Source organism: Mycobacterium sp. 2YAF39 (genome assembly GCF_052114565.1).
Classification (GTDB): domain Bacteria; phylum Actinomycetota; class Actinomycetes; order Mycobacteriales; family Mycobacteriaceae; genus Mycobacterium.
In genome coordinates this window covers 737,590-793,000 of the sequence record NZ_JBFREZ010000002.1, presented here as the reverse complement: position 1 = coordinate 793,000, position 55,411 = coordinate 737,590, and the positions used below count along the sequence as shown (strand labels likewise).

The window sequence follows — 55,411 nt, the reverse complement described above, 5'->3', positions numbered from 1 at the left end:
CCCAGCACCACCGGTCCCAGCCTGGCCGGAATCGTCGACCTTGCCGAGGACAGCCTGCGCGGCTGGGCGGTGTTCGCCCACGGTTTCACGCTGGGGAAGGACAGTCCTGCCGCCAGCCGGATCTGCAAACAGCTGGCCAGCGAGGGGATCGGCGTGTTGCGCTTCGACAATCTCGGACTGGGGGATTCCGAGGGCGACTGGGGCGATGGATCCTTCTCGAACAAGGTGGCCGACACCGTCCGGGCTGTCGAGTTCATGAACGACTCGGGCCGCGACGTGCGACTGCTCATCGGGCACTCCTTCGGCGGCTCGGCGGTGATCGCTGCCGCCCACGAATGCCCGACGGTGGAGGCCGTCGCCAGTATCGGGGCGCCGTACCAACCCGCTCACGTCGAGCACACCTACGACGCGCTGGTCGCGCGAATCGAGGAGGAGGGTGAGGCGCCGTTCCTGGCAGGCGGCAAGGCGCTCACCCTCAAGCGGCACTTCATCGAAGATGTCCGCAACGCCGATCTTCGCGAGCAGATCCGCACGCTGCGCCGTGCCTTGCTCGTGATGCATTCGCCCACTGACAACACCGTCGGCATCGCCAACGCGAGCGAGATCTTCCGCGCCGCCCGGCATCCCCGCAGTTTCGTCTCACTCGAGGGCGCCGACCACTTGCTCACGGGCAAGAACCAGGCGGCGCGAGCGGCCAAGATCATCAGCGCCTGGGCCGACCCCTACCTGTGAATTGTGTGCGTTAAGGAGCGCTCACCGCTCGCAAACGCACACAAATCACGGGCTCTTGACGAGGCGGCATTCGACGCCGAAATGGTCGGAGGGGAACACGCGCGGAAGCTCGGGTGCGATCGGCCGCGTGCCCAGTAACTCGATATTCGCTGCGCGCCAGCGGGTTCCCTTGAGCAGGACGCGGTCGAAGCGCACGTGTCTCTTCTTATTTCTCGCGTCGAACCGCATGTGATTGATGGTCGTGTCTTCGGTGTAGCCCGGATCGCCGGGTCTCACGGCCGGCCATACGTCGCAGTACGGCGCGGTGATCCGGTCGTTCTCCGTATCGCGCATGTTGAAATCGCCCATCAGGACGGCATCGTTCGCCTTCCTCATCGCGCGGAAGATTCTTCGTAACTGCCAGGCGCGCAGCCGCGCCGACGACTTGCCGCTGTCGAGATGTACACAGCACACGATCTGCCGGGCGCCGCCCAACTCGACCTCCGCTTCGAGGAATCCCCGCGATTGGCGCGTCGGCAGTCGGCTGTAGGCGGCTCGCGCTATCGGCACCAGGGACAGCATCAGCATTCCGTAGTTGCCGGTCTCGTCACCGGCCACCGACGCGCTCAGATATTCGTCGCGCACCCACGGCCGGCTAAGGAAGATCTCGAGCGCCGCAGGCGTGACCTCTTGAAACACAATCACGTCCGGCTTGCGCTCGCGCAGCAGATCTGCGATCGCGAGGTATCGCTGCTCGGCGTGATAGTCGTCGAACCAGATGTTGAACGTCGCGACGGTCAGCTCGTCGCGCTCGACGGCGCGCGCGGCATCGCTGTCCACCCACCGGCCCGTCGGCGCATCGAACCGTCGGACTGCGACGCTGCGGCGCCGCGGAAGCAGCCTCACCGCAGTTTGACGACGACTTTGCCTTTTGCGCTGCGGTCTTCCAGCGAGGCGATCGCGTCGGCCGCACGTTCGAGGGGATAGATCTCGGGGGTCGGCGCGGACACCTTGCCCGACGCCAGCAGCGGCTCGAGTTCCGCCCACTGCTCGAGCAGATAGCCCGGATGCGTACCGGCCCAGGCTCCCCAGCCGACACCGACAACATCGACGTTGTTGAGCAGCAGACGGTTGACCTTCACCTCGGGGATCCCGCCACCGGTGAAGCCGATCACGAGCAGGCGCCCGCCCGGTGCAAGGGAGCGCAGCGAATCGGTGAACCGGTCACCACCGACCGGGTCGACGACGATGTCGACACCGCGACCGCCGGTGAGTTCTTTCACCGCGTCCTTGAAGCCGTCGGCCAGCACCACATCGGATGCCCCTGCCGCCTTGGCGATTTCGATCTTGGCCTCGGTGCTGACCACCGCGATGGTGCGCGATGCACCCCATACCGGGGCGAGCCGCAGCGTCGACGTGCCGATGCCGCCCGCCGCACCGTGAACCAGGACGGTCTCACCTTCGGAGAGCCGTCCACGGGTGCGCAGGGCGTGATGCATCGTCAGGTCGTTGAAGAGCAGGCCCGCTCCGGCCTCGAACGACACCGTGTCGGGCAGCTTGAACACCCGATCCGCCTGCAGCGCCACGACTTCCGCCATCGCACCGCACAGCATCGTCAGACCGCACACCCGGTCACCCGCCGAGACGTGCGCACCATCGGGCGCGCTGCGCACGACGCCTGCGATCTCCGCGCCAGGGGTGTACGGCATCTCCGGCTTGTACTGATAGAGGCCGCGCGACTGCAGTGCATCGGGAAACGCGACGCCCGCGGCGTGCACGTCGATCAGCACGGCGCCGTCAGCGGCGGGTTCGTCGATCTCGACGACCTTTGCGGCGTGCGGTCCGTCGAGGCTGGCTATCTGTATCGCGCGCATTGCGGCCTTTCTTTGGTCGACGCCACCATTTAACTCCTGCGCGGTTTCGGACCAACCCACCGGTAGGCTGATGGGTCCGGCGACGTTGCCGAGCGCGATGGGAGCACCCATGGGACGAGGTCAGAAGGGCCGACAGCAGGCGAGAAGGTTCGCCGCGGCCGATGCGTTGGGCCGCGGTCGAAGTGTCGGTGTGCGGTCCAAGGACGGCATCCGCCTACACGCCGAGGTCTTCGGACCTGAGGACGGCTACCCCGTGGTGCTGGCACACGGCATCACCTGCGCCCTGCGCGTGTGGGCCTACCAGATCGCCGACCTCGCGAAGGACCACCGCGTCATCGCGTTCGATCACCGCGGCCACGGCCGTAGCGCGGTGCCCTCCCGGCGCAGCGGCTACAGCCTCGACTGCCTGGCCGGGGACATCGACGCCGTGCTCGAAGCGACGCTGGCGCCAGGGGAGCGCGCCGTCATCGCGGGCCATTCGATGGGCGGCATCGCGATCTCGTCGTGGGCGGAACGCTATCCGGACCGGGTGTCAGAGCGCGCCGATGCGGTCGCCCTGATCAACACCACGACCGGTGACCTGCTGCGGCATGTGCAGTTCATCCCGGTGCCGCCACAGCTTTCCGCCGCCAGGGTGCGCGCCGCGGGCACCCTACTGAAAACCTTTGGCGCGGCGCCTCTTCTGCGTGCGGCCGACGTGCCGAGTAGGCGATTCGTGTCGACGATCGCCGTGGGCCGTGATGCCGACCCCGCGATTGTCGACTTCGTCTTCGAGCTGTTCAACCGGACGCCGCCCGCGGGTCGTGGGGGATGGGCTCGTGCCCTGGTCGATTCGCTCGGGACGCATCAGCACATCGGATTGAAGAATCTCTCGGTGCCGACGTTGGTGATCGGGAGTGAGAAGGACCGTCTGCTGCCGATGGTGTCGTCGCGGCGCATCGCCAAAGAGGTGCCCAATCTCGCCCAGTTCGTGGAACTGTCGGGCGGTCACTGCGCGATCCTGGAGCGCCCCGATGCGGTCAACAAGCATCTGCGCTGGCTGATCGAATCGGCCACCGAGGAGCGCCGCGTCAGCTCCTAACCCGACAGCTGCCGCTCCACCTCGTCGGCCGCGCGCTGCCCCGACCGGATGGCGCCGTCGAGGAATCCCGTCCACTTGTCGGCGGTTTCCGTTCCGGCCCAATGGATACCGTCGATGGATTTACGCAACCACGGCCCGTACGTCGTCCACGAGCCGGGAGGCACCGCCGCCGTCGGCCCACCCGGCGCGAATTCCTCTGCGCCCCAGCAGTGATCGAGGTAGTCGATGGGCTGCAGCGCCGCGTCCCCGAACAGATTCGCGAAGCCGGCAAGTGCGCGGTCGCGCCGGTCGGCCGGAGGCAGCGGGTCAAACGTCCGCGCATCGGTGAATCCCAACAGGACGCCCGGGCCGTCATCGCCGGGACTGACGTCGAACGTGATGAAGACCGGACCTTCGTCGGACAGCGCCTCCCCCGAGCAGCCGTCGGCCCGCCAGAACGGTGTCTCGTAGGCGACGTACGCCTTGCTCAGGTTGCCCTGCGGCCAGTGCTGGGCGAGCTTGCTGTACTCGGGGGGCAGCTCCGGAAGGAACGCGATGCCCGCGCGGTGTTCCGGTGGAATCGCCACGATGACTGCCTTCGCGCCGACCGCGCCCTTGTCCGACGTGACGGTCAGCGTGCCGCTGGTGTGCCGTTCGATGCTGCGCACCACCGCATCCAGCACGACGCGGGGTCCCAGCTCATCGGCCATCCGCAGCGCGATCTGCTGAGTGCCGCCGGGGAAGCGGTCCTGCTGCGCCCCGCCCTCGACATCGAGCATCCGCCCGAGTCCACCCGCTGCCTTCACGTAGCGCACCGCGTGCAGCATCGACACCGCGTCGGGCTCGCAACCCCATGTCACCCGGGCCATGATCGTCATGAGGTCCCTGGTCCCGGCGCTGGCGTGCACGTGTCGCAGCCACTGGTCAAGCGTCTTGGAGTCGAGGATGTCGGCGATCGGTGAGGTCCACGGCTCGTCGACCGGCACCCGGCGGCTCACCCGTTCGAACCGCCACTGGATCCGGGATACGTCGAGCAGTTCGAGGATGGACAGCTTCGGAATGGTGCTGCGATACGCGCGGACCTTGCCTCGCCACCGGATCAGGTTCTTGCCCCGATTGTGGGTCGACACGGTCTCGCAGCCCAGTTCGGCGGCCAGTGCGACGACCGCATCCTGTGTCGGCCCGACGAAGGTTCCGCCGAGGTCGACCGGCACGCCGGCGATGGTCGCCGTCGACGACCGGCCGCCGACGCGGTCGCGTCCTTCGAGCACCACCACGTCGCGGCCGCGTTTGACCAGCTCGCGGGCTGCGGCCAGGCCTGCGAACCCGGCTCCCACGACGACGACGTCGGCATTCGCTGGGATCGTCACGGGTTTAGGCTCTCATGCGATGAAGATCATGACGGCGTTGTTCGGTCCCACGGATGCGATCGAGCGTGCGCACGCGCTGCGCGAGGCGGGTGCCAGCGGGGTGTTCACCTTCGAGGGACCGCACGATGTGTTCACTCCGCTGACGGTCGCATCGACTGTCGGCGGTCTGGATCTGATGACGAATGTGGCAATCGCATTCCCGCGCAACCCGGTTCAGCTCGCGCATCAGGCCAACGACATGCAGCTGCTGGCGCAGGGGCGCTTCACGCTGGGCCTGGGCACGCAGGTGCGCGCTCAGATCGAGAAGCGCTACGGCGTCGCCTTCGACAAGCCGGTCGCGAGGATGAAGGAACTGGTCGGGGCGCTGCGCGCGATCTTCGCCGCGTGGAACGACGGCGAGCGTCTCGATTTCCGCGGCGAGTACTACCGGCACACCCTGATGACGCCGACCTTCAACCCGGGGCCGAACCCGTTCGGTGCGCCCCCGATCTACCTGGGGGCACTCGGTCCGCTGCTCACGCGTGCGACGGCCGAGGTCGCCGATGGCCTGCTGGTCATGCCGTTCGGGTCGAAACGCTTCCTGCACGAGGTGACCATGCCCAATGTGCGTAAGGGGCTGGCCGCGGCGGGCCGCGATGCCGCGGATCTCGAGGTCGTGCCGGAAATCATCGTGTCCGTGGGAGAAGAGCACTCTGCCGCCCGGCGACTGCTGGCGTTCTACGGGTCGACGCCCGCGTATCGCCCTGTCCTGGACGTACACGGCTGGGGTGACATGCAGCCCGAGTTGAACACGCTGTCCAAACAGGGCCGCTGGGAGGACATGGCCGGGCTCATCGACGACGACGTGCTGCACACCATCGCGGCTTGTGGCAGTCCTGCGGAGGTCGCCGCGCATATCCGCGACCGGGTCGACGGCGTAGCGGAGCAAATCTGCCTCTACCAGCCCGGACCGATTGCGGTGGATGCGTTGGCGTCGATCGTGGACGCGCTCGGGCCGTGACCCATATCGTGGTACCCAGCCGAACCAAGGGAGGTTGCGGATGGTCCAAAGCGACTACTTCGACGTGGTGATCATCGGCGCGGGGATTTCCGGGATCGGTGCCGCTTATCGGATCCACGAGAAGAACCCGAACCTGAGCTACGCGGTGCTCGAGCGCCGGGCGCGTATCGGGGGCACCTGGGACCTCAATCGGTATCCGGGAATCCGCTCCGACAGCGACATCTTCACCCTGAGCTACCCCTTCGAACGATGGACGCGGCCGGAGAACGTCGCCGACGGGGATGACATCCGCGACTACCTGACCCAGACCGCACACAAGCACGGCATCGACCAGCACATCCGGTTCAACACCCGAGTGTTGTCGGCAGACTGGGACTCGACCACCGATACCTGGACCGTGAGCACCGAACACGACGGCGCGACGGATCAACCCACGACCTACCGTTGCCGCTTCCTGTTCTTCGGCACCGGCTACTACAACTACGACGAGCCCTACCGGCCCGACTTTCCTGGCCTCGATCAGTTCGACGGCGACGTGGTGCATCCGCAACACTGGCCGGAATCTCTTGACTACTCGGGCAAGAAGCTACTCGTCATCGGCAGCGGCGCCACCGCGGTGAGCATGATTCCTTCGCTGACTGAAAAGGCCGGCCACGTCACCATGTTGCAGCGGTCGCCGACGTACATACTGTCGACGCCGCGAATCAATCCCGTCGTGCAATTCCTCCGCAAGGTGCTGCCGAAGCGGCTCGGCTATTCCGCGGCCCGGCTGTACAACACGATCTTCACCGTGTTTGTCTACGCCTTCGCCCGGGCGGCGCCGCGGATCAGCAGGGCGTATGTGCGCAGCAACGCGAAACGTCAACTGCCGAAGGGCTATCCAGTCGACGTTCACTTCAAGCCGCGCTATGACCCGTGGGATCAGCGGCTGTGCGCCATCCTTGACAACGATTTCTATGAGACGATCGCCGAGGGCCGGTTGGACGTGGTGACCGACCAGATCGACCATGTCGACTCGCGCGGTGTCGTGCTGCGCTCTGGACAGCGGATCGATGCCGACGTCATCATCACCGCCACCGGAATCCAGTTGCAGGCGCTCGGTGGCGTCGCGCTGAGCGTCGACGGGGCGGAGGTCAAGCCGCAGGACCGCTTCGTCTACAAGGAGCACATGCTCGAAGACGTGCCGAATGTGGCGTGGTGCGTCGGCTACATCAACGCGTCGTGGACGCTGCGTGCGGACCTCACCGCCCGCGCCGTGGCAAACATGCTGGCGTACATGGATTCTCACGGCTACACGCACGCGTATCCGCATCTCGGCGACAAGCCGATGCCCGAGAAGCCCGCGTGGAATATCAACGCCGGATATGTGCAGCGCGCCGGCCATGTGCTGCCGAAATCGGGCACTCACCGGCCGTGGAATGTGCGGCACAACTACGTCCTCGACGCGATAGATCACCGTCTGGACCGCATCGAGGAATCGATGGTGTTCGGGAAAGTCTCTGTAGAAGCAGTGAAGTCCGCATAGGGGGTTCGTCAGATGAACGACTACAGCGACGTCCTGATCATCGGCGCCGGGTTCTCGGGTATCGGCGCGGCTTACCGCATCCACGAGCAGAACCCGCACCTGACCTATACGATCCTCGAGCGACGTGAGCGTCTCGGGGGAACGTGGGATCTGTTCCGGTATCCCGGTATTCGGTCGGACAGCGACATCTTCACGCTGAGCTTCCCGTGGGAGCCGTGGACCCGCCCCGAGATGATCGCCGACGGCGCCGACATCTGGCAGTACATGGCGGACACGGCGCGCAAGCACGGCATCGACAAGCACATCCGCTTCAACACCCGCGTCATCTCCGCCGACTGGGATTCGGCCACCGACACCTGGACCGTGCAGGCCGACCAGGGCGGCGAGCACACCACCCATCGCGGACGGTTTCTGTTCTTCGCCAGTGGCTACTACGACTACGACGAGCCGTACTCACCCGCCTTCCCGGGCATCGAGGATTTCGCCGGCGAGGTGGTGCATCCGCAGCACTGGCCGGAGGGACTCGACTACACGGGCAAGCGACTGGTCGTCATCGGCAGCGGTGCGACCGCCGTCAGCATGATTCCGTCGCTGGCAGAGAAGGCGGCGCAGGTGACGATGCTGCAGCGCACGCCGTCGTACCTCATGTCGGTCCAGAAGGTGCAACCCGTGTTCAACGCCATTCGGAAAGTGCTGCCGCGCAGGTTTTCTCATGCGGTCATACGTTCGGTGATGTCGCTGTTCGGTGCGGTGCTCTGGCTGGTCTCCCGCCGGGCTCCCGGGTTCAGCAAGCGCCTGCTGCGCAGTGTCGCCGAGAAGAACCTGCCCGCGGGATACGACATCGACACCCATTTCACGCCGCCGTACAACCCTTGGGATCAGCGGATGTGCTTCATCCTCGGTGGCGATTTCTACCAGGCGGTCGCGGCGGGTGACGTCGAGGTGGTGACCGATCACATCGACCACATCGATGCGACCGGTATTGCACTGAAGTCAGGCAGGCACCTCGACGTCGATGTCATCATCACCGCGACCGGCATCCAGATGCAGGCATTTGGCGGCGTCACGATCAGCGTCGACGGCGAAAAGGTCGGCCCGCATGAGCGGTTCGTGTTCCGCCGCCATCTCATCGAGGACGTGCCGAACGCGGCATGGTGCTTCGGCTACTCGAACGCGTCGTGGACGCTGGGTGCCGACATGACGGCGCGTTCGGTCGCGAAGCTGTTGGCATACATGGATTCCCATGGGTACACACACGCCTACCCGCATCTGGGGGACGCGCATATGCCTGAGCAGCCCGTGTTCAACCTTTCGTCGGGCTACGTACTGCGCGCACAGAATGTGCTCCCGAAGTCGGGCGTCCGGAGGCCGTGGGAAGTGACGCACAACTACCTGCGGGACGTGCTGGGTAAGCGGTTCGAGTCGATCGAGGAGTCGATGGTGTTCGGCCGGGCGGCTATCGCGCCGGCACCGCAGGCCCAGACCGAAGCGGTCGGCTAACCGTCACGCCATGACGATCGCCGTCATCGTCGCAATCAGTGTGTTCTTTCTCGGGATGGGCGGCTACGCACTCGCGGCTCCGGAGGCCATCGTCCGGCCGTTCGGCATCACCCTGGGTGACGGGGCATCGCGTTCGGAGGTACGCGCCGTCTACGGCGGATTCGGGCTCGCGATCGCGGGGGTGCTCGCGTACGCGGCCGTCGCAGGCGACGATGTCCGCAAAGGCATCCTGATCACCGTCGGCGCCGCGCTGGCCGGGATGGCGTTCGGCCGGCTCGCGTCGGCGGTCGTCGATTCACGTACCGCGTTCTACCCGAACTGGTTCTACTGCCTGGTCGAAACCGTCGCCGCCGTCGCGCTCGTTGTGATTTCGGCGTGATGCGTCTCGCTCAGCGAGACGTAGCACGCCGAATTCACTGGTTTAGGGCGCGACGGTGAGCCAGTCGGCGAAGCCCGACGGGTCGTGCCTGCCCAGTGCGCCGTGCTCGAACAGGCCCCAGCCCTCGACGGACTTACCGCCTTCGGTGCAGACGGCGCGGCCGACGTGGTCGATGACGCCGAAGCCCGCCCGGCCGACGATCGCCGGGTCGGTCATGTCGTAGGACAGCCGCTCGGTGAACTTGTCGCCCTTCCACACGCCGTGCAGCCAGTCCGAATCGCCGCCGTAGCCGCCGCCGACGTGGATCGGCACCGGCAGCTTGGACTCCACCTCGAAGTGCACGGGCGAGCCGTCCGCTGCGGTGGCCTCGATGGTCGCGCCGGTCGGGATGCGCGTACCCGAGGTGTAGTGGATCTTGACCCGCGGCCAGCCCATCTGCTCGACCCGCCCGTCGCGCCAGATCCGTGTGACGTCGTTGAGGCTGCGGAATCCGTTGGGCTCCTCCTGGATGATCAGGCAGATCGCGAAGTCGTCGAACGCCATCGGGACGTACAGCCACCACATGCCTTCGAACGGCGGATGCGCCGGCCGGCCCGCGGGTTCGGGCTCGCCGATCGGCCGGATGCCCCACGACCGGTCGCGGCTGCCGATCCACACGTCGGGGTCGACGGAGATGTCCTCGCCGTCGATCGAGATCGTCCCGGCCCAGCTGCCGACCTGCGCGAAACGCTGCGCGTCCAACGTCACTCGTGTCCCTGCGCGCAGGATGTGGCGCTGCTCCTGGATCACGTCGAACAGGCCGTTCCAGGTCAGGTCGACGGCGATACCCTCGGTCTCCTCCAGGATGATCCGAAGCTTGTGCAGCGGTTCGCTGACCTCGACGCGATAACCGAGCACATGCTGATTGAGCCGGTCGGAGTCGATGCCGTCACTCAGATGCACCGCGGTCTGGGTGTCGCCGCGACGGACGAGGACGAACGCGTCCTTGACTCCGAGGTTGGGATAGTAGCCGATTCCGGAGATCAGGAAGATGTCGCCGGTGCGGTCGTGGGCGTTGAAATACGAGCGATCGTAGAAGTTCCGGTCTGACGATCCGGGCCACGAGATCGGTTGGGGGATCTGGTGGATCGGGAATTCGTCGGTGGGTCCGAGCATCAGGCGTCATCTCCAATGAGTCGTTTCAATACCGAGCCGTGATAGAAGAGCGATTCGACGTCTTCGGGGGCTTCCATCTCACCGAAGCGGACCCGCCGTGCGGTGGTCCGCATGAAGACGCAGCACCAGATCACCCCGGAGTAGATGTAGAACCAGTTCAGGTCGCCCAACGCGGCACCACTGTGTTCGGTGTAGACGGCCCGTACGTCTTCCTCGCGCATGACGTCCGGCAGTCCGGGCAGGCCGGCCAGTCCGGCGAGCTCCTGAAAGACCATGTGGGCGAAAATGATCCACGCGACATCCATCTCACGCGGACCAAGTGTGGCCATCTCCCAATCGAGCACGGCCGTCGGCTTGAACCCGTCATAGAGCACGTTGCCGATGCGGGAGTCGCCCCACACCAGAACGGAGTCGCTGGCGGCGACGTCCTCGGGCCAGTTCGCCTCCAGCCACTCGAGCGAGCGCTCGACCAGCGACGACCGGCCGATATCGGGAACCGCGAACTGGTACCAGGACTTCAGCCAGTTGAAATTGCGGCGCAACGCATTTGAATCCGAGCCATCGTCCAGGAAGCCGAACGTCTTCTCGGGCTCGGGGATCGCGTGCAGCTTGGCGATCACCTCGACGGTGCTGTCCTGCAGCTCGCGCTGGCTCTCCAGCGGAGCATCGGCAAACCAGTTGCCGCCGAACGTATATGGCATCACGTCGGGCGGAACGCGTCCGTCGACGTAGTCCATCAGGAAGAACTGTGTGCCCAGCACCGAGCCGGTGGATTCCAGCCAGCGCACCGGCGGCACCGGCACATCGGTCTTCTCACCGACGAGGCGGATGACGTCGAACTGATGGTCCATGCGGTAGGACGAGAACACAGGGACGTCCTGCTCGGCGGGGGCGACCCTCGCGACGAACTTCTGCTCGCGCGGTTCGCCGTTCTCCTCCCATCGGCCGGTCAGGATGATGGTCTCCGACGACATGCCGTTGGAGTCCACACCGCTTTCCACGGTGATCTCCGGTACCGCACCGCCGGGCAGCACGGTCGACAGCCATTGCGACATCACCTCGGGCAATGCGGTGAGGTCTCGGCTCGAGTGCTCTAGGCGGCTGACATCTTCGACAGCCGGTTCGCTTGGCATCAGAACTGTTCCTTCGGCCGGTAATTACGATACGATCGGTAGCGTTATGAAAGCAGACCCGTCGGTCGTTGACAAGCCCCCTGGTGCCGGACGGCCCAGGGATCCACGCATTGACGCTGCCATTCTGCGCGCGACCGCCGAACTGTTAGTGGAAATCGGGTATTCCGGCGTCACGATGGCCGCCGTCGCCGACCGGGCGGGCACCACCAAGACGGCGTTGTACCGGCGGTGGTCGAGCAAGGCGGAGTTGGTGCACGAGGCGGCTTTTCCGGCGGCGCCCACCGCCATCGAGACACCGCCGGGCGACATCACCGCCGACATCCGCGCGATGATCGACGCCGCGAGGGCGGTGTTCACCAGCCCACTGGTACGTGCTGCGCTGCCTGGGCTGATCTCCGACATGGCCGCCGATGCCGACCTCAACGCCCGCGTCATGGAGCGCTTCACCGACGTGTTCACCGCGGTGCGTACGCGGCTCGCCGACGCGGTCGCACGCGGGGAGGTGCATGCAGACATCGATCCGAACAGGCTCGTCGAGGTGATCGGCGGCGCCACCCTGCTCAGGATGCTGTTGGGGCCCAACGAGCCTCTCGGCGCCGACTGGGTCGACCAGACCACCGCCATCGTCGTCCACGGTGTCGTCGCGTAGGAGCAGCCGCTACGGCGTCGTCGCCTCTTTTCCGATGCGGGCCTCGACATAGCGCACCACATCGTCGACGTCCCTGATGACCCGTACCAGTTCTTCGAGAGTTGCACCTTCCAACTGTGGATACTCTGCGCGCAGCCGCTCGATGAGCCGTAACTGTAGGAGTGAGTCGTACCCGAGGTCCTCGCCGAGCAGTGCGTTCGGGTTGATCTCCTCGGGCGTGTAGCCGCCGATCTCGGCAATTACCTCACGAATTCTCGCGGCGACGCTGTCGGCACCGGCCGGTGTGGGTGCGGCATTGTCGGCATCGGGAAGTGACGATGCGACTGGCGCGGACACGGCAGAGGAGGCCAAGTCGAGCTCGCGCCAGAACCGTGTGCCGTCGCCGAAGGCGTAGGGCGGCAAGCGTTTCAGCGTCAGCGATTCGTCACCGTAAAGGCTGTCGAATGCTGTGGTGGGAAGCCCGTCGGCGTATAACCGCGCGGCGACCCGCGCGAAGCCCACTCCGTCGTCGTCCGGCCCGGCGCACATCGCGAGGGTACGGATCTGTGTGCCGATGCCGCATCGGCGTGCAAGGGCCAAAAGCGTTGATCGCGGCCCTAATTCGACGAGGTGAGTCGGTTCTGGTTGCCCAGTCGCGGCAGTGATCGCGTCGGCGAACCGGACGGGCGCGGTGATGTGGGCGGCCCAGTAGTCCGCGTCCATCTCCATGCCGTCGACCGCCCGACCATGCAGGGTCGAGACGAGCGGGATCGTTCCTTTTCGCGGGGAAACCACGCCCACGGCGTCGCGGAAGGCCTGCTGTGCGGGCACCATGAGCGGCGAATGGAACGCGTGTGAAACCGTGAGCGAGGTGGCCTTGGCGCCGCGCGCGACCAGCCAGCCCGTGATTCGATCGACTGCCTCCGCGGGTCCGGACATCACCGTCGAGCTCGGCCCGTTCACCGCCGCGATACCGCACGAGGGTTCGGCCGCCACCAGAGCGGCGACCTCGTCGGCAGGGACGTCGACAGCCGTCATCGCGCCGCCGGCAGGCAGCTGCTGCATCACCTGGCCGCGGACGACGACGAGTCGTGCGGCCTCGTCGACGGTCAATATCTCAGCGAGCGCCGCGGCAGCGAACTCGCCGACACTGTGTCCCACGACGAAAGCCGGCTTCACCCCGAGTTCGAGCAGCGCCGCTCCGAGGGCGTACGACACGGCGAACAGGGCCGGCTGGGCGTACCGGGTCTCGTGGATGGCGGAGTCGTCGGAGAACATCACGTCGAGCAGGCCGCGGGAGGCGTCGAGAGTGGTGTCGACCGCGGCGGCGGCGCGCGCCAGGTGTGCTCGGTATGGCGGGCAGGTTTGGTAGAGATGTCTTGTCATACCCGGGTATTGCGCGCCCTGACCGGTGCACAGTAGTCCGATGCGCAGCCGACCCGGGCGAACACGCGATGGCTCCTCGACGGGCGTGGAGTCGGCATATTCCTGCATGGCGCGGATGAGTTCGGTGCGCGTACCGGCCACAGCGAAGCGGTGTTTGAGTGAGCTCTTGACCCGGTTGGTGGTGTGGCAGAACGCCGCGGCATCGTCGTCGTGGCTGGCATCGAGAGCATCCGCGAGCGTTGCAGCATTGCGGCGCAGTGCATTCGGGGAGTGGGCGGAAACGGTGATCACGCCGACCTGCTTGTCGTCACCCCCCGGTCGGACAGTGATGGCGTCGACGGGAGCGGGCGGGCTGGTCACCATGACATGGACGTTGCTGCCGCCGAGCCCGTAGGAGCTGACGCCGGCGAGAACTGGTTCGTCGCCGAGTTCAACCGCGTTGGTGGCCAGCGCAAGTCCCTGCTGCTCCAGGCGCAACGCCGGATTGGGCCCCGCTGGTGCGACTGTCGGGGGGAGAACGCGATGGGAAAGCGCGAGGCATGTCTTGATGAGTGCTGCGATACCGGCCGCGCCTTCGGTGTGCCCGATGTTGCCCTTGATCGAGCCGATCAGGCATGGCCGGTCGCGTCCCGTGCGGTGCAGGTCGCCGAGCGCGTTCGCCTCGATCATGTCGCCAAGCACGGTTCCGGTGCCGTGCGCCTCGACGAACGTGACGTCGGCGGCGGTGGCCCCTGCCCGGTCGAGTGCGCGCTGAATGACCTTGGACTGTGCCCAACGGTTGGGCGCGGTGATGCCGCTGCTCTTGCCGTCCTGGTTGGTGGCGCTCCCGGTGATGACCGCATAGATGGGCTGACGGTCGGCGATCGCATCGCTGAGCCGGCGAAGTACGACAGTTCCGACGCCCTCACCGCGGCCGATGCCATCGGCGTTGGCGCTGAAGGGCTTACACCGTCCGTCGGGCGCGGACAGCCCGGCCTGGGTATAGAAGACCGAGAGTCCCGGACTCAGCATCAGGTTGACTCCCGCGGCGATGACAAGGTCCGTGTCACCACAGGTGAGGGCCTGGCAACCGAGATGGACCGCCGTGAGCGATGACGAACACGCAGTGTCGACGGCGACGCTGGGACCCGTCAGGTTGAGGTGATACGACACCCGGTTGGCAACCATGGCTTGGCCGGCGCCCATCCCGCGCTGCGGGGTCAGATTCGGGTAGTCGAGCATATTCATGGCGCCCCACTCGCTCGACATCATGCCGACGAACACGCCTGTGTCGGTGCCCGCCAGCGCGTGTGGGTCGAGCGCGGCGTCTTCGATGGCGCGCCATGCCGATTGCAGGACGAGGCGTTGCTGGGGGTCGAGAGCGGCGGCCTCGACCGGCGAGATACCGAAGAACTCGTGGTCGAAAAGGTCGGCGTCGGTGATGAAGTGGGCGAACCGGGTGTTCATGGTGCCCGGTCGGAGTTGATCGCTGTGGACGCGGTCGACATCCCAGCGGTCGCCGGGCACGACGCTCGCGGCGACGTCGCCGTTCATCATCAATTGCCAGAGCGCGTCGGTGGCGGCGGCCCCGGGCAAGCGGCAGTCGATGCCGACGACGGCGATGTGGGTCATTGTCAGATCCCCAGATCCTCGGTCAGGTGCCCGGCGAGATGGTCGATGGTCGGATAGTCCCACGCGACGGTGGGTTCAGCGAGGATTCTGAATTTCGATTCCAGGTCGGTGCAGAGATTGAGCGCGAACACCGAGTCCAGGCCGTAGTCGCCGAACGCCTTGTCCGTCTCGATCGTGTCGGGATCGGAGTTGAGGTACGACGCGACGCGGTCGATCAGCCAGTCGACCAGATCGTCGTGCGTGGGGAGGGTGGTCTCCATGGTTGTTCCTTCAGTTCGCTTGGAGGTATTGGGTTTTGGGTGCCGGAAGGTTGTCGAGCCAGTCGAGCAGCGCACTGGTGAACACATCCGGTTCTTCCAGCATCGGCGAGTGGCCGGAGTCGGGGATCTCGACGAATTCTGCGTCGGGAAACGATGTCGCGGCATCCCGCCACTTCGCCAGGGGACTGACCTCGTCGCGGGCCCCGCACAGCAAGAGGACCGGGCAGTCGATGCGATCGAACAACGGTCGCGCGTCGTAGCCCTTCGTCGCACGCAGCGCGCGGCCGGCGCGAAGCATGATGCGCGGCGTCAGCGCCTGGGTGCAGCGGTCGACCAACTCGGGGGTGATCAGTTCCTTCTTGTGGATGAGCCGGTCGGCGAGAACGTACCCGAGCTTGAGCGACGGGGTGCGCAGCGCGGAGCCGAAGCTTGCCGGGTCCTGTTCGTCGCCGAGACCGGGTGCCCCGGTGAGAATTACCCCGGACCAGCGGGACGGATCGGCGGCCGCCAACTCCATCGCGACCAAGCCGCCGAGGGAATTGCCACACAAGACGGGCGCGGGATCGGGCAGGGTGTCGACGAGTAGCGAGATGCTTTGCAGCAGTGCGGGAATATCCTCGGAGGTCGCGTGCGCAGCGAGCGGTTCCGCGGTGACGACGGCACCGTGTCCGCGTGCGGTCAAGGCAGCGACGACCGGTTCCCACGTCCATCCGCCGCCGAACACTCCGTTGATGAGCACCACCGTATGGCGATCCTGCTGAGCCGGGTGAACGGTGACTGTGACGTCGTCGTGGGGGAAGCTGTACATGGTGCGTGTCTCCTTGTTAGTTGCGGCAGTCAGTTTCAGGGGGTACGTCGGCGCAGCGTGGCGGCGCCGGCCAGCAGTGCGGCGACGATGAAGGCGGCGATGACGGCGACGTCGCGCCACATCCGAGGCGTCGGGTCGGTGTGGGTGCTGATCTGCTTGAGCGCCTCGACGGAGTACGTCAGCGGCAGCACATCGCTGACCGACTGCAGCCATCCGGGCATGTCCTCGCGGGGAGTGAACACCCCGGCCATGAAGAGCTGCGGCACCAGCACGATCGGCGCGAACTGAACCGCCTGGAATTCGGTCTGCGCGAAGGCGCTGAAGAAAAGTCCAAGCGAGACACCGAGAATCGCGTTGAGAAAGCAGACCATCGCAACCAGCAGCGCGCTGCCGGAGGTCTGCAAATCAGTCACGTGAAACGCGACGAGCGTGACGATCACGGCCTGTAGCACTGCAATCAGGGAGAACGCGCTGCCGTAGCCGCCAAGCAACTCCAGCTTGGTCATGGGCGTTGCGAACAACCGATCGAGCGTGCCGCTGGAGCGTTCGCGGCGCATCGTGATCGCGGTGATGGGGAACATCACTGCGCACGGCAGCACGCCGAGTTGGAGGATGCCGAGCCGGTCGAATGGCGTGCGACCGTCGGCACCGGCACCCTGAAGCGAGAGTGTGAAGTAGAACAGCACCGTCAACATGGCCGGAACCACGAGCATCATGTTCACCGTGCGCCGGTCACGACGCAGCTGGGTCAGGATGCGGGCGGTGGTTGCGAAAAGGATCGTCTGGTTCATGTCGTTGGCTCCGGGATGAGGTCGAGGGTCTGGTTCGTATCGCGGGGAGCGGAGTAGGCGCCTTCGTGGCGAATCAGAGACAGAAAGGCCGATTCGAGATCCAGGCAGTCGTTCTGACGAAGGATGTCGGACGGGGCAGCGTGGGCAAGGATCGCTCCCTCGCGCATCAGGATCAGTTCGGCGCAGTTCCGCGCCTCGTCCATGGCGTGACTGGAGATCAGCAGCGTCTTGCCGCGGTCTGCCAGGGCAGCGAACTGCGCCCAGAGCTCGACGCGCAGAACTGGGTCGAGGCCGACTGTCGGTTCATCGAGGATGAGCAGGTCGGGGTCACAGACGAGAGCGCACGCGAGCGAAACACGTCCCTGCTGTCCGCCGGACAGATTTCCGGCCAGCTCCGTTTTCTTGTTGGCCAGCCCGACCGCGTCGACGACCTCCCGCACCCGGTCCTTGCTCACGCCGTACAGCCTCGCGAAGTAGCGGACGTTCTCGACCGTGGTGAGGTCCGGGTAGATGCTCGGCGACTGGGTCACGTAGCCAATCCGCCGCCGTAGGCTTCGTGCGCCTGCCGGCTGATCGAACACCGCGGCAGAACCGGCGGTGATCTTCTGGGCCCCGACCAGAGTGCGCATCAACGTTGTCTTTCCGCAGCCGGACGGCCCGAGCAGCCCGGTGATGATGCCGGCCGGGATCGACAGGCTGATGGTGTCGATGACGGTGCGGCCACCACGATCGATTCGCAGACTGTCGAGTTCGATGGCGGCAGGGATGGATGCGACGCTCATGCCCGAGCTTCCTTTCGCGATGTGTAGTCATTGGCTTGGCCCTCGAACCGGGCGAACAATTCGGCTGCCTTGCCGCGCTGCAACTTTCCCGAGCCCGTCTTGGGCACACTGCCCGGAGGCAGCACGAGAACCGCGCGGGCGTTGTACCCGACGGCCTTGCTGACCCGGAGGGCAATCTCGGCACGGATGCGCTCGGCTTCGGCAGGATCGTCGGCCTGCTTCGACTCGGCGAGGACGGCGAAGCTCTCCCGGCTGTCGCCGGCATCGATGCGGACGGCGACCGCGTTGCCCGCCCTGACGCCGGGGACGGTGCAGGCGGCGCGCTCGATATCGGTCGGGTAGACGTTGTTGCCCGCGATGACGATCACGTCCTTGGCGCGGCCGCACACGTACAGCTTGCCGTCTGCATCGAGGTAGCCGAGGTCACCGGTGGAGAGCCAGCCGTCCTGGAAATCGCCGTCCAGCCAACCGTTTTCGGTGAGGTAGCCGCGCGATACCGCGGCGCCGCGAATCGCGATCGAGCCGACCTGACGCGGCGTGGCTTGCCGGCCGTGGTCGTCGACGACGCGGACTTCCATGCCGGCGACCGGCAAGCCGACCGACACGACGCTGCGGGCGTCCTCCGCGGCGTCGGGTGTCGCGACACCACGTTCGTGCAGATCGCGCCGGCTGATCCGGTCCACATTGATGTGGCGGGACCTGTCGAATGTCACGGCGAGAGTGGCTTCGGCCATGCCGTACGCGGAGGTGATCGCTCCCGGCCGCAGTCCGAAGCGTGCACCAGCCTCAGCCAAGCGGTGTACGTCGCGCGCATCGATGGGTTCGGCGCCATTGATCGCGACGCGCAAGCTGGACAGATCGTATTGGCCCGGTTCGGCTCGTTCCAGCGTCAGGGCGAGCACCGCGTACGCGAAGTTGGGCCCGGAAGTGATCGCCCCTCGGTAGCGGGTGATCAGGTCCGGCCACAGTGCAGGACGACGCAGGAACTCCTCCGGCGTAGCAGCGATGAGCTCGACGCCCCACTGCATCGGATGAGTGAGGAAGGCGAGCATCCCCATGTCGTGGGACAACGGCAGCCAGGAGACCATCACATCCGTGCTCGCATCGCCGTCAGTCGCGGTGAACAGGGCGACCGAGTTCGCGAGCAGGTTCTCGTGGGTCAACTGCACTGCCTTGGGAGTGCCGGTCGACCCGGACGTCAGCTGGTACATCGCGACCGCCGAATCGTCCACATGCAGGGGGTCGATGTCCGCTCCGGTCCGGAGCGCATCGATGGTCACCACTCGTTGGCCTGCAGCGGCGAGCGGCTCCTCCGCCACGCCGAACGGTGAGCCGACGACGGTCAGGACCGCTCCGATCGTGTTCGAGGCGCGAACGGTGTCGGCCAACCACACTGCGAGATCGGTTCGTGGCGTGGGCTGTTGAAGCATGGTGAGCGAGGCGCCGCGCATCCACACCGCCTGCGCGAGCGGCGCGACGTCGGCCGGATCGCCGCCGAGTACCGCTACGACCGAGCCCGGTCCGATACCGGCATTCGCAAGTGCGCCCGCCATCCGTCGCGCCTGCATGTGAACCTCGCTCCAGCTGCGCCGGACCGGGGCATCCCAGGGACCGGTGACCAAACCGCGAGTGCTGGACGCGGCGCTGGCATACATCTGATCGGTGAATGTGCTCATCGAAGTTTGGCCTCGATGAACGCGATCGCGTCGGCGACGGTGTGCACTTCGATCTCGGTGTCGTCAAGAGCGACGATCCCGAACCTGGCTTCGCACGTCAGGAGAAGCTCCAGGGCGCCGAGCGAGTCGAGTCCGAGGTCGTCGATCGCGCGATCGGCCGTGACCCTTTCCAACGGAAGCTTGGTGAAATCAGCGATCATGGCGCGGACCAGGGCGCCGATGTCGGTGTTGTGCGGCGATGTGGTGGTCATGGCTTCTTTCTTCGGTGGGGTTGTGGAGATTGGTTGTCGTGCAATGCGGTGATCTACGAGCGTCGGCACACGGTCACCGGGAATGGGTCCGGTGCGCGAAGGACGAATTTGTGTTCAGGCTGGGCGTCCGCGGTATGCGCCGACCGGAAGGTGTATCTGCGGCCGAGAGCGGTCAGAATCATCGCGGCCTCGTCGTGGGCGTAGGACGACCCGATGCAATAGCGGTGGCCGGCACCGAACGGGATGTACGCATAGCGATGGGTGGGTCGCTCACCACCGGTGAGGAATCGCTGGGGCCGGAAGGTCTCCGGGTCGTCCCAGAACTGTGGATGCCGATGCAGCAGAAAAGGGCTGATCGTCACGGCCGATCCGGCAGGGATGGCGACGCCCCCCACGTGGTCGTCGGCGAGCGCGCGACGCCCGAGCAGCCACGCTGATGGATACAGTCGCAGGGTTTCGTCGAACAGGGCTTTGGTCATCTCCGATGCACGGCTCGGATCCGTGTCGAGGATGTGCTGCCATTCTGCGTAGATGTCGGGGTGCTGCATGAGAAGGATCCAGGCCCATGTCAGCGAGTTGGCGGTCGTCTCGTACCCGGCCAGCAACAGCGTCACCATCTGCTGGTGCAGCGCCTCGCCGGCGTGGGCCGGATCGCTGATCAGAGCCGACAGCGCCGGCCCGTGATCTTCGGTGGCCGACGCGGACACCGCCTTGCGGATCTGTCGGTACAGCGCGTCTCTTGGGCCGACGCCCGCGGCGGCGCCGGGAAGCAGTGAACTCCCGTCGTCGAGCACTTTGCCCAGCGCGGCGCAGTGCTCGATGAAGAGTTGATGGTCCATTCCGAACAGCGCGCGGGTCGTGATGGAGAGAGTCACCTCGGCGATCGCAGCGGACAGATTCACCTCGCGGCCCGTTTCGGCAGCTGAGTCGAACGTCGCGACCTGCGTGGCGATGGCTTCGTGGGCCGTCGCGGCCAGCCGCTGCCTGTCCCGGAAGGCCGGTGTCAGAAGAGTGCGCTGCCTGCGCCAGCGCTCACCGTCTGCCGTCAGGATCCCGTCGGCGACCTCCGTCCGGAAATAGCGGTTGGCGCCGGTGTCCTTGCTGTAGCTATCGCGGTTGGAGCCAAGTACATGCTGAGCATGGTCGGGGTGGTTCAACAGCACGTTGCGCTCGCCACCGATTTTGTAGGAGATGACATCGCGGCCGCTGCTGGCCAGTCGGAGCAGCATCTGCGCACGGTTGGCTGCGCCCCGGCGAGGCGCTGCAACCGCAGGTGATGCACCCAACGGACATCCTGTCGCGGTTCTGAGCTGCCCCGCGGTTGGTGTGTCGCTTTGCAGCGTCACATTCGCCTCCCGATGTTTGGTCTTGCCCACGGTGATGTGGCGTTCTTGGCGATTCCTTGGAGGAGGAGGTCGACACGACTCCAAGAAACCGCCAAGTTCCGCGCAGTCCCATGACGTTGTCGCCGACAGAGGCGCAGATGCACAGACCGACCTCAGAGAAGGACTGTTATCACCGTGATAGGCCACCGCCCCAAGAGCATCGTCGACGTCGTGTTCGAGCGATCCGCGTCTGATGGCCTGGCGTACGTGTTTCTCGCCGACGGCACCTCGGAAAGCGAAGTCCGTTGGACGTTTTCTGATACCGCGAACAAATCGCGCGCATTCGCCGCACACCTACGGGATCGCGGGATCGGCGCAGGAGACCGCGTTGTCCTGGCCGTGAATCCAAGCCTCGAATACATCGCTGCGCTGTACGGAATCATGAGCCTCGGCGCCGTCCCCGTGCCATGCTTTCCGCCCTTGCGGGCGAAGGAATTGGACCGATTCCACGCGATCGCCGTGGATTGCACGCCCAAGGGAATCCTGATCGACGAGATGTACCGCGAACCGATCGAGGCGCTGCAAGTTCGACTCCAGTCCTCAAATCTGGAACCGCTGGTCTTCTACACCGAGCATGTGCCAAGTGCAGCCGACGAATCAGACTCTGTGTCAACCACTCTCAGCGATATCGCGCTCATCCAGTACACGTCCGGCTCGACAGGAGCTCCGAAAGGGGTCTGTCTCACGCACGACAACCTGGTGAGCAACTGCGAAGCACTGGGCCGCAACATGGGCGATGACCCGGCCCGCATCGGCTTCTCGTGGTTACCGCCGTATCACGACATGGGGCTGATGGGAACGATCTTCATATCGATGTTCCAGGGTGTGCCCCTCGTCCTGATGTCGCCGATGCATTTCGTCCAGGAGCCCTTCCGGTGGCTGAAAGCCCTCAGCGACTATCGGGTGTCGATCACCGTAGGGCCGAACTTCTCCCTCGATATGTGCTCAGATGCGCTGGACGCCAGAGAGGTTCAGGATCTGGATCTCTCGACGGTGGAGCGGCTGTATTGCGGCGCCGAACCGATCAGCGCCGACACGCTTGAGCGGTTCCTGAAGGCCGTTGAACCGCTGGGGTTCGACCAGGAGGCGTTGACTCCGTGCTACGGGATGGCCGAGGCGACGCTGTATGTCTCGGGCAAGGCCGGCGGAACAAGCTACCGCGCCGGATCCTCGCCGGAGCCGTCAGGAACCGACCGCCCCGTCGTCAGCTGCGGTGAGGTCGACAGTGATCACGTCGTGCGAATCGTCGATCCCGCCAGCCTCAATCGCTTGGACGACGGTCAAGTCGGCGAGATCTGGGTGTCAGGTCCAAGTGTCGCCGCAGGCTACTACGACCGGCCGGAGCAGAACCGCCTGGTGTTCCAGGCGAAACTCGCCGACGAGGAGCGCGCCTACCTACGCACCGGCGATCTTGGCTTCCTACGGGCGGGTGAACTGTTTGTCACAGGCCGAATCAAGGATCTGGTCATCGTCAACGGCCGAAACATCTACCCACAGGACGTCGAGGGCGCCGTTGTTCGGGCGAGTTCGGAATTCCGTCTTGCCGTTGCATTTTCGATTCCCGACAAGAGCTCCGAACAGTTGTGCATCGTCGCCGAAACCGGGCATCGGGAAGTCACTACGGAGTTGCACTCGACGATGCTGGAGGCGATTCGCTCGAGCATCATTTCGGAGTTCGGCATCAGACCTCATATCCATCTGGCTCCGAGGCGCACCATCCCGACAACCACCAGCGGAAAAGTACGCCGGCAGGAAACCAGGCGGATGTTTCTGGCGAACGAGTTGCGTTCTGTCCACGTCGATGCGATCCAGGAGTGCACAGCATGACTACAGCCGCGATTTCGCACGATGCGCCGGGACGCGAGGCGCAACAACAACCGCAGCGTGATGTCCTTGCTTGCCGTCTCGCGTACCTCACCGTCGGGCTGCCCACCGTGGGTGCCATCGGCGCCATCGTTTACGCGATCTACAACGGCCTGTGGCTGTCGGATGTGGTGCTGTTCGCGGTCATGTACCTGATCACGGGTCTGGGCGTCGAGGGCGGCCTGCATCGGTACTTCACCCACCGCTCGTTCGAGGCGTCGGAACCGGTCAAGGTGTTCCTTTCTGTCGCCGCCTCGATGGCCGCGCAAGGACCCGTCGTCTTCTGGGTGGCGAACCATCGACTTCATCACGCATTCGCCGACACCGAGCGCGACCCCCATTCGCCGCAACCGCAGGGCCCCGGAATACAGGGCCGGGTAAAGGGCTTGTGGCACGGCCATGTTGGTTGGCTGTTCAATGTGCAGAAGATCGACTGGAGCCGACACACCCGTGACTGGTTGGAGGACCGGCGGGTAATGAAAATCAACGGCCAGTACTTCACGCTCGTGCTGCTCGGCCTCGTGGTCCCGGGCATCATCGGCGGCCTGGTTACGCAGTCGATCCACGGGCTCGTCGGCGGAATTCTGTGGGGCGGCTTTGCCCGGATCTTCGCGCTCGACCACGCCACGTGGGTGGTGAACTCGCTCGGCCACACGGTCGGTCACCGCGACTTCCCCGGTCGTGACGAGAGCCGCAACATCGGAATTCTCGCACCGCCGACCATGGGCGGATCGTGGCACAACAACCATCACGCTCGGCCCAGTCTTGCGATGACCCGCCGGCACTGGTGGCAGCTAGACCTCACCGGGGAGTTCATCAGACTGCTCGACCATGCCGGACTCGTCCGCAATGTTCGTTACATCAACCCGTCTTCTCACACGGAAAGTGACGCATGATGCTTCAGACCACAACGCGACCAGCTGTTTCCAAGAATCGGGACGAGTCGCTGGCCCGGGCGATCGTGCAACTGAACCCGAAGAGCGCACGCGCCAAGCGCGTCGTTGCCCTGGTCACCGTCGGGATTCCGGCGATCGGGTTCGCGATCGCGGCGTACATGACGTTCGCCGGCACGGTTACCATCCTCGATCTCTCGCTTTTCGCGGTGTTCTACGCGATTCAGATGTTCGGCGTCAGCATCGGTTTCCACCGCTACCTCGCGCACAAGGCGTTCAAGACATCGCCGTTCTTCGAGGGCGTGCTGATGATCATGGGATCGATGGCTCTCGAGGGGCCCATCCTGTTCTGGGTGAGCACGCATCGCCGTCATCACCGGTTCTCCGACGAAGAGGGTGACCCGCATTCGCCCAACCGCAGCGGTGATGGTCTGCTTGGCAAGCTGAAAGGCCTTTGGTATGCCCACGTTCCGTGGATGTTCAGCGATCAGGAGTCCCGGGTCGCCGTGTTCGCACCCGACGTGGTCCGTGATCGCCGCCTCTACTATTTCAACCGGACATATCCGCTGTGGGCGTTGGTGAGCCTGCTCCTTCCGGCACTGCTCGGCTTCGCGATCGGCGGCACCCTCGCAGCGGGGTTCTCCGGCTTCATCTTCGGCGGACTCGCACGGGTATTCGTCGCCAATCAGGCGGCGTGGTGCGTCGGGTCGGTCAGTCACATGATCGGCTCGCGGCCGTTCGCGACAAGGGATGACAGCGCCAACAACTGGCCGGTCGCCATCCTCACGTTTGGCGAGGGCCTCCAGAACAACCACCACGCGTTCCCCGGTGCATACCGACACGCAATGCGTTGGTGGGAGCCGGATCTCAGCGGCTGGGTGATCGCCCTGCTGGCCAAGGCCGGAGTCGTATGGGATCTGAAAATGCCTGATCGCAACAGGATCAATTCCCGGTTGCGACGGAACCGTACCCGATGACAGTCATCGGGACACATAGAAAGGGAGGAACAACAATGTTCGGACGCAAGAAGGCCGCCGCAATCGAGGGACCGCTGACGCACGAGAAATTGCGTACCTGGCTGATCGACGAGCTGGCCACCATGGTGAAGATCTCCGAGGCAGACGTGGACACTGCCAAGCCATTCGACGCATACGGTCTTGATTCACGTACCGCCGTTCAGGTCTCGGGCAAGTTGGAGAAGGTCGTCGAGCGTCGACTGTCGCCGGCAATCCTGTTCGACCACGAGACGATCGACGATCTCGCGGGGTTCCTCGCCGGTGAGCTGCGGCTCGTACACAGCTGAGACAACAAGAAAGTTCGGGAGGAAACCTGTCATGGCCAAAACCGCTATTCCCACAGACCCTGATCACCGGTTCAAGGAATTCATCGAGAAGAGTGATGCCCTCGAGGGTCAGAAGATCACCGCGGCAATCCCGCGGGAGTACCTGCAGCCATCGGTTGCGCGCGGATTTGCCGGTCTGGTCGTCAGCCTGGCGGTGTACGTCGGCGCAATCGTCGCGATCGCTGTCGTCGATCGGTGGTATCTGGTACCGCCACTCCTCGTCGTCGCCGGCTTGGGTGGTTGGGGTCTGCACTGCATTGCTCATGAGTGCGGTCATGGCTCGTTCTCACGAAACCGCCGGTTGAACTACGTGGTCGGCCAATTCGCACTCTTGCACCTGCTCTATCCGTTCCATGCGTGGCGCCACGTTCACAACTTGCACCACGCCCACACCAACAGCCTGGAGCTCGACACCGACTGGGCACCGATTCCCGAGGCGGTCTACCGCCGGATGTCGGTGAAGGACCGACTGATCTACATAAGCGTGCGGACCTGGGCGGTATGGGGTGGATCGATCCATCACTGGCTTGACTCCGGGCTGCGGCCTTCGTATTTCCCGAAGAAGGAGATGCGCCGTGACGCTCGGCGGTCGATCGTGGTCGTCGCGGCGGTCGGGGGCGTGTACCTCGCGTCGCTCACGTACTTCACGGGTTGGCAGGGCCTGCTCCTCTACTTCGTGGGGCCCTGGCTTGCCACGCATGTGTGGTTCAGCATCACCACGCTGATGCACCACAGCGCGGAGGACATCCCGTATCTGAGCGCCGACTACTGGACCAAGAACGCGAGCAGGTTGCTGGTGACAACGGACTTCATGTACCCGAAGTGGCTGTTGTTCCTCACCCACAACATCTCGGTGCACACCGCACACCACGTCTCGCCCGCGGTGCCGTTCTATCACCTCCCCAAGGCACAGGCCGCGTTGATGCAGGCCTATCCGGAGATGATGCGGGTGGAGAAGGCGAGTATCTCGCGGTTTTGGAGCATCCTGCGCAACTGCCGGTTCTACGATCCCATTTCGGGGCTGTACTCGACGAGCCCGATGCGACGCGTCGATTCAGTCGAGAAGGAAATGGTGTGAGCGCCGGTTCGTTGACCGCCTCGGTGCTGACCCGGGTGCACCCGGTCATGCCGCGTGTCACCGGATACTTCCAGACGCGGACCTTCATCAACACCCGCGGCCTTGGCACTCATCCAGATGACGTGTGTCCCCTTGGCGCCCGCCGGGTAGAACTGGCAGACATCCCGAGGGTTACCTCGGCATACGTGTGGGGTAGTGGCGAACCGACTGTGCTCGTGCTGCACGGATGGGGCGCCGATAGCACCACGATGACGGCCGTCGTCGACTCGGCCGTCGCCCTTGGCGAGTCGGCGGTCTGCTTCGACGCTCCCGGACACGGTGTCTCACCGGGTACGCGTGCGACGATGAGGGAATATGCGCACGCCACTCTCGCAGTACTGCAACGATTTCCGAGCATCCGGACCATCGTTGCCCATTCGATGTCATCGATCGCCGCAGTTTCGGCGGTCGCGGAGTCCGGCAGGACGAACGAGCTCAGTCTGCTTCTTCTCGCTCCAACATGCTCGCTCGCGGGCGTGATCGACCGGTGGGCCGCGCAGCGAGAGCTGCCGCCGGCGGTAGTCAGAAGGATTCACCTCGAATTACGGCGTCGCGACGGCATGCCGGTACAACATTGGGACGTCAGGACTCTCGGTTTGCCGACATCGGTCCAAGTACGAATCTTGCACGATCCGACCGACGAAGTTGTGCCGGTCGAGGATGCCCACTTGATCGCAGCCGAAATTGGCGCAGAGGTGCACGAGGCGTCCGGCGGCCATCACAGGATCCTCGGCAGCATCGAGATGCGTTCGGCCCTCAGCGCCTGCCTGCGTCCTTTACCTGATCCCGCCGCCGTCGTCGTCCGAGGTGTGGTCGGATAGGAGGCGTGGCCGAGCTTGACCCGTTTCCGTCCGACTGGGACAACGCGTTGGTACTGGTGCCCCATCCCGACGATCCCGAATACGGTATCGCCGCGGCTGTCGCCAAGTGGACGTCGTCCGGCAAGACCGTGCGTTACGCGTTGGCGTGCCGCGGCGAAGTCGGCATCGAGGGTATGTCTGCGGATCAAGCAGGACCGGTGCGAGAGAGCGAGCAGCGACGGTCGGCCGCCATAGTCGGCGTCGACCACGTGGAGTTCTGGGAGTTCCCGGACAGCAATATCCACAACACACCCGAGCTGCGCGCCAAGATCGCCGAGACCATCACCGCGCTGGCGCCCGACATCGTGCTGACGATCTACAGCGGGCATGAGTGGGAGCCTGGCGCACCCAATCAACGCGACCACATCGAGTTCGCCGAAGCCGTTGCCGAAACTTATGATTCGCTGCCCAACCCGCCACAGTGGCTGTTCGAGAATGGCCCCGAGGTGACCCACGCCGAGGTGATCGACGTCCACTGCTTCGAACGTGCCGTCGCCTCACTCGCCGCGCACCACGTTTACCTCTCGGTGCTCGACCCGCGCACACCCGTCATCGAACAGGCGCGCCAGCAGGTGGACATGACGACGACGCCGCGACCGGAGTTCAAGGGCCGCCGTACCGTCGAATTCATCCTCAGGCGCTGTGCCGACTAGCTGGGCAGCAGCTGCGTTCTCGGGCCGAGATACAACCCGCCGTTGACGTCGAGGTTCTGACCGGTCACCCAACGGCTGTCGTTGGTGGCGAAAAACACTGCGGCGTCGGCAATTTCGGCGGCCTTGCCGATGCGGTCCAGAGCCGTGATACCGGTCCAACCGGTCGGGGCGTCGTCGCTCTCGTGCAGCCACGAATTCATGTCCGTGTCGGTGACGCCGGGAGATACGGTGTTGACGGTGATTCCGCGCTCGCCAAGAGTATTGGCGAGCGATCGGCCGAGGACGTTCAGCGCACCCTTGGTCATCGAGTAGACGATCTGCGGCGTCGCGAACCAGGTGACACCGGACGAGATGTTGATGATCCGGCCGCCGTCGCGCATCAGCGGCAGCGCGCGCTGGATGATGAAGAACGGTGCCCGGACGTTGATCGCGAACTCCCGGTCGAACTGCTCGGGCGTCGCCTTGTCGATGGTGGCGTCGAAGGTGGAGATCGCCGCGTTGTTGACCAGGATGTCCAGCGGACGGCCGTCGAGCCCCTCTTCGAGTGCTGCGAACAACGTGTCCACGTCGTTGTCGACGCCCAGTTGCGCGCGGACCGCGAAGGCTTCGCCGCCGGCGCTTCGAACAGCGTCGATGGTGTCGGCTGCCGCGGCGTCGTTGCTTCCGTAGTGCACGGCGACCGCGGCGCCCTCAGCTGCCAGTCGAAGCGCGATGGCTCGTCCGATCCCTCGTGAGGCGCCCGTTACAAGTGCGGTCTTGCCTGTCAGTGAAGTCATGGGGGGCACAACCTCGGGTGGTACAGGCCTATTCCCCGCGGTCGATCTGACCCTTGTTGCGCTCGGTCACCGCACGGAACCGATCGCCCAGTCCCTCGAAATCGCGGGCCTGCGCATTCGCGATCCGGTCCTCGGCGGCCAATGCCGGATCGATGACGGCGGCAGCGCCGATGGTGTAAATCTCCTTGAGCCCCAGCATGGTCGGGCCGGGCTCCTCCGCGATCTGTGTCGCAAGTTGGATCGCGCGCTCGAGCAGTCGATCGTGGGCGACGACCTCGGTCACCAGCCCGATGCGCTCGGCGCGCGCCGCGTCGATGACTTCGCCGGTCATCGACAGTCGCCGGGCCATCCCGAGGCCGACGAGCTGGGGGAGGCGTGCGGTCATACCGCCTCCTGGCAGGATGCCGACGCGGGCGTGGGTGTCGGCGAACACCGCACGCTCGGAGGCGACGAGAAAATCGCAGCCGAGCGCCATTTCGAGGCCACCGGTGAACACCGCACCGTTGATCGCGCCGACGATCGGGGTGCGCATCTTCCCGGTGGCCTCGATGCAGCTGTGCGAGCGGAACTCCGCGAAGTAGTCGGTGCCGTCGCGCTGTGCCTCCTTGAGGTCGACACCGGCGCAGAACGCGGGGTCGGCCCCGGTGAGCACTACGGCCCGCACCGACTCGTCGGCGTCGGCCTCGGTCAGCGCGGTGTAAGTCGCTTTGATCAGCCCACGGCTCAACGCATTCCGGGCTTCGGGTCGATTCAGTGTCAGCACCCGCACCGGACCGTGGTCGGCGACGAGGACGAGTGATTCGGACATGGAGAAGTCAGTGCAGGAACTGGTTGGCGGTGTTCGCCAGATCCAGCAGCGGCTGTGGCAGGGCGCCGAGCGCGAACGTGATCGCCGCGGTGACCGTGACGACGGCGGTGCTCAGCACGCTGGGCACCACCACCGTCGGCGCGTCCTCGGGGGGCTCGGTGAAGAACATCAACACGATGACCCGCACATAGAAGTACGCGGCGACCGCGCTGGCGAGGACGCCGACGACGACCAAAGGAATCGCACCGCCTTCGCCCGCCGCCTTGAAGACGGCGAACTTGCTGACGAATCCACTCGTCAACGGGATGCCCGCGAATGCCAACAGGAACAGCGAGAAGACCACGGCCACTACGGGATACCGCCTACCAAGCCCCGCCCAGCGGGCCATCGCGGTGTCCTCCTCGCCGTCTGCGTTGCGGACCAGGCCCACGACCGCGAACGCGCCCACCGTGCTGAACCCGTAGGCGAACAGATAGAACAGGGTCGACGACAGGCCTGCCTCGTTCTCGGCGATCACGCCGGTGAGGATGAAGCCGGTATGTGCCACCGCCGAGTACGCGAGCATGCGTTTCACGTCGCTCTGCGTGATCGCGGTGACCGTGCCGACGACCATCGTCAAAATCGCGATCGCCCACAGCACCGGGCGCCAGTCGTCGCGCAGTTCCGGCAGCGCGACGTAGAACACCCGAAGCATCGCGCCGAACGCGGCGATCTTGGTGGCCGCGGCCATGAACGCGGTGATCGGCGTCGGAGCGCCCTGATACACGTCGGGGATCCACGCGTGGAAGGGCACGGCCCCGACCTTGAACAGCACGCCCACCAGCAGCAGGCCCGTACCCATCAGGGCCAGTGACGTCTTACCGGACCCGGACGCCACCACTTCGGCGATCCCGCGCAGGTCCAGTGTTCCTGCATACCCGTAAAGCATTGCGCCGCCGTATAGGAAGAACGCCGACGAAAAGGCGCCGAGCAGAAAGTATTTCAGTGACGCTTCCTGCGAGAGCAGCCGCCGCCGGCGTGCCAGCCCGCACAGCAGATAGAGGGGCAGCGACAGCACCTCGAGTGCGATGAACATCGTCAGCAGGTCGTCGGCCGCGGGGAACAGCAGCATGCCGCCGACGGCGAACATCGTCAGCGGGAACACCTCGGTCTGGATGACCCCGGCCTTGGTGGCGAGTTGCTCGGCGACCGCGCCCGGAATGGCGGAGGCCTGCGGTGTGAACGCGTCCAACCCGCGAGCTCCGTTGCCTCCCTCCGGTTCTGTCCCGATCTGCCGTTCGGCGATCAGCAGGATGCCCAGCACCCCGACCAGCAGGATGGTGGCCTGTAGGAACAGCGCCGGCTTGTCGATGACGACGGCGCCCATCACTGCGGAGCGGCCAACCTCGCCGTGCAGATCGCGCGCGAGAACCACCACCGCGACCAGCGCGGCGGCCAAACCGCCTAGGCACAACACCAATTGAGCGCCGTACCTGCGCTGCCGCGGCAGAAACGCCTCGACGAGGACACCGGCGATCGCCACTCCGAACACGATCAGCATCGGAGACAGCAGGTCGTACTCGACGACAGGTGTGGGCAGATTCATCGCACCGGCCCTTCCGCGAATTGAGGCACCGGGTCAGGTTGGTCGATGGTGGTCAACGTGTGGGTCACCGCCGGATTGATCACGTCCAGTGCCGGTTTGGGATACACACCCAGCACGATCAGCAGCGCGATGAGCGGTGCGATGACCAGAATCTCGCGCGGCACGAGATCGCGCAGCTTGTCGTTGCCGTCCTTGACGGGACCGGTCATCATTCGCTGGTACATCCACAGGATGTAGACGGCGGACAACACCAGCGCGGTCGACGCGAACACCGCGAACACCGGATAGCGGGTGAATGTGCCGATCAGCACCAGGAATTCACTGATGAACGGTGCCAGACCGGGCAGTGACAGCGTCGCAAGGCCGGAAACGAGGAACGTCCCAGCAAGCACCGGCGCGACCTTCTGCACACCGCCGTAGGACGCGATCAAACGACTACCCCTGCGCGACACCAGGAATCCCGCGATCAGGAACAGCGCAGCCGTCGACAGCCCGTGATTGACCATGTACAGCGTCGAACCGGACTGGCCCTGACTGGTCATCACGAAGATGCCGAGGATGATGAAGCCGAAGTGGGAGATCGACGTGTAGGCGATCAGACGCATCACATCGGTCTGGCCGATCGCCACGATCGCGCCGTACACGATGCCGATGACCGCCAGCGTGATGATCATCGGCCGGAAATACGATGCGGAGTCGGGGAACAACTGCAGGCAGTACCGCAACATGCCGAACGTGCCGACCTTGTCCATGATCGCCATCATGAGCACCGCACTGGCGGGGGTGGCCTCGACGGCGGCGTCGGGCAGCCAGCGGTGGAAGGGCCACAACGGTGCCTTGACCGCGAACGCGAACATGAAGCCGAGGAAAAGCAGGTTCATCACGGCCGGGTTGACGACGAACTGTCCGCTCGACACGGCAGCGACGATCGCGCGGAAGTCGAACGTGCCGCCCTCGAAGGCGTCGCTGCCTGCGGTCACCACGTAGAGGCCGATCACCGCGGCCAGCATGACCAGGCCGCCGAACAGGTTGTACAGCAGGAACTTCACCGCCGCTTTCGAACGGCCCTCGCCGCCGAAGCCGCCGATGAGGAAGTACATCGGGATCAGCATCGCCTCGAAGAACACGTAGAACAGCAATACGTCCAGCGATGCCAGCGACATGATGACCATGCCCTCGACGGCCAGCGTGAGCGCGAAGTAGGCATGCGTCGAACGCCCGCCCCACGCCGCCTCGTCGCTGACGTCGTTCCAGCCCGCGATCAGCAGCAGCGGCACCAGCACCGCGGTCAATCCGACGATCGCCAGCGCGATGCCGTCCAGCCCGAGGATGTAGCCGGTGCCGAACGACGGGATCCACTTGTGCGCTTCGACGAATTGGTACTGATCCCCGTTGGGATCGAAATTCACCGCGAGGAGCACCGTGATCACCAGCACGACAAGCGATAGCACCAGCGCCAGCCACTTCGACGCTTTGCGCATCGATGCGGGCAACAGGATCACGACGGCCGCACCCACCATCGGCACGGCCCACAGAACCGTCAGCCACGGGATCGAGGTCACCACAGCTGCACCGCCAGGATCGCGCCGATGACCAGGAACGCGCCCGCCAACATCGACAACGCGTAGGAACGTGCGTAACCGGTCTCCAACAGTCGCAAGCCCCCTGATGAGCGGGAGACCAGGGCGGCCAACCCTGTTCCCGCGCCGTCCACTGCCTCGTCGTCGATTTCGACCAGCCCCTTGGCGACCAGCTGGCCAGGCCGCATGAAGAGTTCTTCGTTGAGCGCATCGCCGTACAGGTCCTTGCGGGCCGCGACGGTGAGTGCCGAGCCGGCGGGCACCTCTTCGGGGACCGCCTTCATGCCGTACATGCGGTAGGCGATGCCGATGCCGACCGCCACCACGACCAGGATCACGGTGGTGACCACCCACACGGGTGCGACGTGGTGAATCTCGTGGGCGCCGACAACGGGTTCCAGCCAGTGCTCGAGCGTGCCGCCGATGGCGAACGCTGCGCCCGACCCGACCGACCCGACCGCCAGCAGGATCATCGGCCAGGTCATGACCTTCGGCGACTCGTGCGGATGAGCATCGGGGGCCCAACGATTTTCGCCGAAGAATGTCATCAGCATCACGCGCGTCATATAGAACGCGGTGATACCTGCGCCGAGAATCGCCGCGCCACCGAGGATGAAGCCCTTGACGCCGCCGGCGCCGAGCGCCGCCTCGATGATGCCGTCCTTGGAGAAGAATCCGGCCAGCGGCGGCACGCCGATGATCGCGAGGTAACCGAGTCCGAACGTCGCGAAGGTGATCGGTAGGGCTTTGCGAAGGCCGCCGTAGCGGCGCATGTTGACCTCGTCGTTCATACCGTGCATCACCGAGCCCGCGCCGAGGAACAAGCCGGCCTTGAAGAAGCCGTGGGTGAGCAGGTGCATGATCGCGAACGCATAGCCGGCCGGACCGAGGCCAGCGGCCAGCACCATGTAACCGATCTGCGACATCGTCGATGCGGCAAGGGCTTTCTTGATGTCGTCCTTGGCGCAGCCGATGACGGCGCCGAACAGCAGTGTCACCGCGCCGACGATGACGACACCCAGTTGCGCATTGGGCGCGAGGTCGAAGACCGGGCCGGACCGCACGATCAGGTAGACGCCTGCGGTCACCATGGTCGCAGCGTGGATGAGCGCCGACACCGGTGTCGGGCCCTCCATCGCGTCGCCCAGCCAGGACTGCAGCGGCACCTGCGCGGACTTGCCGCATGCGGCGAGCAGGAGCAGCAGGCCGATGGCCGTCAGCACGCCCTCGCTGACCTGAGGCGCTGCGGCGAAGACGCCTTCGAAGGAGATGTTTCCGATGTAGGCGAACATCACCATCAGTGCGACGGCCAGCCCGATGTCGCCGACGCGGTTGACGACGAACGCCTTCTTGGCCGCGGTCGCCGCCGACGGCTTGTACGACCAGAACCCGATCAACAGGTACGACGCCAGACCCACGCCCTCCCAGCCGACGTAGAGGCCCAGGTAGTTGTCGGCGAGCACCAGTAGCAACATCGCGGACAGGAACAGGTTGAGGTAGGCGAAAAACCGCCGCCGCTCGGGATCTTCGGCCATGTAGCCGATGGAGTAGATGTGGATCAGCGAGCCGACGCCGGTGATCAGCAGGACGAAACACATCGACAGTTGGTCGAGGTGCAGCCCGAAGTCCACCTGCAGGCCCGCCACTGGCACCCAGCTGAACAGCGATTCGGCGATGGTGCGATGTTCGGCGTCGCGACCGATCATGTCGGTGAACAAGAGCGCGCCGACGACGAACGCCCCGAGCGAGGCCGCTGTGCCCAGCAGGTGGCCCCAGGCATTCGTGCGCCGTCCGCCCAACAGAAGGATCGCCGCACCTGCCAGCGGCAGGGCGATAGTGAGCCACACTGGAATCGTCATCGTGCCTTCAGGGTTGTCTCTTCTTCGCGCAAGCGCTCATCAGTGTTTCAGCAGACTGGCGTCGTCGACCGAGGCCGAGCGGCGGGTACGGAAGATCGTCATGATGATGGCAAGCCCGATCACCACCTCGCACGCGGCGACCACCATCGTGAAGAAGGCCACCATCTGGCCGTCGAGGTGGCCGTGCATGCGGGAGAACGTCACGAAGGCCAGGTTGCAGGCGTTGAGCATCAGCTCGACGCACATGAACATGACGATGGCGTTGCGGCGCAACAGCACCCCCGATGCGCCGATGGTGAACAGCAACGCCGACAAGTACAGGTAGTTATCGGGATTCATTCGTCTTTACCGCCACCGTTCGTCTGACTCACGGTTCGCTTTTGCAGAAGTGCGCTGACCGATAGCTCGGACGGCGATCCGTCGGGAAGGCGCGCCGCCATATCGACGGCGTTGTTACGTGCGTACACACCGGGATTGGGCAACGTCGTCGGGTGCCCGCCCGGCTGGAACCGCTCGTGAGCCAGTTCGCGCTGCGTCTTGCGGCGTTCGAAGCGTTCGCGGTGAGCCAGCACCATCGCCCCGAGGGCGGCGGTGATCAGCAGCGCGCCGGTCAGCTCGAACGCCCACAGGTATTCGGTGAAGATCAGCGCGGCAAGACCCTGCACGTTGCCGCCCGCGTTGGCCTGGGTCAGGCCGACGAAACCGCCGACCGACACGCTGCCGATGCCCGCGATGAGCAGGATGCCGAAGCCCAATCCGACCGCGATCGCGGCAATGCGTTGTCCTCGAATGGTTTCGATCAGCGATTCGGAGGTGTCCACCCCGATGAGCATCAGGACGAACAGGAACAGCATCATCACCGCACCGGTGTAGACCACGATCTGGACGACGCCGAGGAACAGCGCGTCCTGGGCGATGTAGAACACCGCGAGCACGATCATGGTGGTGGCCAGGAACATCGCCGAGTACACCGCTTTCGGTGCGGCGACCACACCTATCGCGCCTGCGACCGCGACGGTGCCCAGCACCCAGAACAACACTGCTTCCGTCGTGGAGGTGTGGCCGACTACGTCGGCGGCCGTTGACGCGAGGAACTGCAGCGTCACGTCACGTCCTCGGTGACAGGCTTGATGTTGCCGCGGTAGTAGTCCTCGTCGGTGCTTCCCGGAGCCATCGGATGGGGCGGGGGAAGCATGCCTGACTTCAGCGGGGCGAGCAGTTTGTCCTTGCCCCAGATCAAGTCGGAGCGATTGTCGTCGGCCATCTCGTACTCGTTGGTCATCGTCAGCGCACGGGTCGGGCACGCCTCGATGCACAGCCCGCAGCCGATGCACCGCAGGTAGTTGATCTGGTAGACCTGGCCGTAGCGTTCACCGGGGGAGAAGCGTTCCTCCTCCGTGTTGTCCGCACCCTCGACGAAGATGGCGTCGGCGGGGCAGGCCCACGCGCACAACTCACATCCGATGCACTTCTCCAGACCGTCGTCGTAGCGGTTGAGCTGGTGGCGTCCGTGATAGCGCTTGGCCACCGGACCCGGCTTCTCCGGGTACTGCTCGGTGATCCGCTTCTTGAACATCGTGCTGAACGTGACCCCGAAACCCGCGATCGCGTCGAGGAACTTAGGCATCTGCTTTCTCCTTTGAAGCGACCTCTTTCGAGGCCGTCTCCCTCGTGGGCATGGGCGGCACCGGGTATGTGCCCGGTGCCAGCACCTGCTCGGGGATCTTCCGAATGTTTCTGGCGCGCACCGTTCTCCACAGCACGAACAACAGAAGCAGTGCGAATACGACGGCCACGGTGGTCAGCGTCGTGGTGAGCTCGCCGTAACCCTGGTTTCGCAGGCTGCGGACGCAGGACACGACGACGATCCAGACCAGAGATACCGGGATGAGGACCTTCCAGCCCAGCGCCATGAACTGGTCGTAGCGCATGCGGGGCAGCGTTCCTCGCAGCCAGAAGAACACGAACATGAAGGTCCAGACCTTCGCGATGAACCACAGCAGCGGCCACCACCCGTGATTGGCGCCGTCCCACATGTTGATCGGCCACGGCGCATGCCACCCGCCGAAGAACAGCGTCGTCGCCAACGCCGACACCGTGAACATGTTGACGTACTCGGCGAGCATGAACATCGCGAACTTGATCGACGAGTACTCGGTGTGGAACCCGCCGACGAGCTCACCCTCGGCTTCGGGCAGATCGAAAGGCGCCCGGTTGGTTTCGCCCACCATCGACGTCAGGTAGATGATGAACGACGGCAGCAGCGGGAAGATGTACCAGAGCCCATCCTGTGAGGCGACGATGCCCGAGGTCGACATCGTGCCCGCGTAGATGAAGACCGCGGCGAACGACAGGGCCATCGCGATCTCGTAGGAGATCACCTGGGCGCTCGACCGCAGACCGCCGAGCAGGGGATAGGTGGAGCCGGAAGCCCAGCCCGCCAAGACGATTCCGTATACCCCGATCGACGTCGCGGCGAGCACGAACAGCACGGCGACGGGCATGTCGGTCAGCTGCAGTGCGGTGCGGTGGCCGAAGATCGACACCTCGCCGCCCATCGGGATCACGGAGAACGCGATGAACGCGGGAACCACCGATATGACCGGTGCCGCAAGGTAGATGAACTTGTCCACGTTGGCGGGGATGAGGCCCTCTTTGAGTGCCAGCTTGACGCCGTCGACCAGTGATTGCAGCAGTCCCCACGGCCCCACGCGGTTCGGACCCGGGCGCATCTGCATGTAGCCGAGGATCTTGCGCTCGAGCAGGATCGCCACCAAGAGCGACAGCATCAGGAACGCGAAGATGCCGACGGCCTTGAGCAGGATCAGCCACCACGGGTCGTGGCCGAAGAGAGTCGGATCGGGATAGGTCATCGCTGTGTCCGCTCGATCGAAACGACGGCTCCGGGTGTCACGGCGAGTTGACGGTACACGGCCGATCCGGGCGAGTTCAGTGGCAGCCACACCGTGCCGTCGGGCATCTCGGTGATCAGCAGTGGCAGCGTGATCTCGCCCTGCTCCGTGCGGACGGTCACCAGATCGTCGTCGGCTACACCGATTTCGCCCGCGGTGGCCGCCGACAGTCGAGTGACGGGCTCGCGGGCCGTACCTGCGAGGTGCGGTTCGCCGTCTTGGAGGCGTCCATCGTCGAGCAGCATGCGCCAGCCGGCCAGCACGGCCTGGCCCTTGCCGGGCTTGCCGGGCTGCGCCGCCGACACCGCCGGTGCGCTCGACCGTTGGCCCGCCCACAGTCCCAGCTGCGCCATCTCCTCACCGGCGGCAAGCGCCGTCGGCAGATTCAGGTCGACGCCGAGCTCGTCGGCGAGGAACTGCAGGACTCGCCTGTCGGGAGTGGCGTTGGTCTGCAACGCCGGCTCGAAGGGGCGAATCCGGCCCTCCCAGTTGATGAACGCACCGCCCTTCTCGACGACGGGTGCGACAGGGAAGACCACGTCGGCGCGTTCGGTGACCGCGCTCTCCCGCAACTCGAGGCTCAGCACGAACGGCGCGGCATCGATGGCCGCCAGCGCCGCGTCCGGGTCGGGAAGGTCGGCGAGCTCGACACCGCCAACCAGCAGCGCTCCCAGCTCGCCCTTACGCGCGGCGTCGAGGATGGCCGCGGTGTCGCGGCCGGGCTTGCTCGGCACCTCACCGACATGCCATTTCGCGGCGGTCTGTTCGCGGGCAGCGGCATCGCTGACCGGTCGGCCGCCGGGCAACAGCCCCGGCAGCGCGCCCGCCTCCAGTGCGCCGCGCTCACCGGCCCGTCGCGGTATCCACGCCAGCCGGGCGCCGGTCGCGGCGGCCAATCTGCTTGCGGCGGAGAGCGCCCCGGGTGAGATGGCCAGGCGCTCACCGACCAGGATGATGGCACCGGGCAGCGTCAACTGCGCGTCATCGACCAGACCGTCGAGTGCCGCGGACTCACCGCCGGGCACCGTGGCGATCAGCTGACCGCGCAGCTTGCCCAGTGAACGGGTCGCGAACGCGGCAACCGACTTCACCTGCAGTCCTTGCTTGCGGACGGCCTTTCGCAGCCGCAGGAACACGATCGGTGATTCCTCTTCGGGCTCGAACCCGGCGAGCAGCACCGCGGGCGCGTTTTCGAGGTCGGTGTAGGTCACCGTCATCGGCTGTCCTGCCACGTGCGCGGCGAGGAAGTCGGCCTCCTCGGCGCTGTGTGCGCGTGCCCTGAAGTCGATGTCGTTGGTTTCCAGCACCATTCGGGCGAACTTCGAGTAGGCGTAGGCGTCCTCCACCGTCAGCCGCCCGCCCACCAGCACACCGGTGTTGCCGCGTGCGGCGGCGAGCCCGGCGGATGCCACGTTGATGGCCTCCGACCACGATGCGGGCCGGAGCTCGCCGTCCTCGCGGATCAGGGGAGTGGTGATGCGATCACCCTGGGTGGTGTAGGTGAACGCCCACCGTCCCTTGTCGCAGTTCCACTCCTCGTTGACCTCTGGGTCGTCACCGGCCAAGCGGCGCAGGACTTTTCCGCGGCGGTGGTCCGTGCGTTCCGCGCACCCGCTCGCGCAGTGTTCACACACGCTCGGACTTGACACCAGGTCGAACGGCCGGGCACGGAACCGGTAGGCCGCGCCGGTGAGCGCGCCGACGGGGCAGATCTGCACGGTGTTGCCGGAGTAGTACGACTGGAAAGGCTCGCCCGGCGCGATGCCGACCTGTTGCAGCGCACCGCGTTCGAGTAATTCGATGAACGGGTCGCCGGCGATCTGTTCGGAGAACCGGGTGCAGCGCGCGCACAGCACGCAACGTTCCCGGTCCAGCAGTACCTCCGACGAGATGTTGATCGGCTTGGGGAAGGTCCGTTTGACGTCCTCGAACCGGGTCTCGGGGCGGCCGTTGGACATCGCCTGATTCTGCAGCGGGCACTCACCGCCCTTGTCGCACACCGGGCAGTCCAGCGGGTGATTGATGAGCAGGAGTTCCATCACCCCCTGCTGCGCCTTGTCCGCGGACTCCGACGTCAGCTGCGTACGCACCACCATGTCGGGTGTGCACGTGATCGTGCAGCTGGCCATGGGCTTGCGCTGCCCCTCGACCTCGACGAGGCATTGCCGGCACGCGCCCACCGGGTCGAGCAGCGGGTGATCGCAGAACCTCGGGATCTGGACGCCGATCAGCTCGGCGGCCCGAATCACCAAGGTGCCCTTGGGCACACTGACCTCCACATCGTCGATGGTGAGATTCACCATCTCGACGGGGGTGGCGTCGGTACCGGTATCTGCGGTCTGTGTCATCTAGACCCCCACCCCTTCTGTCGCCATCAGAGTCGAGGCGTGCGGGTCGAACGGACAGCCGTCGGCAAGGTGCTGGTAGTACTCGTCGCGGAAGAACTTGATCGACGACAGGATCGGTGCGGCGGCGCCGTCACCCAGCGCGCAGAACGACTTTCCGTTGATGTTGTCCGCGATGTCCAGCACCTTCTGAATGTCGGCTTCGGTGCCCGTACCGGTTTCGAGGCGTTCGTAGATCTGCGCCAGCCAGTACGTGCCCTCGCGACACGGTGTGCACTTGCCACAGGACTCATGCGCGTAGAACTGAGTCCAGCGGCGCACGGCACGCACGACGCACGTGGTCTCGTCGAAGACCTGCAATGCCTTGGTGCCGAGCATCGTTCCGGCCCCCGCCATGCCCTCGTAATCCAGTGGCACATCGAGGTGTTCGTCGGTCAGAAGCGGAGTGGACGAGCCGCCGGGCGTCCAGAACTTCAGGCTGTGGCCGGCACGGATACCGCCTGCGTAGTCGAGTAGCTCGCGCATCGTGATGCCCAGTGGCGCCTCGTACTGCCCCGGCGTGGTGACGTGACCGGACAGCGAGTACAGCGTGAAGCCCGGCGACTTCTCGGAGCCCATCGACCGGAACCAGTCCACGCCGTTGAGCAGCACAGGTGGCACGCTGGCAATGGATTCGACGTTGTTGACCACGGTCGGCGAGGCGTATAGGCCGGCGACGGCGGGGAACGGCGGCCGCAGGCGCGGCTGTCCGCGACGTCCCTCCAGGGAGTCCAGCAGCGCGGTCTCCTCACCGCAGATGTAGGCGCCCGCCCCGGCATGCACGATGAGTTCGAGATCGAAGCCCGAGCCCAGGATGTCGGTGCCCAGGTAGCCGGCGTCGTACGCCTCGGCCACCGCGGCCTGCAGCCGCCGCAGCACCGGCAGGACTTCGCCGCGGACGTAGATGAACGCGTGATGCGCCCGGATCGCGTACGCCGCGATGATGACGCCCTCTACCAGGAAGTGCGGGGTGGTGAGCATCAGCGGAATGTCTTTGCACGTACCGGGTTCGGACTCGTCGGCGTTGACGACGAGGTAGTGCGGCTTGGCGCCGGCACCGGTGTCGTCCTGCGGGATGAACGACCACTTGGTGCCCGTCGGGAAGCCTGCGCCACCGCGACCACGCAGGCCCGAGTCCTTGACGGTGGCGATGAGGTCGTCGGGGTCCATGGCGAGCGCCTTGTCCAGCGCGCGGTAGCCGTCATGGCGACGGTAGGTCTCCATCGACCAGGGTTCGGGTTCGTCCCAGAACCGGCTGAGTACGGGAGTCAGTGGTGTCATGTCTTCGAATCCGTTGCATCCGGGTCTGTTTCGGGCTCCTTCGGCTCCGCCGGCACGTTCGCCGACGGGCCGGGTGCCGGTTCGTCCTTGGTCGCCTCCGTTGCGGCCTTCTCGTCACTGGGTGAACCCTCGGACGACGGCGGGGCGGACTGGGGGTCCGGCGCCTCCATGCCGCGTTCCTTGGCGATGCGCAGCCCGGCGAGGGTGGCGTCCCCTGTCGGCGTTTGAGCGGCGGCCGCCTCCGGATCGGGGAGGCCCGCAAGGACTCTCGCGGTCTCCTTGAATGTGCACAAGGGCGCACCGCGTGTCGGGAGGGGCGGCTGGCCGCCGCGCAATCCGTCGACGAGTTCGCGGGCCGACGACGGCGTCTGGTTGTCGAAGAACTCCCAGTTGACCATCACGACGGGCGCGTAGTCACATGCGGCGTTGCACTCGATGTGCTCGAGCGTGACCCGGCCGTCTCCGGTCGTCTCGCCGGCGTGAAGACCCAGATGGTCTTCCAGCGCTTCGAGAATCGCGTCTCCGCCCATGATCGCGCACAGGGTGTTGGTGCAGACCCCGACCAGATATTCGCCGGTCGGTGTGCGGCGGTACATCGAGTAGAACGTGGCCACCGCGGTGACCTCGGCATCGGTGAGCCCCAACTGCTTGGCGCAGAACGCGATACCCGCGGGTGTCAGGCATCCGTCCTCGGACTGCACAAGGTGCAGCAGCGGCAGCAATGCCGAGCGGCTCTGCGGATACTTGGCGATCACCTGCTCGGCGTCGGCCGCCAGGCGCGCGGCCACGTCGGCCGGATATGTCTTGGCGCCGTGGATCGGTGGGCCGGGTTCGTCGGGACGCTGACCAAGCTCGAGGAACACAGTCACCTGTCCACGCCCCCCATCACAGGGTCGATCGACGCCACCGCGGTGATCGCGTCGGCGACCATGCCGCCCTCGCACATCGCGGCCACAGCCTGCAGGTTGTTGAACGACGGGTCGCGGTAGTGCACGCGATACGGGCGGGTGCCGCCGTCGGAGACCATGTGCACGCCGAGTTCACCGCGCGGCGACTCGATCGCGACGTACACCTGGCCCGCCGGGACGCGGATGCCCTCGGTGACGAGCTTGAAGTGGTGGATCAGCCCCTCCATCGAGTGACCCATGATCTTGGCGATGTGCTCAGGAGAGTTGCCGAGTCCGTCGGGTCCGAGCTTCAGGTCGGCGGGCCACGCCAGCTTCTTGTCCTCGATCATGACCGGCCCGGGATCCGGCACATCGAGCCGTTCGACGCACTGCTCGATGATCTTGAGCGACTCGTGCATCTCCTTGACCCTGATCAAGTAGCGGCCATACGAGTCGCAGCCGTCGTCGGTGATCACGTCGAAGTCGTAGGTCTCGTAGCCGCAGTACGGCTGTGACTTCCGCAGATCGTGGGGCAGTCCGGTGGAACGCAGGCAGGGTCCGGTGATGCCGAGCGCCATGCAGCCGGTCAGGTCCAGATAGCCGATGCCCTGGGTGCGCGCCTTCCAGATGTAGTTCTCGCTGAGCAGGTCTTCGAGATCCTTCAACCTCTTGGGCATCAGCTTGAGCATGTCGCGGATCTGCGGGATGCCTTCGTCGGGCAGGTCCATCGCCACCCCGCCCGGACGGATGTAGGCGTTGTTCATCCGGAGCCCGGTGATGGTCTCGAAGATCGAGAGGATCTGCTCGCGCTCGCGGAAGCCGTAGAACATCGCACCCATGGAACCCAGTTCCATGCCGCCGGTGGCCAGGGCGACCAGGTGTGACGAGATCCTGTTGAGTTCCATCATCATCACGCGGATGACGCTGGCGCGTTCGGGGATGTCGTCGGTGACACCGAGTAGCTTCTCCACGCCGAGGCAGTACACCGTCTCGTTGAAAAGCGGTGAGAGGTAATCCATTCGGGTCACGAAGGTGACACCCTGAGTCCAGTTGCGGAACTCGAGGTTCTTCTCGATGCCGGTGTGCAGATACCCGATGCCGCAACGGATCTCGACGATCGTCTCGCCCTCGATCTCGAGGATGAGTCGCAACACCCCGTGCGTGGAGGGATGCTGCGGGCCCATGTTCACGACGATGCGCTCGCCGACGTGTGACGCCGCGTTCTGCTTTGCGGCCTCGACCACCTGGTCCCAGTCCTGACCGCCGACGACGACCACGGTTTCGGTGCCGCCCGATTCGGGCGGGGTGGGTGATGTGCTCATCAGTTGTAGGACCTCCGCTGATCGGGCGGTGGGATCTCGGCACCGTGATACTCGACGGGGATTCCGCCCAACGGGTAGTCCTTGCGCTGCGGGTGTCCCACCCAATCGTCGGGCATCTCGATGCGGGTCAGTGCGGGATGGCCGTCGAAGATGATGCCGAAGAAGTCATAGGTTTCGCGCTCGTGCCAGTCGACCGTCGGATACACCGCGTACAGCGACGGGATGTGGGGGTCGTCGTCGGGCGCGGCGACCTCGACTCGGATGCGGCGGTTGTGGGTGATGGACATCAGCGGATAGGCCGCGTGCAACTCGCGCCCACTGTCGTCGGGGTAATGCACACCGCTGACGCCGAGGCACAGCTCGAACCGCAGACCGGGATCGTCGCGCAGCGCTTGCGCCACCGCAGGCAGCTGCTCGCGCCGGACCTCCAGCGTCAGCTCATCGCGATAGACCACCACGCGCTCGATCGACGCGGCGTAGCCGTCCTCGCCGAGTGCTGCGGCCAAGGTATCGACGATGTCGTCGAAATAGCCGCCGTAGGGGCGGGGCGAGCTGCCCGGCAGTGCCACGGGGCGCACCAGCCGGCCGTATCCGGAGGTGTCGCCGGAGCCTCTGGCCCCGAACATGCCGCGCCGTACGCCGATGATCTCGGGTGGCTCGATGTCTGCCTGCTTGCCAGCCGGAGTGCCGTTACCGTTCTCAGTCCGTGCTGTCTGTTCTTCGCCGGGGCTCATCACCGCAGCAGCCCTTTTAATTCGATGGTCGGTGTGACCGATAGTGCCGCTTTCTCGGCTTCGCGGATCGCCTCCTCGCGGTGAACGCCGAGCGGCATTTCTTGAATCTTGTCGTGCAGCTTCAGGATTGCGTGCAGCAGCATCTCGGGCCGCGGCGGGCATCCGGGGAGATAGATGTCGACCGGGACGATGTGGTCGACGCCTTGCACGATGGCGTAGTTATTGAACATGCCGCCCGAGGAGGCACAGACACCCATCGCGAGCACCCATTTGGGCTCGGCCATCTGGTCGTAGATCTGGCGCAGTACCGGCGCCATCTTCTGGCTGACGCGACCTGCGACGATCATCAGGTCCGCTTGTCGGGGCGTGGCCGAGAACCGCTCCATGCCGAAACGCGAGATGTCGAATCGCGGGCCGGCGGTCGCCATCATCTCGATCGCGCAGCAGGCCAGACCAAAGGTCGCGGGCCACAGCGAGCCCTTCCGGATGTATCCGGCGACCTTCTCGACAGTCGACAGCATGATCCCGCCGGGCAGCTTCTCTTCTAGTCCCATGTCAAACCTCCCCGCCGCCAGACGTATGCGTAGGCCACGAAGACCACCAGCATGAAGAGAAGCATCTCCACCAGCGCAAACAGTCCGAGACTGTCGAAGGCCACCGCCCACGGATAGAGGAAGACGATCTCGATGTCGAAGATGATGAACAACATCGCGGTCAGGTAGTACTTGATCGGGAACCGCTGGCCGGAAGAGTGTGCACTGGCCAGGTCGGGAACCGGCTCGATGCCGCACTCGTAGGCCTCGAGTTTGGAGTGGTTGTAGCGCCTGGGACCGATCAGCAGGGCAATGCCGACCGACCCGATCGCGAAGGCTGCCGCGATCGCGCCGAGAACCAGTATTGGGGTGTACAAATCCATGCCGAGCAAACGCTCCCTCGTGGGCTGTCGATGTGAGCTTACCCACACACTAGCGGGCTTAGCGATGAGCGCCACACGTTGGGGTTAATATCGCTGTTAGCACCAAGTCGCTATGTCGTCGTGCCTCGAATAGGTAAGTGCGACAGCTAGATTGGTGTTTCTAGATTATTGGACGGGTGCGCGCAGCAGCGATACCACTGCGTCGCCCAACCGGATCGGGTCGATCGGATGGGGCACGGCCGCCTCCGCTCGGGACCAGCTGGCCAGCCAAGCGTCGTCCGGGCGTCCGGTGAGGACGAGCACCGGAGGGCAGTCGGCGATCTCGTCCTTGAGCTGTTTGGCAATCCCCATGCCGCCCGTCGGGGCGGCTTCTCCGTCGAGGATCACGAGATCGAAGCCGCCCTCGTCCATCTGCCGGATCACCATCGGGCCGGTCGCGATCTCGACGTACGTCAGCTCAGGCAGCTCGGGGTGCACGCGCTTCCCGAGCGCGAGCTGCACCTGCTCTCGGGTCCTGGGATTGTCGCTGTAGACGAGGACCCGCAGCGGACGCGATGGCTCGACCATGCGCCCGATCGTACGGGCTAGTCCGCGTGGCGGAACACGATGTCGCCCGAGATCGTCACCTTGTCGCCGATCATGCCCATCATGTTGCCGTCGACACCGAACTCCTGGCGGTTGATCGTGGCCTCCGTCGTCAGCCGCATTCCGCCGTCGCCGACCGGCGTCACCTTCGCCTTCAGATTCAGCGGCTTCGTGGTGCCCTTGATGGTCACCTGCGCACGCAGATCCAGGGTGTCGACGTCGACGCTATCGGCGTTGGTGACGACCACGCTGATGTCCGGGAATTTCTCGGCTTCGAAGAAGTCCGCGGACCGTAGGTGGTCGTCGCGCTTGGCGATACCGGTGGCCAATGACGCGGTCTTGATGTCGATGCGGCCGAAAACCGTTTGAGGCGAGGTGACTTGGCCGTCGCCACTGAACTCGGTGAAGCGAACCTTGACGGGCAACACACCCCAGAAGGACTTGCTCTTCGCCACGATGGCGGATTGGTCGGCGACCGCGGTCCACGCCCCCGTGGATGCCGTGTCGCTGAAAAACTCGCTGAGGCTTGCCATGTCGTCTCCTGTCAGTTCGTTGAGTTGAGTAGTGGGGCCATTTCCGCCGGGTCGAAGTACTCGTCGATGCGGGAGATCAGCCCGTCGGCGCCCACCTTGATCACGATGCAGACGCGCATGTGGATCGACGCCCCGTTGCGGCTGTCGGCGTGCAGGATGTGCTGTTGCACGAAACCGCCGTCGAAGAACTGGCGGTCGAGGACCTCGTAGCGACGGTCGGTGGTGGTGGTGATGAACCAGTCGATGATCTTGGATGCCCGCTCTTTGGCGCTGTCCCTGGTGTCGCCCGAATGCCAGACGAGAACGTCGTCGGCGAAGAGTTGCCTCACCGCGGTGATGTCGCTGCGGGCGATGGCGTCGAACAGCCGGTCGGCGACGTCGACGAGCGCGCCCGATTCGGTGACGGACATAACCTTGATCTCCCTTGACCTAAAGTCATGTTGAGGTAGAACCCTGGACTTCATGGATTCCACACCAACCTTCTCCCGATTTGACGATGCCTACAAGACCCGAAGCGCACCGTGGGTGATCGGCGAGCCGCAGCCCGCGATCGTCGACCTCGAACGTGCGGGCCAGGTACACGGCAGCGTGCTCGACGCCGGTTGCGGAACCGGTGAGCACACCATCCTGCTTACCCGGTTGGGCTACGACGTACTCGGCGTCGACGCCGCCCCCACCGCGATCGATCAGGCCCGCGAAAACGCGGCCGACAAGGGCGTCGATGTCCGCTTCGAGGTCGCTGACGCGTTGAACCTCGGGACCGAGCCGCGCTACGACACCATCGTCGACAGCGCGCTGTTCCATATTTTCGATGATTCGGACAGGCCCAGATACGTCGCGAGTCTGCATGCCGTGTGCAGGCCGGGGGCGCTGGTGCATGTGCTGGCGTTGTCCGACAAGGGCCGCGGATTCGGTCCCGAGGTCAGCGAGAGCGTGATCCGCGAGGCGTTCGGCGACGGCTGGGAGCTCGAATCGCTCGACGAGGCCACCTATCGCGGCGTGGTCCAGGAGCCGCACGTCGAGGCCATCGGCCTGCCCGTGGGATCGGTGGTCGACGAACCGGCCTGGCTCGCCCGGGCACGTCGCCTCTGAGTGATTTCGGCGTGCTCGGTCACGCTCAGCGAGACGCAGCACGCCGAAATCGCTACGAGTCGGCATAACCGGGGTGGGCGACGTCGAGCCGGCGACGAACGATTGTGCGCAGGCAGCTCAACACCTCGTCAGGGCGGTCGTCGAGGTCGCCCGCCCGGATGGCCATCGCGAGCTCGGCCTCACCGCTGTAGCCAAGGCCGTCGAGCGCAGTCGCGACATCGTCGGCGGGACCATCGAGCAGTTCACGCTCGACGATGCGCAGCACGTTGGCGGCGACGCGGGCGTGGAAGTTGACCGGTCCCTCGATCGCGCCGCGCACGTCGTTGTCGAGAAAATCAGCGACCGCCGCGATCAGTTCCGCCGCGGTGGGCCGCCCGTACAGCCCGCTCATCGAGGACCACCTCCCGTCAGCAGATCCAAAACATCCCATTCGGTTTCGGCGGCACGACGACCGATCGCGGCCAGTTCGACCGACGGGTTCTGGCCCGACAGATGCCGTTCGGCCTGGAAGCGGCAGATGACGCCCCAGCGCAGGGTGGCCACGGTCAGCCACCAACGGAACACGTCGCGATCCAGCTCGATGCCTGCGGCCGCTTCGTAAGCGACCAGGAAGCTTTCGACGCTGCCGAGTCCGCCGGCGCCGAGGTCTTCGGACGCACCGAATCGCCAGGCCCGGATGCAGAACCAGGCGAGGTCCTCGTACACCTCACCGGTGTGCACCAGCTCCCAGTCCAGGACGGCTGCCAGTCCGTTCTCGTCGACGATCAGATTGCCCATCCGGAAGTCACCGTGCACCAGCACGTGCGGTGACGGCGACGGGCGATTGGCGGCCAGCCAGTGGAACGCCCACTCGAACGTCGCTGTGGTATCGCCCATTTCGTCGAGTCGGTCGCGCCATTCGGTGAGCTGGTCGGATTCGGCGAGACCGACGACGCCGTCGGGGTCGGCACGGTGGATGGCCGCCAATGCCTGCGCGCACTGGCCGAGCAGTCGTTCACGACCCGCATCGTCGAGTGTGCGGTAAATGCGCCTGACGATCGTCTCGCCGGCGATCGCGTCGCAGATCAGGTACGGATTACCCAGGGCGGCAGACGAATTGTCGGCGGTGACGATATGGGGGACAGGCGCCCCGGCGTCGACCGCGCGCTGCTGCACCTCGGCCTCCAGCTCCATGCTCGCGTGCACGTCGTCGGGAGGCCCGGTGCGCAGGATCAGCGCCCGCCGCTCATCGGTGACGGCGTCGAACGCCCACGTGGTCCTGCTGGCCCCGCCGGTCAGCGTGCGTAGGTTCTCGACGACGACGTCGCCAAGGGCGGGCCGCAGCACAGCCTCGAGCTGATCTTTCACTTGCGGCCGAATCCGAAGAGCCGCTGCGCCACCCGTCGGATCTGGATCTCCTCGGCGCCCTCGGTGATCCGGTAGCGGCGGTGGTGTCGGTAGATGTGCTCCATCGGCTCGTGACGGCTGTACCCGACGCCGCCCAGCACCTGCATGGCCCGATCGGCAGCCTCGCACACCAGCCGATTGGCGCGGTAGTTGGCCATCGACACCTTGTCGGAAACTTCCATGTGGTGGTTGCGGTCCAATTCCGAGGCGGCATAACGCACCAGCAGCCGCACCATCTGGGCCTCGGTGTGCAACTCCACCAGCGGCCACTGCACCGCCTGGTTAACCGCGAGCGGCTTGCCGAACACGATGCGGTCACCCGCGTACTCGACGGCGCGGTCGATGCAGTGCTGCGCGGCGCCCAGGCTGCTCGCCGCCTGCCGAATTCGGTTCTCGTGCAGGAATGTCTGGCCGACCTCGAGTCCGCGGTCCACCTCGCCCAGCACGGCATCGGCGGGCACGCGGACGTCCTTGAGTTCGACCTCGCCGTGGTCGGTGGGCATATTGAACGTCCACCAGTAGTAGGGGACGGAAAACCCGGGGGCATCGGTGGGCACCAGGAACGCGGTGATACCGCGAGCCCCGCCCGGTTCCCCGGACGTGCGGGCGAACACCAGGTCGTGCGTGGCGCGGTGCACGCCGGTGTTGAACCGCTTGGCGCCGTTGATGACCCACTCGTCACCATCCTGCACCGCGGTGGTCTCCAGCCAGGTGGCATCCGATCCGTGGTTCGGCTCGGTCAGCCCGAACGCCATCGAGCGCTCGCCGGTGATCAGCGCGTTCGTCCACTCCTTCTTCTGCGCGTCGGTGCCGAACCGGTCCATCATGATGACCTGCGGGAAGTTGCCGACGATCGACGATTCGTCCTGAAGATCGTTGTGCAGACCGAGGCCCTTGTGCGCCAGGTGCTCCCGGATGACGGCCATATCGATGTTGCTGCCGTCGCGGCCGCCGAACTGAGACGGCAGGCCGTAGCGCAGCCACCCCGCCTTGTCGGCGCGCTTGCGCATCTCGCCGAGCAGGTCCTCCCACTCGCGCCGTGGGATGCCGCCGTTGTCCCAGTCCGTGCGCGCATACTCGCGACGATGGTCGAAGTACTGCATGTTCTCGCGCTCCAGCGGCTTGATCTCCGCCTCGATGAACGCATCCATCTCGTCGAGCAGGCCCGGAAGATGTTCCGGGAGAGTGAAATCCACGTTGACTCCTCAAATAGCTCAGAACCCGTACAGCGTCTTCTTCCAGATCCTTGACAGTGTGGCGATCGCTTCCTCGTCTCCGATCTCGAGCCCGAGGCCGGATGAGCCGACGAACACGGTGGTGAAGTTCTCGAACAGCAGCGCGATCGCCGCGGCGGTGTGTTCGGGATCCAGTTCAGAACCGTAGCCCTGTTCCTGGGCCCGACGCACGGACGCTGCGACGATATCCATGCCGAAACGGCGGAACTCGTTCTGCACAGCGGCGAAACGCGGCTGTGTCGCGGCGAGCTGGGCGACCGCGATCATGATGCCGATGTTCTGTTTGAACATGTTCCAGTAGCCGGTGACCACGGCGCGGAAGAACGCGTCGTCCTCCGGCGAGTCGGGCCCCTCGACGCTCAACCCCGACGGTGCGACCACGTCGTGCAGAAAGGACTGCGCGAGGACGGCCAGCAGGTCCTCCTTGTCGGCGAAGTAGCGGTAGAACACCGCAGGCGATTTACCCGCTGCCGACGTTATGTCGCCCAGCGTGGTGCCGTGAAAGCCACGCTCGGCGAAGAGCTTCCGGGCGGCCTGTGCGATGGCCTCCCTGGTCTGGCGGCCTTTGGCGCTCAGCGTCTCGACGGGCACGTCAGGTGTCGAGAATCCGGTCGCCGGCACGCAACAGCGAGCTCGGTAGCTCATGCCCGACGGCATCCTGTGCGACGCGGGCTGCGGCGATGGCGGCCTGCAGGTCGACGTCGACTTCGATCCCGCTGTCCCGTAACAGGTAGACAAGGTCTTCGGTGGCGATGTTGCCGCTGGCACCCGGTGCGAACGGGCAGCCGCCGAGTCCGCCGACCGATGCGTCGAGCCGGGTGATGCCGGCGTTGACTGCGGCATACGCGCTGGCCAGGCCCGCGCCGCGGGTGTTATGGAAGTGCGCCCCGAGCGGGATGTCGCCGATTCGAGGGCGAACGAGCGCGACCAGGTCGCTGACCCGCCGCGGCGTTGTGGTGCCGATGGTGTCGGCGATCGCGAGGCGGTCAGCGTCGTTGTCGCAGGCAGCCGCGACGATGTCGAGGACGCGTTGCGGCGGTGTGGGGCCGTCGAACGGGCAGTCCCACGCGGTGGCGACGATGACCTCGACGGTAACGCCGCTGTCGTGGGCGATCGCGACGATCTCAGGGATCTGCGCGGTCGCGTCGGCGGTGGAGCGGCCGACGTTGGAACGACTGTGGCCGTCGGCGGCCGACACCACGTACTCGATCGAGCCCAACCCTGCGGCGATCGCGCGTTTGGCGCCGTTGGGACTGGCCACCAGAGCCGAGAATTCGATGTCGGGAAAGTTGTGCAACTCGGCGGCCAGCTCGGCGGCGTCGGCCAGCGCAGGCACCTTCGACGGTGAGACGAACGCCGTCGCCTCCATCTCCCGCACCCCGGTGCCGGCGACGGCGGCCAGCAGTTCGAGCTTGGCCGACAACGGGATCGGGTCCTCGATCTGCAGTCCGTCGCGCAACGAGACGTCGCGGATGTCGACATGCTTCGGCAGTGCGGTCATAACACGCCCTCCTGTCGCAACTTCGTCAGCTCGGCGTCGGTGCGGCCGAGCAGGCCCCCGTAGATTTCGTCGTTGTGCTGCCCGGGTCGCGCCGACCCGCCGTTGCGGATGGTGCCCGGGGTTTCCGAAAGCACCGGTACGACGCCGGGGCCCTTGATGTTCCGCCCGATGCGTTCATCCCAGTGGTCGGCGATCATCCCGCGGGATTGGAGTTGCGGGTCCTCGACGACCTCGGCGACGGTGTTGATCGGCCCGCTGATCACCCCGGCCTCTGAGAGCGTGGCGATGATGTCGGCCGGCTTGCGGGCGGCCGCCCACTCACCGATGATCCTGTCGATCTCGTCCTGATTGCGGCCGCGGGCAACATGATTGATGAATCGCTCGTCGGTGGCGAGCTCGGGTCGTCCCATCGCGGTGCAGAGCCTGCGGAACACGGTGTCCTGATTGGCGGCGATGACCACCCAGCTGCCGTCGGCGGTCGGATAGATGTTCGACGGGGCGATGCCCTCGAGGCGGGTGCCGGAGGGTCCGCGGACCACCCCGCCCACGTCGTAGTCGGGAATGGTGGATTCCTGTACAGCCAAACAGGATTCGGTCAGTGCCGCGTCGACAACCTGTCCTTCACCGGTGACGCTGCGGCGGTACAGGGCGGCCATGGCCCCCTGGGCGGCGAACATCCCGGCCAGACTGTCGCCGAGCGACAGTGCCAGGCGCGGGGGCGGCCCGCCGGGGAAACCGTTCATGTGCCGCAGGCCGCTGGCCGCTTCGGCGACGGACGCGTAGCCGGCCTTGTGTGCGTCCGGCCCGGTCTGCCCGTATCCGGATACGCGCACCAGGATGATGCCCTTGTTGCGTTGGTGCAGCACGTCGTAGCCGAGGTTCCACTTCTCCAGCGTGCCGGGCCGGAAGTTCTCCACGATGATGTCGGAGCGCTCGACGAGGTCGAGAAACAACTCGCGTCCGGCCTCCTCACGCAGGTTCAGGGTGACGGCCTTCTTGTTGCGCGCGTGCACAGTCCAGAAGAAGTGGTGACCGTCGAGTTCGGCCTGCCCCCAGGTGCGCAACGGGTCGGGTGTGCCCGGCGGCTCGACCTTGATCACCTCGGCGCCCATGTCACCCAGTAGCCGACCCGCGAACGGTCCGGAGATCAGCGTGCCGACCTCGATGACCCGGATGCCGTCGAGCGGGCCGGTGACGCTCATTTCGAGAACTCGTGCCTGTGCAGCCAGTCGGTGCAGATGCCAACGGCCTGGCGCAGCGTTCCGCGCTGGTCCGGTCCGGAGTAGTAGTGGTTGGCGCCGGGGATTTCGAACATCTCCTTGTCAGGATGCCCGATCGCGCTGAACAGACGCTGAGTGTGGCTGGGTGTGCAGGCGTCGTCGGCCATGTTGCCGATGACCAGTGCGGGCACCGCGATATCCGGCCCGGCGCTGACGGCGTCCCCGTGGGCGTCGTCGTAGCTCCATTGCGACAGCCAACTGCGCAGCGTGCAGAACCGGGCCAGCCCGACGGGGCTGTTGTTCACCACCTGAGGATCGCCCAGATAGCACTGGCCAGGGGTGCGTTCGTTCGGATCGACGGTCGGGTCGAGCCACCGGGGGTCGGCCATGGTGCCGTGTACGACGAATGCGAACTCGTCATCGGGGCGACCGGCCGCCTTCAGCTCGGCCAATTTGCCCTTGACCCACTTGGTGATTCGACGGTTGCGGTCGATCTGGGCGGCGCGGTAGCGCTCCAGGAACTCGGCCGTGTACGGCGGCTGGTTCGGATTGTCCGGGTTGTACAGGTCCAACTCGGGATCGCGTGTGGACGGGTCGGACTCGTCGAGGATCGACGCGTCCAGCCACTCGGTCATCGTGCCGTGACGGCTGATGTGTGCTGCCAGCAACATGATCCCGTCGGCGGGGATCAGGTCGAGCTTGGTCAGGTCGGGGCCGTCGCCGGACGGGCTGGACGTCACGGTCGGGTGCTGGGCCTGCTGCTGGTAGAACACCGACAGCGAGCCGCCGCCGCTCCAGCCGGCCAGAACCACCTTCGAGTAGCCCAGTCGGTTCTTCGCATCCTTGATGCATTCGCCGAGATCTTCGACCACCTTCTCCATCAGCAGTGCGGAGTCGGTGCCGCGAAAACGGCTGTTGCAGTAGATGACGTGGTGCCCTGCACGGGCGAGTGCGTTCATCATCGGCAGGTAGGCGCCCCCGCCGATGGGATGCATGAACACCAGAACCGTATCGGAAGGCTTGTCCTTCGGGCGCAGTAGATGGCTTTCGAGTATGACGAGTTCGGCGACGCCGCCATACACGTCCCGTACTCCCGAATTGTTCTGGTAGGCAACCAGATAGGGGATGCGGTCGTATTCGTGCTTCACCGACTGCTCAGTCGTTGTCATCTAGTGCTGCCCCAGATCGTTGGCCAATACTTCTTCGGACGGGATGAGCCGACGACGCGTGTCGATGGCGATCACCGACCAGTCGACCTTGTCGTAGTCGTCGAACTTGCGGCGTGCGCGCTCGCGGGCCTTCTCCGGAGCCCCGTGGTGAACCCCTTGCGGCGCATGGGAGACCAGGCCTGGCGGCATGGGAATGCCGTACAGCGATCCGCCGTGGAAGAACGCGATCTCATCGAAGTCGACGTTGCGGTGGTACCACGGGGTGCGCTCGGTGCCCGGCACGCCTTCGGCGGGCTTGGGCAAAAAGTTCATGACGTAGACGCCGGTGGCCTCCATGAACAGATGCACCGTCGGCGGCAGGTGAACGCTGTTCGACGTCACCACGTTGTAGTCCTCGATGTTGAAGGTGAAGGCGAAGTTGTCGCCGCGCCATCCCTCCACGTCGAGCGGATTGTGTTGGTAGTACAGCGTTGTCGGCCCACCCTCATGGATCAGCCGGACCTCGTACTCGTCGCGACCGTCGTCGTCGATGGGTGCCGCCTCCGGGATGACGGCCTGCGACGGGTCGAACGGGAAATGACGTCCCAGGTAACCCGGTGCAGGCACGCGGAACTCGTCGGTGGCCTGGATCATCAACAGCGTGGACTCCTCGTCGGGCACCTGGCGGAAGGTGCACGCCTTGGGGATGTAGATCCAGTCGCCCTCGCGGTAGCGCAGCGGCCCGAACTCCGTCTCCAGCAGGCCCGAGCCCTTGTGCACGAAGCTGAGGAGGTCGCCGTCGATGTAGCGGACGAAGAACGGCATCGGCTCGGTGCGCCGCGACAACAGAACGAGGCAGTCGGCATTGCTGAACATCAGCAGCGGACCGCCTGCCGCGTCGCTGGCATCGCTCGGTTTGAGCTCGCTGGAGAGCACGTCGACGGGCCGCAGCGGGCCGACCGAGCGGTACGCCGTCGGGTCGTTGCGACGGTACATGTTCGCGGTGCGGCCGGTGAAGCCGCCGCGGCCGAGCTCGTCGTCCTTCAGGCCGTCGAGGTCGGCGTGCAGGCGCCGGGGAGTGCGGCCTTTTCGCAGGTGAACAAAGGATTCCATGGTGTCTCCATCGACAAAACGGCGATCCGAAACCAGACCCGAACTAAAACTGACTTTAGTTTTATTTTTATTCCGGGGTCAACCCCCGAAGTCAACTCTGCAGATCCACCCGGATGGTCAGCAGATTGGTGCCGAAGGTCCGCACGCCGAAGCTGTTGAACTGCGGCAGCGATTGCAGCCGCGCATGCGGATCGTCGTCGGGCACCAGGTGGGCCGTGCCGCTGTGCCATCTGCCGTTGAGCCTGACCCGGACCTTCGGATCGGCCTGGATGTTCTTGACGTACTGCGACTTGTCGCCGAACTCCGAGACGAACCAGAACTGGTTGCCTTCTTTGCGTCCACCCAGCGGTGTGCGGCGGGGCTCGCCGGTTTTGCGTCCGGTCGTTTCCAGCAGCGTCTGGAACGGCATCAGTCTCATCAGCCGGTTCGCCACATTCTTCTGGAAGATCTTCGTGATCTGATCGCGTCGATCGTCGGCCATGGTTCCCCTTCGTCAGACCATCGCGGTGCGCGAGACCTTCATACCCAGTGTGAGCGCTCC

Annotated in this window: 57 protein-coding genes (2 of these 57 running past the window's edge); 15 read left to right on the top strand and 42 right to left on the bottom strand. The window is 65.4% G+C overall.

What is annotated here, in order from left to right; translation table 11 throughout:
• On the top strand, window positions 1-732 hold the 3' portion of the coding sequence (locus AB4Z42_RS09355) for an alpha/beta hydrolase family protein (RefSeq protein WP_442008832.1). It extends 21 nt beyond the left edge of the window; 732 of the gene's 753 nt are visible here — the last part of the coding sequence; its start codon lies off the left edge, out of view; it ends in the stop codon at window positions 730-732.
• Between the two features lie 45 nt (window positions 733-777).
• Here AB4Z42_RS09355 and AB4Z42_RS09350 read toward each other — a convergent pair whose 3' ends face one another.
• Together AB4Z42_RS09350 and AB4Z42_RS09345 are read right to left on the bottom strand one after the other, a co-directional pair.
• Window positions 778-1,617: an endonuclease/exonuclease/phosphatase family protein gene (locus tag AB4Z42_RS09350; RefSeq protein ID WP_442008831.1), complete on the bottom strand. Its 840-nt coding sequence runs from the start codon at window positions 1,615-1,617 to the stop codon at window positions 778-780.
• A complete protein-coding gene (locus AB4Z42_RS09345; protein WP_442008900.1) occupies window positions 1,614-2,585 on the bottom strand; it encodes an NADPH:quinone oxidoreductase family protein in 972 nt (323 codons plus the stop codon). Before AB4Z42_RS09345 ends, AB4Z42_RS09350 begins: the two co-directional genes overlap by 4 nt.
• A gap of 109 nt (window positions 2,586-2,694) precedes the next feature.
• On the opposite strand from AB4Z42_RS09345, the gene AB4Z42_RS09340 reads away from it, so the two are divergent.
• Window positions 2,695-3,666, top strand: coding sequence for an alpha/beta fold hydrolase (locus AB4Z42_RS09340; protein ID WP_442008830.1), 972 nt, complete (start codon window positions 2,695-2,697; stop codon window positions 3,664-3,666).
• Here the strand turns inward: AB4Z42_RS09340 and AB4Z42_RS09335 are convergent.
• A complete protein-coding gene (locus tag AB4Z42_RS09335) occupies window positions 3,663-5,015 on the bottom strand; it encodes a flavin monoamine oxidase family protein (protein WP_442008829.1) in 1,353 nt (450 codons plus the stop codon). The two genes, AB4Z42_RS09340 and AB4Z42_RS09335, sit on opposite strands and share 4 nt — an antisense overlap.
• Before the next feature lie 19 nt (window positions 5,016-5,034).
• Between AB4Z42_RS09335 and AB4Z42_RS09330 the strand changes: the two genes are divergently transcribed.
• From AB4Z42_RS09330 to AB4Z42_RS09315, 4 genes are read left to right on the top strand one after another with little or no spacing between them, the layout of a single operon-like run.
• Entirely contained in the window at window positions 5,035-6,015 is a 981-nt protein-coding gene (locus AB4Z42_RS09330; RefSeq protein ID WP_442008828.1) for a TIGR03617 family F420-dependent LLM class oxidoreductase, read from the top strand.
• A 40-nt stretch (window positions 6,016-6,055) separates the two neighbouring features.
• Window positions 6,056-7,540, top strand: a complete 1,485-nt coding sequence (locus AB4Z42_RS09325; protein ID WP_442008827.1) for a flavin-containing monooxygenase — start codon at window positions 6,056-6,058, stop codon at window positions 7,538-7,540.
• Window positions 7,541-7,552: 12 nt separating this feature from the next.
• Entirely contained in the window at window positions 7,553-9,040 is a 1,488-nt protein-coding gene (locus tag AB4Z42_RS09320; RefSeq protein WP_442008826.1) for a flavin-containing monooxygenase, read from the top strand.
• 10 nt (window positions 9,041-9,050) lie between these two features.
• Window positions 9,051-9,419, top strand: a complete 369-nt coding sequence (locus AB4Z42_RS09315; protein WP_442008825.1) for a DUF4345 domain-containing protein — start codon at window positions 9,051-9,053, stop codon at window positions 9,417-9,419.
• 42 nt (window positions 9,420-9,461) lie between these two features.
• On the opposite strand, the gene AB4Z42_RS09310 is transcribed toward AB4Z42_RS09315, so the two are convergent.
• Together AB4Z42_RS09310 and AB4Z42_RS09305 are read right to left on the bottom strand one after the other, a co-directional pair.
• Entirely contained in the window at window positions 9,462-10,574 is a 1,113-nt protein-coding gene (locus AB4Z42_RS09310; RefSeq protein WP_442008824.1) for a hypothetical protein, read from the bottom strand.
• Window positions 10,574-11,707, bottom strand: coding sequence for a phosphotransferase family protein (locus AB4Z42_RS09305; protein ID WP_442008823.1), 1,134 nt, complete (start codon window positions 11,705-11,707; stop codon window positions 10,574-10,576). The genes AB4Z42_RS09310 and AB4Z42_RS09305 overlap by 1 nt, the downstream gene beginning before the upstream one ends.
• Window positions 11,708-11,753: 46 nt before the next feature.
• Here AB4Z42_RS09305 and AB4Z42_RS09300 point away from each other — a divergent pair, with 46 nt between their 5' ends.
• On the top strand, window positions 11,754-12,356 hold the full coding sequence (locus AB4Z42_RS09300; RefSeq protein WP_442008822.1) for a TetR/AcrR family transcriptional regulator C-terminal ligand-binding domain-containing protein: 603 nt from the start codon (window positions 11,754-11,756) through the stop codon (window positions 12,354-12,356).
• A 9-nt stretch (window positions 12,357-12,365) separates the two neighbouring features.
• On the opposite strand, the gene AB4Z42_RS09295 is transcribed toward AB4Z42_RS09300, so the two are convergent.
• The 8 genes from AB4Z42_RS09295 to AB4Z42_RS09260 are packed head-to-tail and all read right to left on the bottom strand — an operon-like array spanning window position 12,366 to window position 21,129.
• Entirely contained in the window at window positions 12,366-15,332 is a 2,967-nt protein-coding gene (locus AB4Z42_RS09295; RefSeq protein ID WP_442008821.1) for a type I polyketide synthase, read from the bottom strand.
• Between the two features lie 2 nt (window positions 15,333-15,334).
• Window positions 15,335-15,592 (bottom strand): acyl carrier protein, encoded by a 258-nt coding sequence (locus AB4Z42_RS09290; RefSeq protein ID WP_442008820.1) that lies wholly within the window; start codon window positions 15,590-15,592, stop codon window positions 15,335-15,337.
• Window positions 15,593-15,602: 10 nt separating this feature from the next.
• Window positions 15,603-16,400: an alpha/beta fold hydrolase gene (locus AB4Z42_RS09285; RefSeq protein WP_442008819.1), complete on the bottom strand. Its 798-nt coding sequence runs from the start codon at window positions 16,398-16,400 to the stop codon at window positions 15,603-15,605.
• 35 nt (window positions 16,401-16,435) lie between these two features.
• On the bottom strand, window positions 16,436-17,191 hold the full coding sequence (locus tag AB4Z42_RS09280) for an ABC transporter permease (RefSeq protein WP_442008818.1): 756 nt from the start codon (window positions 17,189-17,191) through the stop codon (window positions 16,436-16,438).
• Window positions 17,188-17,973 carry an ABC transporter ATP-binding protein gene (locus AB4Z42_RS09275; protein WP_442008817.1) on the bottom strand — a complete coding sequence of 262 codons (786 nt, stop codon included), beginning with the start codon at window positions 17,971-17,973 and terminating at the stop codon, window positions 17,188-17,190. Before AB4Z42_RS09275 ends, AB4Z42_RS09280 begins: the two co-directional genes overlap by 4 nt.
• Window positions 17,970-19,649, bottom strand: a complete 1,680-nt coding sequence (locus AB4Z42_RS09270; protein WP_442008816.1) for a fatty acyl-AMP ligase — start codon at window positions 19,647-19,649, stop codon at window positions 17,970-17,972. The genes AB4Z42_RS09275 and AB4Z42_RS09270 overlap by 4 nt, the downstream gene beginning before the upstream one ends.
• On the bottom strand, window positions 19,646-19,900 hold the full coding sequence (locus AB4Z42_RS09265) for an acyl carrier protein (RefSeq protein WP_442008815.1): 255 nt from the start codon (window positions 19,898-19,900) through the stop codon (window positions 19,646-19,648). The genes AB4Z42_RS09270 and AB4Z42_RS09265 overlap by 4 nt, the downstream gene beginning before the upstream one ends.
• 53 nt (window positions 19,901-19,953) lie before the next feature.
• Window positions 19,954-21,129: a cytochrome P450 gene (locus AB4Z42_RS09260; RefSeq protein WP_442008814.1), complete on the bottom strand. Its 1,176-nt coding sequence runs from the start codon at window positions 21,127-21,129 to the stop codon at window positions 19,954-19,956.
• Between the two features lie 291 nt (window positions 21,130-21,420).
• Between AB4Z42_RS09260 and AB4Z42_RS09255 the strand changes: the two genes are divergently transcribed.
• Genes AB4Z42_RS09255 through AB4Z42_RS09225 form a run of 7 tightly spaced genes read left to right on the top strand, consistent with a single transcriptional unit; the run spans window position 21,421 to window position 28,013 of the window.
• The gene (locus AB4Z42_RS09255; RefSeq protein WP_442008813.1) at window positions 21,421-23,112 is read left to right on the top strand and encodes a fatty acyl-AMP ligase; all 1,692 of its coding nucleotides are present in this window, start codon (window positions 21,421-21,423) and stop codon (window positions 23,110-23,112) included.
• On the top strand, window positions 23,109-24,044 hold the full coding sequence (locus tag AB4Z42_RS09250; RefSeq protein WP_442008812.1) for an acyl-CoA desaturase: 936 nt from the start codon (window positions 23,109-23,111) through the stop codon (window positions 24,042-24,044). The genes AB4Z42_RS09255 and AB4Z42_RS09250 overlap by 4 nt, the downstream gene beginning before the upstream one ends.
• Window positions 24,044-25,018 (top strand): acyl-CoA desaturase, encoded by a 975-nt coding sequence (locus AB4Z42_RS09245; RefSeq protein ID WP_442008811.1) that lies wholly within the window; start codon window positions 24,044-24,046, stop codon window positions 25,016-25,018. The genes AB4Z42_RS09250 and AB4Z42_RS09245 overlap by 1 nt, the downstream gene beginning before the upstream one ends.
• A 35-nt stretch (window positions 25,019-25,053) precedes the next feature.
• Window positions 25,054-25,344 (top strand): acyl carrier protein, encoded by a 291-nt coding sequence (locus AB4Z42_RS09240; RefSeq protein ID WP_442008810.1) that lies wholly within the window; start codon window positions 25,054-25,056, stop codon window positions 25,342-25,344.
• A gap of 31 nt (window positions 25,345-25,375) precedes the next feature.
• Entirely contained in the window at window positions 25,376-26,461 is a 1,086-nt protein-coding gene (locus AB4Z42_RS09235; RefSeq protein ID WP_442008809.1) for a fatty acid desaturase, read from the top strand.
• The gene (locus AB4Z42_RS09230; RefSeq protein WP_442008808.1) at window positions 26,458-27,321 is read left to right on the top strand and encodes an alpha/beta fold hydrolase; all 864 of its coding nucleotides are present in this window, start codon (window positions 26,458-26,460) and stop codon (window positions 27,319-27,321) included. The genes AB4Z42_RS09235 and AB4Z42_RS09230 overlap by 4 nt, the downstream gene beginning before the upstream one ends.
• Window positions 27,322-27,326: 5 nt before the next feature.
• Window positions 27,327-28,013 (top strand): PIG-L deacetylase family protein, encoded by a 687-nt coding sequence (locus AB4Z42_RS09225; protein ID WP_442008807.1) that lies wholly within the window; start codon window positions 27,327-27,329, stop codon window positions 28,011-28,013.
• Here AB4Z42_RS09225 and AB4Z42_RS09220 read toward each other — a convergent pair.
• The 19 genes from AB4Z42_RS09220 to AB4Z42_RS09130 form a co-directional block, all read right to left on the bottom strand.
• Window positions 28,010-28,789, bottom strand: a complete 780-nt coding sequence (locus AB4Z42_RS09220) for an SDR family NAD(P)-dependent oxidoreductase (RefSeq protein WP_442008806.1) — start codon at window positions 28,787-28,789, stop codon at window positions 28,010-28,012. The genes AB4Z42_RS09225 and AB4Z42_RS09220 overlap by 4 nt on opposite strands.
• A gap of 28 nt (window positions 28,790-28,817) precedes the next feature.
• The gene (locus AB4Z42_RS09215; protein ID WP_442008805.1) at window positions 28,818-29,597 is read right to left on the bottom strand and encodes an enoyl-CoA hydratase; all 780 of its coding nucleotides are present in this window, start codon (window positions 29,595-29,597) and stop codon (window positions 28,818-28,820) included.
• A 7-nt stretch (window positions 29,598-29,604) separates the two neighbouring features.
• Window positions 29,605-31,182, bottom strand: coding sequence for an NADH-quinone oxidoreductase subunit NuoN (nuoN, locus tag AB4Z42_RS09210; RefSeq protein WP_442008804.1), 1,578 nt, complete (start codon window positions 31,180-31,182; stop codon window positions 29,605-29,607).
• Entirely contained in the window at window positions 31,179-32,747 is a 1,569-nt protein-coding gene (locus AB4Z42_RS09205) for an NADH-quinone oxidoreductase subunit M (RefSeq protein WP_442008803.1), read from the bottom strand. Before AB4Z42_RS09205 ends, nuoN begins: the two co-directional genes overlap by 4 nt.
• Entirely contained in the window at window positions 32,741-34,621 is a 1,881-nt protein-coding gene (gene nuoL, locus AB4Z42_RS09200; protein ID WP_442008802.1) for an NADH-quinone oxidoreductase subunit L, read from the bottom strand. The genes AB4Z42_RS09205 and nuoL overlap by 7 nt, the downstream gene beginning before the upstream one ends.
• Before the next feature lie 39 nt (window positions 34,622-34,660).
• Entirely contained in the window at window positions 34,661-34,960 is a 300-nt protein-coding gene (gene nuoK, locus AB4Z42_RS09195) for an NADH-quinone oxidoreductase subunit NuoK (protein WP_083128479.1), read from the bottom strand.
• Window positions 34,957-35,721, bottom strand: a complete 765-nt coding sequence (locus AB4Z42_RS09190; RefSeq protein ID WP_442008899.1) for an NADH-quinone oxidoreductase subunit J — start codon at window positions 35,719-35,721, stop codon at window positions 34,957-34,959. Before AB4Z42_RS09190 ends, nuoK begins: the two co-directional genes overlap by 4 nt.
• A gap of 2 nt (window positions 35,722-35,723) precedes the next feature.
• Window positions 35,724-36,248: an NADH-quinone oxidoreductase subunit NuoI gene (nuoI, locus tag AB4Z42_RS09185; protein ID WP_442008801.1), complete on the bottom strand. Its 525-nt coding sequence runs from the start codon at window positions 36,246-36,248 to the stop codon at window positions 35,724-35,726.
• On the bottom strand, window positions 36,241-37,494 hold the full coding sequence (gene nuoH, locus AB4Z42_RS09180; protein ID WP_442008800.1) for an NADH-quinone oxidoreductase subunit NuoH: 1,254 nt from the start codon (window positions 37,492-37,494) through the stop codon (window positions 36,241-36,243). Before nuoH ends, nuoI begins: the two co-directional genes overlap by 8 nt.
• Window positions 37,491-39,881, bottom strand: a complete 2,391-nt coding sequence (locus AB4Z42_RS09175) for an NADH-quinone oxidoreductase subunit G (RefSeq protein WP_442008799.1) — start codon at window positions 39,879-39,881, stop codon at window positions 37,491-37,493. The genes nuoH and AB4Z42_RS09175 overlap by 4 nt, the downstream gene beginning before the upstream one ends.
• Window positions 39,882-41,198: an NADH-quinone oxidoreductase subunit NuoF gene (gene nuoF / locus AB4Z42_RS09170; RefSeq protein WP_442008798.1), complete on the bottom strand. Its 1,317-nt coding sequence runs from the start codon at window positions 41,196-41,198 to the stop codon at window positions 39,882-39,884.
• Complete coding sequence (gene nuoE, locus AB4Z42_RS09165; protein WP_442008797.1) at window positions 41,195-42,067, bottom strand: NADH-quinone oxidoreductase subunit NuoE; 873 nt, start codon at window positions 42,065-42,067, stop codon at window positions 41,195-41,197. Before nuoE ends, nuoF begins: the two co-directional genes overlap by 4 nt.
• Complete coding sequence (gene nuoD, locus AB4Z42_RS09160) at window positions 42,064-43,407, bottom strand: NADH dehydrogenase (quinone) subunit D (RefSeq protein WP_442008796.1); 1,344 nt, start codon at window positions 43,405-43,407, stop codon at window positions 42,064-42,066. The genes nuoE and nuoD overlap by 4 nt, the downstream gene beginning before the upstream one ends.
• Complete coding sequence (locus AB4Z42_RS09155; RefSeq protein ID WP_442008795.1) at window positions 43,407-44,141, bottom strand: NADH-quinone oxidoreductase subunit C; 735 nt, start codon at window positions 44,139-44,141, stop codon at window positions 43,407-43,409. Before AB4Z42_RS09155 ends, nuoD begins: the two co-directional genes overlap by 1 nt.
• Window positions 44,141-44,695, bottom strand: coding sequence for a NuoB/complex I 20 kDa subunit family protein (locus tag AB4Z42_RS09150; protein WP_442008794.1), 555 nt, complete (start codon window positions 44,693-44,695; stop codon window positions 44,141-44,143). Before AB4Z42_RS09150 ends, AB4Z42_RS09155 begins: the two co-directional genes overlap by 1 nt.
• Window positions 44,686-45,057 (bottom strand): NADH-quinone oxidoreductase subunit A, encoded by a 372-nt coding sequence (locus AB4Z42_RS09145; RefSeq protein WP_442008793.1) that lies wholly within the window; start codon window positions 45,055-45,057, stop codon window positions 44,686-44,688. Before AB4Z42_RS09145 ends, AB4Z42_RS09150 begins: the two co-directional genes overlap by 10 nt.
• Window positions 45,058-45,222: 165 nt before the next feature.
• Entirely contained in the window at window positions 45,223-45,624 is a 402-nt protein-coding gene (locus AB4Z42_RS09140; protein WP_442008792.1) for an Rv3143 family two-component system response regulator, read from the bottom strand.
• Window positions 45,625-45,641: 17 nt separating this feature from the next.
• The gene (locus AB4Z42_RS09135) at window positions 45,642-46,175 is read right to left on the bottom strand and encodes a YceI family protein (RefSeq protein ID WP_442008791.1); all 534 of its coding nucleotides are present in this window, start codon (window positions 46,173-46,175) and stop codon (window positions 45,642-45,644) included.
• Window positions 46,176-46,186: 11 nt separating this feature from the next.
• A complete protein-coding gene (locus tag AB4Z42_RS09130; protein WP_442008790.1) occupies window positions 46,187-46,585 on the bottom strand; it encodes a nuclear transport factor 2 family protein in 399 nt (132 codons plus the stop codon).
• A gap of 52 nt (window positions 46,586-46,637) precedes the next feature.
• Here AB4Z42_RS09130 and AB4Z42_RS09125 point away from each other — a divergent pair, with 52 nt between their 5' ends.
• On the top strand, window positions 46,638-47,267 hold the full coding sequence (locus tag AB4Z42_RS09125; protein WP_442008789.1) for a class I SAM-dependent methyltransferase: 630 nt from the start codon (window positions 46,638-46,640) through the stop codon (window positions 47,265-47,267).
• Window positions 47,268-47,319: 52 nt separating this feature from the next.
• On the opposite strand, the gene AB4Z42_RS09120 is transcribed toward AB4Z42_RS09125, so the two are convergent.
• The 10 genes from AB4Z42_RS09120 to AB4Z42_RS09075 all read right to left on the bottom strand — a co-directional run.
• On the bottom strand, window positions 47,320-47,658 hold the full coding sequence (locus tag AB4Z42_RS09120; RefSeq protein ID WP_442008788.1) for a DUF6285 domain-containing protein: 339 nt from the start codon (window positions 47,656-47,658) through the stop codon (window positions 47,320-47,322).
• Window positions 47,655-48,614: a phosphotransferase family protein gene (locus AB4Z42_RS09115; RefSeq protein WP_442008787.1), complete on the bottom strand. Its 960-nt coding sequence runs from the start codon at window positions 48,612-48,614 to the stop codon at window positions 47,655-47,657. Before AB4Z42_RS09115 ends, AB4Z42_RS09120 begins: the two co-directional genes overlap by 4 nt.
• Window positions 48,611-49,849, bottom strand: coding sequence for an acyl-CoA dehydrogenase family protein (locus AB4Z42_RS09110; RefSeq protein WP_442008786.1), 1,239 nt, complete (start codon window positions 49,847-49,849; stop codon window positions 48,611-48,613). Before AB4Z42_RS09110 ends, AB4Z42_RS09115 begins: the two co-directional genes overlap by 4 nt.
• A gap of 18 nt (window positions 49,850-49,867) precedes the next feature.
• Window positions 49,868-50,479, bottom strand: a complete 612-nt coding sequence (locus AB4Z42_RS09105) for a TetR/AcrR family transcriptional regulator (RefSeq protein ID WP_442008898.1) — start codon at window positions 50,477-50,479, stop codon at window positions 49,868-49,870.
• 1 nt (window position 50,480) lies between these two features.
• Window positions 50,481-51,389, bottom strand: coding sequence for a hydroxymethylglutaryl-CoA lyase (locus tag AB4Z42_RS09100; RefSeq protein WP_442008785.1), 909 nt, complete (start codon window positions 51,387-51,389; stop codon window positions 50,481-50,483).
• Window positions 51,386-52,591 carry a CaiB/BaiF CoA transferase family protein gene (locus tag AB4Z42_RS09095; RefSeq protein WP_442008784.1) on the bottom strand — a complete coding sequence of 402 codons (1,206 nt, stop codon included), beginning with the start codon at window positions 52,589-52,591 and terminating at the stop codon, window positions 51,386-51,388. The genes AB4Z42_RS09100 and AB4Z42_RS09095 overlap by 4 nt, the downstream gene beginning before the upstream one ends.
• The gene (locus tag AB4Z42_RS09090; RefSeq protein WP_442008783.1) at window positions 52,588-53,778 is read right to left on the bottom strand and encodes an alpha/beta hydrolase family protein; all 1,191 of its coding nucleotides are present in this window, start codon (window positions 53,776-53,778) and stop codon (window positions 52,588-52,590) included. Before AB4Z42_RS09090 ends, AB4Z42_RS09095 begins: the two co-directional genes overlap by 4 nt.
• On the bottom strand, window positions 53,779-54,870 hold the full coding sequence (locus tag AB4Z42_RS09085) for a homogentisate 1,2-dioxygenase (protein WP_442008782.1): 1,092 nt from the start codon (window positions 54,868-54,870) through the stop codon (window positions 53,779-53,781).
• 91 nt (window positions 54,871-54,961) lie between these two features.
• Window positions 54,962-55,351, bottom strand: a complete 390-nt coding sequence (locus AB4Z42_RS09080) for a nitroreductase/quinone reductase family protein (protein ID WP_442008781.1) — start codon at window positions 55,349-55,351, stop codon at window positions 54,962-54,964.
• A gap of 12 nt (window positions 55,352-55,363) precedes the next feature.
• Window positions 55,364-55,411, bottom strand: the final stretch of a protein-coding gene (locus tag AB4Z42_RS09075; RefSeq protein WP_442008780.1) for an acyl-CoA dehydrogenase. The gene runs 1,116 nt beyond the window's last position; 48 of the gene's 1,164 nt are visible here — the last part of the coding sequence; its start codon lies off the right edge, out of view — the gene reads right to left on this strand; it ends in the stop codon at window positions 55,364-55,366.

What these genes read in the sequence shown, in the direction of transcription:
- AB4Z42_RS09330 (WP_442008828.1), top strand. Translation starts at nt 5,035, where the DNA reads ATGAAGATCATGACGGCGTTGTTCGGTCCCACGGATGCGATCGAGCGT.
- AB4Z42_RS09125 (WP_442008789.1), top strand. Translation starts at nt 46,638, where the DNA reads ATGGATTCCACACCAACCTTCTCCCGATTTGACGATGCCTACAAGACC.
- AB4Z42_RS09270 (WP_442008816.1), bottom strand. Translation starts at nt 19,649, where the DNA reads ATGAGCACATTCACCGATCAGATGTATGCCAGCGCCGCGTCCAGCACT.
- AB4Z42_RS09235 (WP_442008809.1), top strand. Translation starts at nt 25,376, where the DNA reads ATGGCCAAAACCGCTATTCCCACAGACCCTGATCACCGGTTCAAGGAA.
- nuoH (WP_442008800.1), bottom strand. Translation starts at nt 37,494, where the DNA reads ATGACCTATCCCGATCCGACTCTCTTCGGCCACGACCCGTGGTGGCTG.
- AB4Z42_RS09240 (WP_442008810.1), top strand. Translation starts at nt 25,054, where the DNA reads ATGTTCGGACGCAAGAAGGCCGCCGCAATCGAGGGACCGCTGACGCAC.
- AB4Z42_RS09315 (WP_442008825.1), top strand. Translation starts at nt 9,051, where the DNA reads ATGACGATCGCCGTCATCGTCGCAATCAGTGTGTTCTTTCTCGGGATG.
- AB4Z42_RS09290 (WP_442008820.1), bottom strand. Translation starts at nt 15,592, where the DNA reads ATGGAGACCACCCTCCCCACGCACGACGATCTGGTCGACTGGCTGATC.
- AB4Z42_RS09260 (WP_442008814.1), bottom strand. Translation starts at nt 21,129, where the DNA reads ATGCTGCTCCGACTGGCCAGCAGCGGCCGCGATGTCATCTCCTACAAA.
- AB4Z42_RS09135 (WP_442008791.1), bottom strand. Translation starts at nt 46,175, where the DNA reads ATGGCAAGCCTCAGCGAGTTTTTCAGCGACACGGCATCCACGGGGGCG.
- nuoF (WP_442008798.1), bottom strand. Translation starts at nt 41,198, where the DNA reads ATGACACCACTGACTCCCGTACTCAGCCGGTTCTGGGACGAACCCGAA.
- nuoK (WP_083128479.1), bottom strand. Translation starts at nt 34,960, where the DNA reads ATGAATCCCGATAACTACCTGTACTTGTCGGCGTTGCTGTTCACCATC.
- AB4Z42_RS09140 (WP_442008792.1), bottom strand. Translation starts at nt 45,624, where the DNA reads ATGGTCGAGCCATCGCGTCCGCTGCGGGTCCTCGTCTACAGCGACAAT.
- AB4Z42_RS09345 (WP_442008900.1), bottom strand. Translation starts at nt 2,585, where the DNA reads ATGCGCGCGATACAGATAGCCAGCCTCGACGGACCGCACGCCGCAAAG.
- AB4Z42_RS09325 (WP_442008827.1), top strand. Translation starts at nt 6,056, where the DNA reads ATGGTCCAAAGCGACTACTTCGACGTGGTGATCATCGGCGCGGGGATT.
- AB4Z42_RS09310 (WP_442008824.1), bottom strand. Translation starts at nt 10,574, where the DNA reads ATGCTCGGACCCACCGACGAATTCCCGATCCACCAGATCCCCCAACCG.
- AB4Z42_RS09215 (WP_442008805.1), bottom strand. Translation starts at nt 29,597, where the DNA reads ATGTCCGAATCACTCGTCCTCGTCGCCGACCACGGTCCGGTGCGGGTG.
- AB4Z42_RS09265 (WP_442008815.1), bottom strand. Translation starts at nt 19,900, where the DNA reads ATGACCACCACATCGCCGCACAACACCGACATCGGCGCCCTGGTCCGC.
- AB4Z42_RS09085 (WP_442008782.1), bottom strand. Translation starts at nt 54,870, where the DNA reads ATGGAATCCTTTGTTCACCTGCGAAAAGGCCGCACTCCCCGGCGCCTG.
- AB4Z42_RS09155 (WP_442008795.1), bottom strand. Translation starts at nt 44,141, where the DNA reads ATGAGCCCCGGCGAAGAACAGACAGCACGGACTGAGAACGGTAACGGC.
- AB4Z42_RS09245 (WP_442008811.1), top strand. Translation starts at nt 24,044, where the DNA reads ATGCTTCAGACCACAACGCGACCAGCTGTTTCCAAGAATCGGGACGAG.
- AB4Z42_RS09285 (WP_442008819.1), bottom strand. Translation starts at nt 16,400, where the DNA reads ATGTACAGCTTCCCCCACGACGACGTCACAGTCACCGTTCACCCGGCT.
- AB4Z42_RS09220 (WP_442008806.1), bottom strand. Translation starts at nt 28,789, where the DNA reads ATGACTTCACTGACAGGCAAGACCGCACTTGTAACGGGCGCCTCACGA.
- AB4Z42_RS09150 (WP_442008794.1), bottom strand. Translation starts at nt 44,695, where the DNA reads ATGGGACTAGAAGAGAAGCTGCCCGGCGGGATCATGCTGTCGACTGTC.
- AB4Z42_RS09080 (WP_442008781.1), bottom strand. Translation starts at nt 55,351, where the DNA reads ATGGCCGACGATCGACGCGATCAGATCACGAAGATCTTCCAGAAGAAT.
- nuoI (WP_442008801.1), bottom strand. Translation starts at nt 36,248, where the DNA reads ATGCCTAAGTTCCTCGACGCGATCGCGGGTTTCGGGGTCACGTTCAGC.
- AB4Z42_RS09130 (WP_442008790.1), bottom strand. Translation starts at nt 46,585, where the DNA reads ATGTCCGTCACCGAATCGGGCGCGCTCGTCGACGTCGCCGACCGGCTG.
- AB4Z42_RS09090 (WP_442008783.1), bottom strand. Translation starts at nt 53,778, where the DNA reads ATGACAACGACTGAGCAGTCGGTGAAGCACGAATACGACCGCATCCCC.
- AB4Z42_RS09305 (WP_442008823.1), bottom strand. Translation starts at nt 11,707, where the DNA reads ATGCCAAGCGAACCGGCTGTCGAAGATGTCAGCCGCCTAGAGCACTCG.
- AB4Z42_RS09095 (WP_442008784.1), bottom strand. Translation starts at nt 52,591, where the DNA reads ATGAGCGTCACCGGCCCGCTCGACGGCATCCGGGTCATCGAGGTCGGC.
- AB4Z42_RS09100 (WP_442008785.1), bottom strand. Translation starts at nt 51,389, where the DNA reads ATGACCGCACTGCCGAAGCATGTCGACATCCGCGACGTCTCGTTGCGC.
- AB4Z42_RS09250 (WP_442008812.1), top strand. Translation starts at nt 23,109, where the DNA reads ATGACTACAGCCGCGATTTCGCACGATGCGCCGGGACGCGAGGCGCAA.
- AB4Z42_RS09280 (WP_442008818.1), bottom strand. Translation starts at nt 17,191, where the DNA reads ATGAACCAGACGATCCTTTTCGCAACCACCGCCCGCATCCTGACCCAG.
- nuoL (WP_442008802.1), bottom strand. Translation starts at nt 34,621, where the DNA reads ATGACGATTCCAGTGTGGCTCACTATCGCCCTGCCGCTGGCAGGTGCG.
- AB4Z42_RS09295 (WP_442008821.1), bottom strand. Translation starts at nt 15,332, where the DNA reads ATGACCCACATCGCCGTCGTCGGCATCGACTGCCGCTTGCCCGGGGCC.
- AB4Z42_RS09320 (WP_442008826.1), top strand. Translation starts at nt 7,553, where the DNA reads ATGAACGACTACAGCGACGTCCTGATCATCGGCGCCGGGTTCTCGGGT.
- AB4Z42_RS09300 (WP_442008822.1), top strand. Translation starts at nt 11,754, where the DNA reads ATGAAAGCAGACCCGTCGGTCGTTGACAAGCCCCCTGGTGCCGGACGG.
- AB4Z42_RS09120 (WP_442008788.1), bottom strand. Translation starts at nt 47,658, where the DNA reads ATGAGCGGGCTGTACGGGCGGCCCACCGCGGCGGAACTGATCGCGGCG.
- nuoN (WP_442008804.1), bottom strand. Translation starts at nt 31,182, where the DNA reads ATGAATCTGCCCACACCTGTCGTCGAGTACGACCTGCTGTCTCCGATG.
- nuoD (WP_442008796.1), bottom strand. Translation starts at nt 43,407, where the DNA reads ATGAGCACATCACCCACCCCGCCCGAATCGGGCGGCACCGAAACCGTG.
- AB4Z42_RS09145 (WP_442008793.1), bottom strand. Translation starts at nt 45,057, where the DNA reads ATGGATTTGTACACCCCAATACTGGTTCTCGGCGCGATCGCGGCAGCC.
- AB4Z42_RS09340 (WP_442008830.1), top strand. Translation starts at nt 2,695, where the DNA reads ATGGGACGAGGTCAGAAGGGCCGACAGCAGGCGAGAAGGTTCGCCGCG.
- AB4Z42_RS09275 (WP_442008817.1), bottom strand. Translation starts at nt 17,973, where the DNA reads ATGAGCGTCGCATCCATCCCTGCCGCCATCGAACTCGACAGTCTGCGA.
- AB4Z42_RS09175 (WP_442008799.1), bottom strand. Translation starts at nt 39,881, where the DNA reads ATGACACAGACCGCAGATACCGGTACCGACGCCACCCCCGTCGAGATG.